Raw genomic sequence first — 53,295 nt, 5'->3', positions numbered from 1 at the left:
TCGATCAGATCTCCGATGGCATCCGGCACAAGTCTTCGTGGAAGGTCGTCAACGCGACCCTCGGCGAGGCGGTCGAGCGTCCCGCCGGTGATCCCGAGCTTCCGTACGAGGGCGACGACGACTCGGCCGACGGCAGCTCGTACGGCGACTACACCGGCGGCGAGGTGGCCGAGGCCGACGCCGATGCCGATGCCGATGCCGATGCCGGATCGAACGTGGTCACCGCGCATTTCTCCGACAACAGCTGACCGATGAATCATGGAAACGGTCGCACAGTGACGGGCGATTCGGTGGACGGCGCGGCGCACTCCGATCAGGGGTGCGCCGCGCCGCCGCTGGCGCTGGCCGCCCAGGCAACCGCCATGTTCGTGCAAGCGGTCACCCGGTACTACGCCGACATCGGCCGCCCGCTGCCGGACCTCAGCCCATCGGGCCCGGCGCGGTGACCGATGCCGATCCGCCCGGAGAACCGACACCGCTACCCGCCGAACTGGCGGCAGATCTCCGACTGGGTGCGCTTCACCCGCGCCGCAGGCCGCTGCGAGTGCCGAGGCGAATGCGGCCGACCACGCGTGCATCTCGCCGCCGACGGCCGCTGCCCGCACGAACACGGGCAGCGCGCCCACGACACCGGTTCGCCGGTCGTGCTCACCACGGCGCACCTGGACCACGTCCCGGAGCACTGCGATCCGGAGAACTTGCGCGGCATGTGCCAGGGCTGCCACCTGCACTACGGCCGCCAGCACCACGCCGAGACCCGCGCGGCCACGCGGCGCGCCGAGCTGGAGGCGCAGATGGATCCGCTGTTCGACGTCGGTGGTGGCCGGTGATGGGGATGGGTGTGTGGGGTGCTGTGAAAGGTGGTGGCGATGGAGTTGGAGCCGGTCGGCCGGTTCGAGTGGGAGCGGTGGATCCGGCGTCTGATCCTGCCGCCCGGCGTGAAGTACACGGCGCTGATGGCGATCACGTACGGCGATCTCGACGGCTCGCGGGTGTTCCCGGGCGTAGAGAAGTTGGCGCTCGTGATGAACGTGGGCACCGCGTCGGTGAAGCGGCACATGAAGGTGCTGCGCGAGACCGGGCTGATCGAACGCGTGAAGCAGGGCAATCGGCACGAGGGGGATGCGGACGAGTACCGGATCACTCTGCCGTCGAATTTGCTCGATCTGCCGATGCTCACGCCAGACGAGCAGCCCGAGTCTACGGATCACCCGTGATCCCTGGAGTTATCCACAGGCCCGATGTCTGGGGATCACGGATGATCCCCAGAGTTGTTCGGTCTGTGCATGTCTGGGGATCACCTGTGATCCGTAGACATCTGAAACGCCGACATGTCTGGGGATCATTTCGGCAATGTCTAGGGATCATTTCGGCAATGTCTGGGGATCACCGTGATCCCCCACCAGTACCAAGACCAGACCACTAACCGGGACCAGATAAGTGGCTGGCTTTCGAACGCAACTCACCACGCGCCCGCGCAGGCCTGTGGATAACTGACCAATCTTCTCCGACGAAAGGAAAACCGATCGATGACCGAACCGACCAACCTTCAACGCCGCCTCGCCGAAGTGATCGGCGAGAACGCCACCAGCTCACGCGTTGGTGGCCCCATCGGCAACCCGACCAACGTCGCGGGCCACATCCTGGCGGACGCTGCACTGTGTGCCGCCATCGGCGACTACGCCGCCGCGAACGATCCGAACGACGCCACCCGCCAACTCGAAGCCATCGACCTCGTCCTCGCCCACCTCGACGAGTACCGCGCCGACGGCAGCGTTGCCGGATGGAGCCGACTGCGCGACGACCTCGACCGGCTCCGCCGCCGCGTCGATGACCGACTCAGCGAGGACATCGACCTCGGCAACGCCTTCCTCAACTACACCGCGCAGTTCGCGGACTGCCACACCCCGGCCGGTGTCGGCGGCCTGATCCGCGCCGCCATCGCCAAGACCGGCGCCACCATCACCCCCGGCCCCCAGACCACCGCCAAGGAGCCGAGCGATGCGTGAGCCCCGGCAATTCCGTGCACGCCCACAACCCTTCGCCGCCATGCAGTTCGACGGCAGCAACGCCGCGGCCATCGCCGACTGGGCCCGCGCCACCACCACCGCCCGCATCCGGTTCTGGCCTGTCGGCCCCGGCCTCTGGATCGACACCCCCGCCGGAGTCGCTACCGCCCGTGTCGGCGACTGGATCATCTGCGAACACGGCCACCTCCGGCCCGTCCCCGCTGAACTGTTCGCCACCACCTACGAACTCGTCGAGGAGACTGACCGTGCCTGACCAGACCACCCGCCTCACCGACGAACGCCTGCGCCAGCTCCGCGACAACGAGAACATATGCACCAACGCGGGCGAACGCTCGATGGCCGCCGAGCTGCTCGAGCTGCGCGCGCTGCTCGCTCTTGCCCGCCTCACCGACGACACTCTCACCAGCATCCACCGCGGACTCGTCGACCACGCCCGATCGCACATGCACGTCGACAACTGGCTGTCCGGCTACAGCGAAGGCATCGAACACGCCCTCGACACCGTCCGCCTGCGCGCACGCGCAGCCGCCCCCGGCCCGGAGCTCTCGCCCGCCCTCACCGAGCCGCCCACGGCGCAGCCAGCACCGCGCAACACTGGAAACAGTTGGACCGTCACGACCGGTTCGCCGTTCGTTCCGCCGATGCCTCCGGCGCAGGCGCGCCGCCAGCTGCTCAGCCCGTTCGACTACCCGGCCGGCCTCACCGACGATGACGCTCGCCGCGCTGGCGAAATCGTGGCGGGCTACCTCGATGACGTGCTCGACCGCGTCGACCTCGCCCGCGCCGACGACCTGGACATGGGCGACGAAGGCGAACGCGCGGTGCTGCGCACCCTCGGTGTGGTCGCGGTCGAGGCCGCCCTCTGCCTCGGATGGCGTCCGCCGTCCGGCGCAACCGGCGAGCCCGCCGTCAACGAGGTCGAAGCCATCGCCGTCGCATGGATGCGGTACCAGGGTTACACCGAACAGCAGATCGAGACCGCCGCAAACCACAACTGCGCCGACACCTGCGAGCGTGCAGGCGACGCATGGGACTGCACCGACGAACACGGCGAATCCCGCCACCCCATCGCCGACGAACTTGCCGCCGCCTCCGCAATGGCGAACGTCGCGCTCAAAGCGCTCGCCGAGCACCGGCCGCCGATAGGCCACATCGTCGGCTACCGCGAACCCCACGGCGAATGGTGGATCAGCTACGACGGCAGACCATTCACCCACGAAGCCGCCACCGACGACCTTCACGAAGCCGTCACCGAAGTGCCCGGCGTCGACTGGCGCGTGCTCACTGTCTACGACGAGACCGGCGAGCCCTACCGAGCAGCAGACCCGGCCGTCGTTGACGTCCACCTGCCCGGCGACCAGCCCATCGCCCACACCGCCGCATACGTCCGCCACGCCCGCGCCATCGGCGACGCCTTGATCGCGTTCTGCGCCGACCGCGGCTACCCCGCACCGCGGTTCACCGACCGCTATTTCTTCTCGAAACGCGTGTGGCGGATCACCAATGCCGACAACGCATTCGACGCGGAGGTGGTCACCGAATGAGCCGCGGCCAGCTCGCCCGCACCCCGGACAACTTCCCCCGCATGAAACACCGCGCCGCCAAACGCCGCGCCCGCAATCACCCACTCGTACGCCTCGCCCGAGCGTTCGACGAATTCGGGCGCGCATTCCGCCGAGCATTCGAGTCCATCGACTGGGACGGCCTGGCCCACACGCTCGAAACCTGGCGCGCCATCGCCGCGAATCTCTCCCTCTGTGATGTCTGCCAAGGCACCGGCGACAGCAACGGCGCCGACTGGTGCGAGGAATGCCAGGGCACTGGCCGCATCCTGCCCCCCGAACCAGACCCCGACGACTTCGACGACACTGACGTGCTGGAAGACCGCGCGGAGCGCGGACGATGACGCCTGAACTCACCGCCACCGAACGCGCCCTACTGCGCCGCATCCCCCAGTACATCGGGCAGTGCATCTCCAGCCCAGAGCACGGCATAGCCTCCCTGCGCGACGGCCACATGGGCGGTGGTGGCGGCGAATTCACCGCCGCTGGCGCTGTGCTGCTGCACTACCAGTGCACCCGCACCGCTATAGAAGGCCAATGGCACGACTGGATCCCGATCGCCTGGGCCGGACCGGACGATATCCGACCGACCGGCACGCCGATCATGTTCCGCGAAGGCGCACTCCTGCGTGAGGCGCGCCTCAGCTACACGCGGCTGCACCGCTGGTGCGAATCGCTGCCCGCCGACGTGCGAGCACAGGCAACAACCTGGTGGCGCACCTACCCGGAGAACACGCGCAACCTCGGCGCCCTGGTCCAGCTCACGTTGCAGCAGTTGGCCGACCCCGTCGACGAGCTCGCCCTCTTCGACCTCCGGCAGCGCGCCCATGCCTGAACAGCCGGAAGACCCACCGCAGCGCCCGCACAGGCCCGGCCTGCTCGGCCTGACCCGCGACGCCATCACCGCACTCACCCAACTCGCACGGAGGAACCTCATGGCCGACGACTGGAACCTCAAGTGCCGCACCTGCGACACCGTCCACCTACTCGACTGGCGCAACGGCGGCGACGAGATCCAACAACTGATCCCGCACCTGCGCGCCCTCGCCAACGCGGTGCACGCCATCAACATCATCGAAGGCCAGCACTACGGCATGGACTTCCCGACCGACCTCGTCCGATTCGCCGTCCAGCACCACGCCCACGACCTCATCGCGGTCGACGAGTACGGCACCGAGTACGGCTACTGCGGATATCAGTACGACTGCTCGTGCTGCGGCCAGCGCCCGAAGTGCCGCAAGCCGCGCCACCACGACGGCGACTGCGGCCCGGCCGACCCGGAGTAGCGGCCGTGCCCAAACCCCGCCCGCCCGGCGTCCGCGGAATGGACTGGCTCATACAACGCGACCACGCCGAAACCGTCACCTGCCCCGACTGCGGCGAACCCGCCGGCGCCACCTGCACCCGACCCGAACCCCACACCGGCCGCCGCCTCCCTCTCGAAAACCTCCCCGCCCACACCGGCCGCATCCGCGCCGCGGGCCCCATCCCCGACCACACACAGGAGAGCCACCGTTGACCACTGTCGTCGGTCTCGATCCCAGCCTCACCGGCACCGGCCTCGCCATCATCACCGATACCCCGCCCGGCCGGACCCTCGGCTATGGGGAGATCGACCCGCCCCGCCTGTACACCATCGCCTCGACCGGCAAGAAGGGCGCGACCTGGAGGCAGCGTCACGACCGCCTCGTCAAACTCCGCAACGACACGATGCGCCTCGTACCCCGAGACACCCGCCTCGCCGTCATGGAAGGTCCCTCGTTCGCCTCGACCGGCGCAGGCCAGCACGACCGGTCCTGGTACTGGGGCAAGCTGTACGACGCGCTGACCTCCCTCGGCATCCCCGTCGCGGTGTGCCCGCCCAAGACCCGCGCGAAATGGGTATGCGACAACGGCAACGGGGGCAAGGCCGACGTCGCTATGGGCATCGCCCGCATGTGGCCCGGCGTCGAGATCCGCGGCGACGACCAGGCCGACGGGCTGTGCTTCGCCTCCATCGGCGCCCAGCACCTCGGCCTGCCGCTGCCGTACCTCGTGCTCGAACGGCACAAGCTCGCCCTGTCGAAAATTGAGTGGCCGTAGCTCGCTGAGATACTGGAGACAGATGCACTGTCACTACAGATAGAGTCGAGAGAGGCGAGAGCGATGGTCCAGGCAGGAGAGCAAAGCCCCCGGCGTCTCGCCGAGGCCGCTGCCCGCCGGGAACAGGCCCTCGCCCTCTGGCTCGACAAACGCACGTTCCAGCAGATCGCGGACGAACTCGGCTACGCCGACCGCAGCAACGCCCGCAAGGCCATCATGACCGCGCTCGAGGAAACCGCGGCCCGCACGATCGGTCTCGCCGAGCAGGCCCGCCCGATCATCGCGGCCCGCCTGGAGCGGCTCTATGAGAAGTGGGCCGACCGCGCCGACGACGACCCGAAGGCCGCCGCGCTCGTCCTCCAGATGTTCGACCGGTTCTGTCGGATCTACGGCCTCGACCGCATCCAGGTCGACCACACCGTCACCACCCGCACCCAGCTCGACGCCGAAATCGAGGAGCTGGTGCACAAGCTCAGCGCCGCCGCACCGGCCGACCCCGCCCCCACGAAGGAGAGTTGAATGCCCGGTCTCTACCGCACTCAGGACTTCGAGAGCTTCGCCCTCGTCGTCGAACTGCCCGAAGCTGCCGAGCTCGACATCGAGACCCGCGTCACCGGCAGCCGCGAATACCTCGCCGGGCAGGCCACCGTCGACGGCGACACGATCACCACGTACCTCGCCGACATGGTCGCCGCCGACCGGTTCCTGCTCACCGACGACGGCACCTACATCCGGGTCACCGGCGCCGCGATCGACGGCGACGACGGCGGTGTGGTCTACCTCGACCAGTCCCGCGAAACCCCCGCCATACCACCCGGAGGCGGTGACCCGGTCATGGTGCGCGTCGTCGAGCCATCGCCCCCGACCACGCCGCTGGACTGGTTCTTCGACGAACTCGACCGAGCGCTGGCCGACCTCTGAGTTTTTCGTGGTGCGTCAACCCGGGCCAGCAGTCCCGGCAAGCAGCCCAACGGGCATCCGCCCCGCAACCCCGCACCGCATGTCGGGGGGTCACGCTGCGCACCACGAAACGGCCGGGCGGGCAACGCAAGGCACACCCGCCCGGCCACCCAGACCACCCCTCCCTCGTGGCACGTCAACCCGGGAATCCAGGTGCACCGGAAAAGCACCCCAACGAGCCAGCATCGGGACGTCGCCTGGCTCCGCAATCCCGCCCCAGTTCTGGCGGGAGGGCACGCTGCGCGCCACGACCAGGCCGGGCGGAGAACGCGCACACTCCGCCCGGCCTGCGCCAAACACCAACCACCACACCGGAGACACCGATGGTCGACCTCTACAGGGCAGCCCCCGCGTCGGGTGAAATCCACTACGTCACCACCCTCGACGACGCGACACCCCACCTCGAAACCCGCTACGCAGGCACCCGCCCCTACCTAGCTGGCGAGATCCGCACCACGGCCGCAGAAGTCCACCGGCTGGCGGAAACCATCGAACACGGCGACCACTGGGTGACCGTCGAGGGCACCTATATCCGCGTGCACAAGCTCGCCATCGACATGTCCTGGGTCGGCTTCGGCTGGATCGGCGTCGACCAATCCACATTCGCCAAGAAGTTGACGCCCATCGGGATCGCCATCACCGACCTGCGTGTGGTCGAGCCCTCGCCGCCGCGCCCCACCGAGGAATGGATGCCCGCTGAGATCGCCCGCGCCATCCGCGACCGCCAGGCCGAAAAGGATCTCGCCGTCGCCGTCAATGCCGTGTTCGCTCAGCCGACAGGGGAGCAGTAGTGCGGGAACTGACCGCGGCCGACTACGAGCGGATCCGCGCGCAACTCGACGCGCTCCAACGCGTCTACATGTGGGGCCCGGCGAAGCTCGCGTACGTTGCAGTCCTGCTCACCCAGATTGCGCGGACCGAACCACTCTGGCCGATACCCGAAGAACCAGTCTGGCCGATACCCGACCCGCCCCCGACGTGCGCGCCGCTCGTCCGCTCCGCTGTCCTGCCCGCCCTCACCCCAGACCAGACATGGTTACTCGCCCGCGCCGCGACCGCAGCTGTCCACGGCCGTGTCCGCCTGTGGGACGCCGAGTTCGGCGAGATCGCCGAACTGCACCCAGCGCGCCCGCCCGCCGCAGGATGGACGCCCTGCCGCGGGGAAGGCTGCCAGTGGTGTGCGTGGGCCGTCGACCCGACACCGGAGAAGCTGCCCGCATTCGCCATGCCGCCGAACCCGTACCTGCCACACGAGCACGCCGAGTGGGTGACCGCCGAGATCGACGGGTTCCGGGTATCTGGACCGGCCAATCAGCAGGGCGTCAGGCTGTTCGAGGGAGAGGCCTTATGGTGACCGAACGCCGGTTCACGATCGACGACGGCGCCCCCTACTTCGTGGCCGGTCCCGTCCACCTCGGCAGATTCACTATGCGCGCCGGTGATCTCGTTGTCTCGGCCGACGACTTCCGCGGCGCGGAGCTCCGCCCCGGCGACGCCATCACGGTCGAAATGACCGGCGGTAAGGCGCGCATCGTTCGGACCCGGTTGCGGCCGTGGTGGCGGCGCTGGCCGTGGGCACGTACCGAGCGCACCGTGCTCCGCGAATTCCACTGGCCGACATGCAAAGGAGAGACGGACTGATGAGATTGCGCTGCCTGTTCGGCCGCCACCGCTGGCACCTGACCACCTACACCCACAAACCCTGCCGGTACAACGATCAGGAGTTCGGACGCCGGTGGGCACAATGCACCGACTGTCCGAAGACCCGCGGCAACCTTCCAATTCGCTGGTGCTTGTGCGAGGACTTCCGGCTGCGGACCGGCCTGGTCGATGCCGCCGCGTTCCTGCGGGCACGCCAGTTCGCGCCGCCAACCGCAGGAGGAGACTCGACACCGTGAGCGAACCGACGATCGGCCAACGCCTCGACACCGCCCTCGACAACCTCAAGCTGACCACGTCAGCACAGGGCGCGATCGGGTGGCTGGTACACGGCCAAGCCGAAAAGGCGCATCACGCCCTCGCCCGCCTCGACGTCGAGCAGCTGCGCGCGGTATCCGCCGCCGGGCTCGGGCTGGCCGCGATGGCCGACCATCTTGCCAACCAGATCGAGGGGAATCCGACCAATGGCTGAGCCGATCGTCTGGATCGTCGAGCGCCCGATCGACGACGAGGCACCCATCCAGATCGCGTGGTGCACAACCGACCAGGCCGCCCGCGAAGCCGCCGCCGAGTACTGGCGTTTCGTCGATTGGGAAGACGGGATACCGCTCCAGATCTTCCCGCGCGCCATGAACACCACGTGGGGAATCGGCGGCCTCCCACAGCCGGACGAGTTCGCATTCGACGGCACCGAAGACGACGCCCGCGCCGCCGGATGGCTGGACGCTGACGGCAACGTGGTCAAAGCACGGCCATGACCAGCGCGCTCGACGGGGACGGCTGGCGCGACCTCCCCACCCGCGACAAAGAACACCTGCGCGACCGGCTCCGCGAAGCGTGCGCCCGCGCCGGCATCCCGCTCGCGAAATTCAGCAGCCCCGGCGACCTCGCCGAAAAGCATGAGCCGCACCTCACCGTGCGGCGCGACTACCTCGACGCGATGGACGACGAGCTGGTCCGCCTGCGCGACAACCCCACTGGGAAACTGATCATCACGACGCCCTCACAGGTCGGCAAGTCGACGAAGGTCAGCCGATGGTTTCCCTTCTGGTGGTTGAGCCAGCGGCCCCGGGATCGAATCATTCTGGCCTCGTATGCGTCCCGGCTCGCCGCGGGCCATGCAGCCGCCTGCCGGGACCTGATCTATGCCTATGGCCGCTACTACGGGCTGCGGCTGCGCGACGACGAAGCCACCCGTTCCGACATGAGCCTCACCACCGGCGGCAGCCTCCGTGCTCGCGGCGTCCGCTCCGGCCTGGTCGGCAACCCGATGGACTGCGGAGTGATCGACGACCCATTCCGTGACCGAGCCCAAGCCGACAGCCCCGTCATCCGAGATGGCGTGTGGGACTGGTATTCGTCGGCATGGGTGTCGCGGCGTGCGCCGGAGTGCCGCGAGGTGGTGTGTATGCACCGCTGGCACCCGGACGACCTTGTCGGCCGCCTGCTCAAACGTGAGGGCCGAGTCGAGGAGGGCGGCGAATGGCGGGTGCTGCACCTGCCCGCGATCGCTCTGGCGCGAGACCCCGAACGTGGCATCTACCCCGACCCCCTCGGCCGCGAGCCGGGGCAGCCGCTCCAGCATCCCCGCATCCCCATCGACGATGTCGCCGCCCAGCTCGCGCACTGGGATCGCGTACGCGCTGGCATGACCGCGCGCGACTGGGCATCCCTCGGTCTGGGCGTGCCGATCTCCGCGGAGGGCGCACTGCTCGACGAGGCCGCGATCGAACGCCGCACCGGCACGCCGGGTGCGCCGGTCCGCGTGGGCGTAGGCGTCGACCCATCCGGCGGCGGCCGGGACACTGCGGGCATCGTCGCCGGTCTGGTCGACACGACCGGCCGGTTCTGGTGGACGCGGTCGCGTACCGGCCGCATGTCGTCGGCGAAGTGGCCGCGCGAGGCGTGTCTGCTCGCTCACGAGGTGGGCGCGGACCGGATCGTGTTCGAAGCGAATTACGGCGGCGACATGGCCGAGCAGCTGATCCGGCAGGCGTGGGCCGCGTTGCAGGCCGAAGGCAAGATCCCCGCGACCGCGTTGTGCCCGTACATCAAGAGCGTGCACTCGCGGCGCTCGAAATTCCTGCGGGCCGAGCCGATCGCGCAAGCCATCCTGACCGACCGGGCATGGTTCGCCGACCACCCGTCGTTACGGGATATGCGTGCGGAGTGGACGCAGTGGGAGCCGGGGTCGACATGGTCGCCCGGCGCGCTGGACGCCGGGGTGCATCTGGCGTGGGAGCTGATCCCGCCGATCCCGTCCGGGCAGGCGAGCACGAGCGTGGCGAAGCGTCGGCGTGATCAGGTGGTAGGGAGTGGCGGCGTCGCCGGTCGGCGGCGCTGAACCGACAGAGGGAGGATGGAAGGTATGGCCGAGCGTGTGAAGGTGCGGTGCGTGTTGGTGTTCGGCAGTGGCCCGGATGCGCGGGCGGAGTTCGAAACACCGTGGCACTCGCCGCGTGAGCCGATGATGCTGCGGGCGGGAGACGTGGCGGAGCAGACGTGTTTGCCGGTGGGGGAGTTGCCTGGTCGGTGGTTTTGGGCCGAGGGCGACGCGCAGGGGTTGAGTGGTTTCGAGTTGGTCGACGACCCGCGACGCTGAATGTTGCAATTCATGAGTTCAGTGGTGTAATGTATGAGTCGTCGGGAGGGGGTCGGACCCCAACCGGCAGCAGTTTGACAACACCACAACGAAAGGACGCTCAGCATGGGCGACAAGTTCGAGACGCTTCGCGTCGCGACGATCCACACCCTGGCGGGAATCGCCAAAGTCCTTGGGATGCTTCCCATCCCGATCGAGATCAGCGCCGATCCCAACGATGAATCCCAGATCGAGGACGTGCTCCGGGCGCGGAGGCTGATCCGGGAGGTCCCGATGGGCGAGGTGCTGAGGGCGGCGGTCAACACCGCCATCATCGACTGGATGTCCGGCCTCACGCTCGGGATGCTCGCCGACCAGGGCGACGACGAGGACAAAGAATGGCTGCTCACCGCCGCACTCGTCGCGATGACGCGGTGTGAACACGAGATCGAATTCGCCCTCGATCTCATCAGCGGCAGGATCAGCGAGGAATAGCAGAAACACCGAAGGCCCGGCGAACCTCGCCGGGCCTTCGGCCTATCCGGTGGGCACAAGGCCCCAATACGAAGTCTGGGCCGGACGGGGCGGGCAGAGCCCTAAGTCGGAACCCCGACCGGCAGCAGTTCGACCACACGAAAGGAGGTCGCCGCCATGGTAGCGCGATCGACAGAAACAACACCAGACCGCACCGCGGCCGGAATCATCGCACCCGAGATCGCCGCACGCTACGGCCGCGAGCTCTCGACCATTCAGAGGCAATGGATGGTCCGGCCAGAGTGGCCGGCCCCGGTCGGCAAGCGTGGCCGCTGGAACGAGTACGACGCCGCCGAGGTCGACAAGGTGGTGCGCGCGCACTTCGTTCGCGTCGCGACGCCCACGAGTGAGGGCCGCCCGGACGACCTGCTCACCGTGGCCCAGATCGCCGAGTACACCGGATTGGCCGAGGCCACCGTGCGGGCGGACATCTCGCGCGGTCGCATCAACCGCCAGGCCGACGACGACAGCGAGGGTGTGAAGCGGTGGCGGCGCTCGACGATCGATGCGGCGATGCGCGGGCGGCGGCGGTACGCGCGGCGTTGATCGACCGGCGGGGTGGGTGGACCCGGCGCGTCATGTTGTAAAACATGATTCGAGTGTTGTAATGTATGAGTTGTCGATAGGGCGTCGGAACCCGATCGGCAGCAGTTCACACCAACACTCGAAAGGACGCCCATGGGTCTCTCCCTGGTAATTCAGCCCGACGGCGAGGTCTACCGCATCAACCTCAACCCCGGCCGCTCGCATCTGACCCAGATGTACGAGCACCTGGATTGCAGCCTGGTCGACGTCGTCCGCCTGGATGACGGCCTCGATATGTGGCTCGACGACGAGGGCATGTACAACCACGAGATCAACCCGCTCGCCACGCTCATCGCCCATCTGTACGGACATGTTCACCAGCCCTACTGGGGGCCGGTGCTGATCTGCTCGGTCGACAGCGAAGGCGAGAGCGTCGATATGGATGACGCGACGGCGGCGGCGCTGCTGGAGCGCGTGGAGTCGGTATTCCGCTAGGCGGGCCGGGCCCCGGAGGTGCGGACCTCCGGGGCCCTTTCGGTTGTGGGGAACACGCCGACTCGAAGTGTTGCAATTCATGAGAGAAGTGTTGTAAATTATGAGGTGTCGGAAGGGGGTCGGACCCCGACCGGCGCAGCAGTTCACCAACACACGAAAGGACTCCCATGATCGACACCTTCGACCGCGACGACCGCAATGGCGTGTTCATCGTCCAGGCCATCCGCGCCCACGCCAAGATCTCGAAGATGCTGGCGTGCCTGCCCATTCCGATCGCGTTCCAGCACGCCGACGTCAGGAATGTCACGGCGGCCGTCGCCGCCGTCGAGCGAGCGTACGTGCTCATCCCGGATATCCCGATGGACGCGGGCCTTCGTGCCGAGGCGGTCTCCGTCCTGGTCGACTGGCTCACCGCCGTTACCCTCGCCCTCGCCGCGTTTGATGAAGACGACGACACCGGGGCCGACTGGATGTTCCGCTCGGCGAAGATGAACGTCATGCGCGCCGACGTCGCCGCCGCCGAGGTTCGTCAGAAGTTGATGCAGTAGCTCGACCGGCCCGCCCGGCGGACCACCTCCGCCGGGCGGCCAATCCCAGATCCAGCAAACCGGACCGGATAGTATTCGAAACTGTGTTCGAGTACTGGGCTGACGAGCTCTCGGCTCCGCTGCGGCGGGTCGTGGACCCGCCCGCGCCCGTACTCGTCGACCTCGGCACCGCGATCCCCACCGACGGCCCATTTCGCCGGGACACGCTCTCACTGCGCATCAAGGCCGGTGGCCTGAACGTCGCTGCCACCGTCCCCGGCCTGCTCTACGCCTGGGCCCGCGCGAACGACGGCACCTGGCTCGGCCTCGTCGCCTTCACCATCCACACCGGCAACGAGCACGGCCGCGTGGAAGCACGGCAATGGTGCCCGGGGCGCGCCATCACGCCACAACGATCACCCCGCCGATAATCGACCGGTGGCCGACGAACACCTGATGACCGCCGAGCAACAGGCACTCGTGCGCGCCGTCGTGGTCGCCATCAACCGGCCCGAACGCCCCATCACCGCCGTCGACATTCACCGGATCCTGTCCGCCGAAATGACTCCGTCGCCCGAGCTCGACGACGTCGAGGCGGTCGTGCGGATTCTCCAGTTGCCGCACGTGCGAGCACGACGCGGCGAGTCATCCACGGTGGTGCTCGGCCGGATCCTCGACGTGCTCGAGGCGGCCGCGATGGGAGAGGAGTACCAGCCGCCGCAGGACGATATCGACGACCGGTACTGACCTACGCCTTCGGGTGGTAGCGCAGTACCGCGATGTCGCCGAGCTGCGTGACGTCGACCAGCCGCATCCTCCGCGTCGAACCCCCTGGGAACTGTGCGGGATTCACGAACCGCGGCGCCGCGCTGTCGCCGACCAGAGTGGGGCCGATCGCGAGGTGGAGCTCGTCGGCGAGCCCGGCCGACAGGAACGCCGTGTGCATGTGGGAGCCGCCTTCGACCATCAACTGGCCGACGCCCCGCGCGCCGAGATCGTCGAGCAGCGCACCGAAGTCGACGGTCTCGCCGAGCGCGACGACGTCGGCCAGTTCGCCGAGCTGTTCGCGTGCCTTCGCCGCGCCGGCGTCGGTCGTGTAGACGACGGGCCGGTGTTCGTCGGTGCCGTGGTGCCAGAACTTCGCCTCGGGGTCGAGGTTGCCGCTGTCGGTGACGGTCACCTTCAACGGTTGCCGGGCCCTGCCTGCCGCGGCGCGCTCGGCCTGGCGGTCCTCGCTCTTCACGATGAGCCGGGGATTGTCGGCGCGGATCGTGCCCGCCCCGATCAAGATTGCGTCGCACTCGGCGCGGACCTGGTCGACGCGGTCGAAATCTTCGGCGTTGGACAGCATTAGCCGTTCGGCGGTCGTGTCGTCGATGTAGCCGTCGATGCTGGTTGCGACCGACAGCAGCACGTACGGCCGCGTCACGAGACGACCGCCCAGCGCTCGGCCGCCTCACGGAACTCGGCGACCTCGGGCAGATGCCGCGCCGACAGCAGCTCGTCGACGGCGCGCACGTTCTGCAGGACGCGTTCGGATCCGGTGCTGACGCCGACTTGCATCGCGGCCAGCCCGAGCGTGGCGGCGGGCTCGGCCTCACCCGCGCGGGCGTAGGCAAGGGCCTGCCGCGAGGTATAGACGGCCTGGTCGCGGGTGAACCCGGACTGCATTCCGCTGATCGCCCGACCGAATTGGTCGATGGCGGCGCGGTAGTCGCCGAGCGCTGCGCGCCCGTGCGCCTGGTGAGCGTCGATGTATGGGCTGTCGAGGAACCCACCCCACACCGGATCCGCGTCGACGTCGGCCGCCAGCGCGCGTGCACGGTCGAACGCGCGTGCGCTCGCCGACCGGTCACCGGCCAGCGCGGCACCGTACCCGGCGAACGTCGCTGCCACCGCAGCGAAACGAGTGCCCGACGGCGCGGCGCGTTCGGCGGCCTCGGCCAGCTCCATTGCCTCGACGCCGTCTTCCATGTCGTTCGCGATCTGTGCCTTACGGATCAGGGTGGCCGCGATGCAGTAGTCGTCGCCGAGCTGGTGCGACCACGTCAGCGCGCGGTCGGTCCAATGCTGGGCCCGGGGCCAGTTACAGGCGTCCTGGTACAGCCACGCCGCGAATTCGGCGTAGAAGATCCGCATTCTTTGCATCTCGGCGGCGTCGCCGATCCCTGCGCGGCGCAGCTGGTTCATGATCTCGAGGTTCTGCTCGACGAGCGGGATCACCGACTGTCCGCCGTAGAGGTTGTCGCTCTCGATCAGCGACATTCGCAGTGTGCGGAAGTGGGCGGGGTGGTCGATGTGGCTGTGGGCCAGGGCCGCCGCGGGCTTGGCGCCCACGGCGGCGGCTAGGGCTCCGGCTCCGAATCCTGCGACTACGGTGCGACGTGGGAGTGACACGAGGACGACCTCTCCGGCGGCGGTCCGGGCGCGCACCCAGACCTGATCAGCATCACCAGCACCCGACGCGATCGGCACCAGCCGAGCGGGGGTGTCATTCGCCAGCGTAACCGTTACCGGGAGTCCGGCATCGGGTTCGTCTCGCTGCGATCCGATCTCGGCGAGGGCCCGCTCGAACCGGGCGCTCACCTCCGGCGACGCCTCCGCGAGCGCCTTGTCGAGCAGTTCCCGGCTGCTCGGACGCATGTGCGCAGAGACGCCCTGAAGCTCCCAGTTCGTCACCGACCTCGCCGAGATTCCCGTTCTGGCCGCGAACTTTTCGACGCTGAGCAGCATCGCCTCGCGCAGCGCTCTCGATTCCACTCCGGTCCAGCGATAGATGATCATCGGCTCGCTCCAGCCCCTGCTCGTGCCGCCGTGGTGAATTCGAAAACTACACCGGTTCAACCGCATCCGCGCTCGAAACGCTCAGGGGAGACGTTGCGAAGTTGCGGTGCAACTGCATCGCCGCTGCCTAGTTGCTTCCGCCCGCCCCGGCGACGCTGAGACAGCACACCGGTATCGGACCGCAGGCGATTCCTCATCACGTCTCGGATACGTACCCGGCCGCGCGCGAGGTCATCTTCGGTTCGGACCGCGCGGCCGTCCCGGTACCGGTGTGCCCGAACCGCCTGCCACGGAGGCCGCCATGCGTATCACGCAAGACACCCGGGACCTGTGGGCCGCGCATTACCGCGACTGCGGAACCGAACCCACAGACCTCGACCTGGACCGCGCCCGGTTCGTCCTCGCCACCCATTCCGGCCACGGCGGCAGCTGCCTGCCCTACTTGGCCGCGATGGCGTACTCGCTCGGATCGAAGGGATAGCCCGGCATGGACGCGGGCAACAGATCCCAGTGTGGGTTGCCGGACTGGCACGAACTCAGCTCGGCGATCCGCTACGTCGCGGGCGACCGGCCGGGGGATCACCTCGTCACCCGGTGGGCGCGCGCGCTCGCGCACCTGCACCGCACCCGCCGCATCGAACCCGGCCGCGCCAGCGATATCGACCAGCGCCGCGCCGAGGTGGTCACGCTGATCAACCAGTGGGTGAGTACCCACCTTGCGCCGGCCACCCGCGCCGCCGATGTCGGGCCCGCCGCTGACGCGCTCGCCGCCGCCTACATCGACGCCGAGGTGCTGCTGCTGGCGCAGAACGAAACTCCCGAGGAGACGCTGCACGCGGCGTGGTCTCACGTGGGTTACCTCGCTACGCAGTGGGCCGACCTGGTGACCGCGGTCGTGGATGGACAGCCATGCCCGCCGGGCCGGTGCTGATCCTTGCCGCGATGACCGCAGCGGTCATCGCCTGCGTGTTCGCCGCCGCCTGGGCGCTCGCCGCGCAACCAGCGGCCGGGCCCCGGTTCCGCGAGATCGACGAACGCCTCTGCCACGAACCACCGCCCCTGCCGCTGACGGTCGAGCAGGCCCGCCAGCAGTGGGGCAGGCATCTCGGCTGCCGCCTCACCCACTGCGCCCGCAAACGGGAGATCCAGCGGGTACTGCGCGCGGCCGGAGTCGCCCCACCGCTCGACCTCACATCAACAGCACCGACCCGGCGAGGCGGTCGGCACGCCCACACAAGGAGGAAACCATGAAGACCATCCGCGCCCTGCTCGCTGGCTGCGCGCTCACCGCATCGCTCGCGGTCGGCACACTCGCGCCGACCGCGCTCCCCGCCGCGCAGGCCGGGCCCTGCCTGTTCGGACACGTCGACCCCAAGAACGACAACAGCGCGTGCCGCGGGTCGGACTCGGCGAACTGGCCCGAATCAGAGCAGACGCCAGAAGGCACGCCAGCACTGTCGTGCAGCAGACTCAACGAGGGCGCGCGCGTGCGCACCCATGACGGTATGGGGTGGCGGTTCTGGCTGTGCCAGAAGTACAAGGACTCGTGGGGGCACACTTACTACGATTGGACCGAAGTCCTCGGCATGTGATGGGAAGGTAGAGCGATGGCGAAACCGATCACCCGGACACCCATGTTCGAGCAGCTGCTCGCCGACGCGGAAAAGGTCGCCCGCGACCGCGGCGACGGATGGATGGGCGTCGAGCACGTCTTGATCGCCGCGTTCTCCGACCCCGACGCCATCTCGACAGTGGAGTTACGCGAACGGATGGGTGTCGACACCGCCGAACTCATCCGCCGACTCGGGCAGATCATCGATGCCCCGATACCCGGCCCCGGCGAATACCGGGTGCGCAGCCTCGACGGCACCACGGAAATCCGCAAACTCGACCGCTCAGCCTGAACGCAACGCGCCCCGCCCCGAACTGCTGGGGCGGGGCGCTCGCATGTTCACGGCGTCGCGATTCGCGGGTCGCCGTCCAGCGGTGCCACGACCGAATCGAGCGGCGGCATCTGCGACCCGCACCCGCAGGTGTCGACGAGCACCGTCACGGTCATCGTGCCGCCGTGGATGGCGCCCTGCGGACCGCGCGGCATCCACGCCCCGAGTACCACCTGTTCCAGGCCAGCACACAGCGCAGCGCGGCGCATCGCCGCCGCATCGTCGAGCGCGTCCCGCGCCATCGAATCCAGGATCGCGGGCGGGTCCGGCATCGAGTTGTCCTCGGTCTGCCAGTAGCAGCGATCCACTCCGAGTTCGATCACCGCGGCCAGCTGCACCACCTGACCGGGCGTCGGCGGCCCGGCGAGCAGCTGCGGGAACTTCGTCGTGCCGCCGACCGACACCACCCGCGCCCACGCGATCCCTTCCGAGTCATCGCATCCGCACCCGTAGGCGGGGACCATGTTCCCCGGGTGCACCGTCGCGATACACGGTGCACCGGCCCGGGTCGCTGCGAGCTCGACGGCCAGGCGCTCGATCAACGTGTGCGCTGCGGCGTAGACACCGGTGTCGACCATCAGCGGATCCTCGCCACGCGCGGCGCGTCCGGGCTATACACCCGCGACGGCGCCCGCCGCTGTGCAGGATTCACTGTCGCCAGCCAGCGGTCCACCGATTCGACACCGGTCAGGCCGTTCTCGAACAGCGCGGCCGGATCGATCAGCGTGATGTCGACACCCTGGCGTGAAATCTGCTGCGCGCGAGCGGGGATCGCGCACTTGCCCGATCCGGTGCGTGCCTTCAGGAACTCCACCGCCAGGTCGACGAGCACGGCCAGCGCCGATGACGGGATCGGGATGCCGCGCCCGTAGGTGACGGTGAACGCGCCCTCGGCGTGATCCGCCGCGGTGAGATCCTGCACGGCAGGCCACGCCTGCCCGTCGACCCGCAGCAGCCATCGCCGATCCTGCACCCGGTAGGCGGTGGGCGGCAGCTGCGCGCCGTCGACCCACACCTCCATCACCTCATGCACCGGGCCCGGTAACGCGACCCGCGTGCGGCTGGCGGTGCAGTCGCACGCACCGGTGCAGCCGCAGCCACCGGCGGGCCAGGCCGCAACCGCATGATGCGGCCACCACCCGGCATGGCCCGACGGTCCGGCGTAGCTGGACGGCCGCCCGGCCGGGGTCGGGTCCGGCCGCACTGTCTCCGGGCAGACGCCGAACACGCGCCCGGACAGCGCCCACAACACCGCCGACGCCCACGCTTCGGCTGCGGCCTTATCGGCCGAACTGGCCGAGGCATACGCACTCGGCCAGTCCGAAACCACCCATCCGCAGGACGCCATTACGACAGCACCAGCGCGGACGCCGCGCACGCCGGCGTCGGCGGCGCCACGTAGGTCAGGTGCATGTCGAGATGCTGATCGGCCAGGATCGGCGTGAGCAGCTTGCCCGCGACGGGCGGATCTTCCGGGTCGGCTCCCGGGTTGAGATCCACGTTGTACGGGCCCTTGCCCCACTGGCTCCCGGCCTGTGTGCGCGCGTTCTCGATTTTGAACTCGGCCGCCCCGTTCTGGATGGAGAACGACGCGAGACGGCCGCCGTGCAGCCACGGCGCGAGGAAGTAGCCGTAGGGTTTGGCGCTGGTGCAGGCGACCCCCGGGATGTCGGTCCAGGTCTCCAGGGCCCAATCGGTGCTGATGACCTGACCGACGCGGATACCGACCGCGTTGCCCGCGTGATCCATCACGATCGGCTGGCTGAGCACCATGCCGAGCAAGTCGGGGTTCACGCCGGTGAAAGTCGCATTGACGCCGATCCACTTGAGCTGGTCGTCGTCCTTGAACAGGTAGGCGAAGCGGCCGTCGGCCTTCTTCTGCGACATCTCTTCGCCGTCCTCGTATTCGGGCGCGAATTCGATGGTGGTGAACCCGTCGGTCGTGAGGGTGTTCTTCGCGCCCGCGGACGGGGCGCCGCAGTTGGTGACAGCGGTGAATCGGGCGACCTTGCCGCGAACGGACGGCCAGCACGTGGTTGCCATTATTGACCTCCAGCCGGGGATTTCGCCCGGCCCGAGGCCAGCAGCACGCTTAGAAGCAGGATAGTCGCCCGCACCCCGCCGACACCGGAACGACCGATCAGGCGACGTCGTAGTACAGGTACGTGTTCGTCGAACCGGCCGCGATCGTGGCGCTCGCCCCGAACGGCGAGGTGTACTGCAACGAGATCGTGTCGTTCAGCGCCAACGTCGTCGACACCGGCGAGAACGTGATCGAGGCCGTATTGAATGCGATGCTCGCCGTAGCGATCTGGACGCCGTTCTTCAGGATTCGCAGCGTCAGCGCGGTACCCGAGAACCAGTTCGCCGACAGCGTCACCTTGCACTGGATGACGACGCTCCCTGCGCCGTCGCTCTTCAGCGCATCGCTGACGATGCTGGTGGCCGGGTAGCCGGAGCGCGCCGCCCACCCGGCGACGAGAGCAGTCTGATCCGAGCCGATGGACTGGGTACCGGACTTGTCCATGCCCATCGCCGATATCCCCGACGACGAACCGACTGCGGGCTCTGGTGCCACTGCCGATACAGCGGCAGCGGGAGCCATCACCATCAGCGTTGGGGCTGGAACCGGCGCGACCGCGGACGCGACCGCGGACGGTGGGGTCGCTGCCCACCGGGCCACCGGTGTCGGTGCCACGGCCGACGCTGAGGGCGCGGAGAGGGGGACAAGCATCGACACGACTTGGCTCGGCATCGCCGACGATGCGACTGCCGCAGGCGGCGAGGCGATCTCGCGTACCACTGGAGCCACCGACGAGGCAATAGCCACGGCCGTGGGCGGCTCGGCCCGCATCGACAGGCTCGACGGCACGACGGCCGCCGTGGATGCCGCAGCGGCAGGCACCGGCAACGCAGCGAGCACAGTCGGTGTCGGCATCACCGCGGACACCGCCGCAGCAGGCGGTGACGCTGTGCGCGCGAACCCGGGCGCGGGCGCGACCGCCGACACCGCGCCAGCCGTGGACAGCAGCGTCATCGACACCAGCGGCGTCGGTCCCACCGCGGCGCTGGCAGCCGCGGGTGGCGCGGCGGTGACCAGCAGGCTCGGGCTCGGCGCCGCCGCCGACGCCGCCGCAGAGGGCGCGACGAGGACCAATACCGCCGCCGGTGTCGGCATCACTGCCGACGCTTCGGCGGCCGGGACCGTGATGATCCGGTCGTTGGTCAGGGACGGACCGGCCGCGGCAGCAATCAGGCCCGCGGCCGGTGCGGAGACGAGCATCGTGATCGTCGGTGCGGCAGCGTCGGCGATTGATTCGGCGGCCGAGGTGAGCACGACACCGTGGGTGAGCTGGATCGTCGGTGCTGCGGCATCTGCGGTCGCTGCGCCAGCGGTGACGTCGATCGCCGCCGTGATCTGCGGTCCCGGCATCACCGCCGAGCTTGCTGCGGCGGTGATGCCGGGGCCGACCAGCAGCGACGGCCCGGCAGCGTCGGCGAGTACGGCTCCCGCCGAGACGGGCACAGCCGCGAGGATCACCGGTGCGGGTGCGTCTGCGACGACGACTGCGGGAGGGGGTGAGATGGCCGCCCCGAATCCCGGCACCGGCATCATCGCGACTGTTCCGCCCGCGGTGACTGGCAGCGCGGCAAGGATCACCGGTGCCGACGCATCGGCGAAAGCGGCAGCGGCGGCGGCGAGGATCATGCCCTCGAGGTCCACCCACACCAGCCGGTCACCGAGGTAGACGCGACGAATCCGCCGCTCACCTACGTAGATGCGGCTGATTGTCCTGCCGCGCAGGTGGATCGCCACCGCTGCCGCCGATCAGGCCGCAGCCAGATACAGCACACCATCGGTTGTGTCCCAGGTGATCTGGAAGTTGATTGCCGACGGACTCTGGTTGCCGCCGAAATCGACGTACCCGATCAGCGGCCTGGTGGCGTTCGTTGATGGGGTGCTGTTGTAGATGATGCCGTAGCGCCCGTTGGAGAACGTGACGTCGTTCCACACCGCGTTGGCGGCCGTCAGGCGGCATCGGTTGGTGGTGCTGTCGTAGGTGGCCGCGCACGAGGTGAGCAGCAGACCGCCCGCGGTGTAGTTCGTGCCGCTGATCTCGTTGGCGACGACGTCATCGAGATAGTCGTGAGCGTCCTGATCGGGCGTGTACGAGCTCGATGCGATCATGACTTTGATCGCATCCGCCGTCCAGCTGATCTCCTTGCGCACGAAAGCGAGCTGGCCGCGCCCATACCACTTGGCTGTAGCTGCCATGACAATCTCCTAATCAGGAATGAGATAGACGGTTTCGGGGTCGATGGCGCTCAGCGCGGCGAAGTCCTCGGGCTCCATGAGCAGGGCCACGGCGACGCCGCCGCCGTTGCGGACGGCCTTCGCTTTCTCGTCCGCAGGGACCTCTTCGGAGGCGGTGAGCAGCGGGCCGAGCCGGATCGGGGTCGGCCAGTCCGGGACCGTGATGTCATAGGCGACACCGTTGATCCGCACCCGCACCAGGCCAGCCAGCAGATCCGGCGTGGTGAACGAGCCATCCGGCGCGACCGCGACGTGCACGTACTGCGGGGTCACGATGAATTCGCCCGTCGCGTTGTCCCGCATGGCGGGAGCCCAGAACGAGATCGCGCGCACGTCTCCGTGCCCGGCGATATCGGCGAAGGTGTCCGAGATGACCGTCACCACAGGCTCACTTCGTGGTGCGCGAGCTGGCGCGCTTGGCCGGGGCCTTCTTCGGTTGCGGCGCGGGCTTGGCCGGATTCGAGTCAGGGTTTTCGGGGGCCTCGGCACTTACTACGGCAGTAGAACCGTCCGCGCCCTCGGCGTCGGCCTGGTCCTCGTCGCGGATGTATCCGGCGGCGCGCGCCAGCTCGTCATCCACCGACACCCCGGGGTACTTGCCGCCGGTGACGATCTGCACCCGATCGGGTGCGTCACCGGCGGCGGCCAGGAGCCGCGAGGCGATCTCGGCCAGATTGCCGTTGACGGCGAGAATCGTGGGCATGACGGGTGACTCCTAGGTGAGCGTGACCGGCACGGCCGCGCGCACGCAGTCGTCCCAGCCCACGGCGTACGTGCGATCGGCGACCGCGTAGAGCACGTTGTTCGCGCGGTCGAATGACTGCTCCCGGGTGCGGCGGTGATTGACGCCGGTGCGCCGGTAGACCACCGCGCCGGTGACGACCAGCCATGTGGTGCCGGTGTCGGCGGGCCCACCGTCCGGGCCGGTGTGCGGGTAGCCCGCACCGAACGCCCATCGGTTGCCGAGCGGTGTGGTGAGACGGCCGGGCTCGGTGGCGAGCAGCTGCGCGGCGGCGGCCTGAGCGGCGACCTCACGCGGGGCATGGATGACACCGATCCCGGCGTAACCCGCCGCGAGGTACGCCTCCAGCAGGCCGACACCACGCGTGATCGACACCGGATCGGCGGCGAGCACCGCGGTCTCGTGGCCGGTGGTGTCGTCCATCAGGCGCAGGCTGGCGGTGCCCCACACGGCGGCCTCGACAGCGGTCCAGTCCCCAGCGAGCGCGGCAGCCGCGCGGGCGTCCATCTTCGGTTTGTCGAGATCGACCGGGGAGCAGGTGAATCCGGCGTAGACCGTGATCGGGGGCGCGACCGGGTAGGCGCCGATGCCCTCGGTGAGATCGAGTTCGGTCGGGTCGTCACCACATTCGGCCGGGTCAAGATGTGCGAGGGCGCACGGGTTCGGCTCCCACGCGATCCCGGCGAGCCGCATACGCGGGTCGGCGACGGCGGCCTGGTCGGCAGCGGACTGCAACCCATATCGGGCGGGGGTGAACGCGGGGGCGGGGACGAGCAGCGGCGGGGGAGCGACCACCGGGAGACCTCCTGATCAGGGGGACAACCACAGATCCCCCGGCCGCACGAATGCGGCCGGGGGAGCGGTGATTACGGGGTTTCCGGCGGGACGATCTGCCCGTTGGAATCGAGGATCTGACCGGCCGCGGTGCTGCCGTTCGCCGACAGCGCGATCCGCAGCAGGCGCGGCTTGTACCGGCGCTTGATCACCAGCAGCTTTTCCTCCACGAACAGGTGCAAGACCTCGTTGTTGCGGAGGTTGGTGGTGTCGTAGACGGCCTGCATCGTGATGATGTCGCCGCGGCTGCGCAGGTACGTGGTCGGCAGGTGCACCAGCACGTCGACCGAGGTGGGCCACGCGGTGACGGGAGTCGTGCCGCCGAAACCGTCGCTGACGCCGGTGAACGCGTCCTGCCAGTCGTAGACGAACGACGGGATCGCGTTGCGCTGCTTGAACCAGGCGAGGATCTTCGCGTCCTCGACCATGTACGACTCGGTCGCGGAGCCGTTGGTGCGGATCGACTGGTCCGCGCGCAGCAGCGGTCGCACCCAGCGCGGGATCTCAACCTTGAGGGTGACGTTGTCGCCGATGCGGTTCGCGTAGCGGATGTCCTCGATCTGGATGTCGATCGAGTTGAGCAGCTGCGGCGTCGCGGACGGGCCGAGCGACAGCGAGATCGCCGCACCCGCGTCGGCCACCATCCGGTTGATGGTGCGCGCGTTGACGCGGTGCGCGTGCGCGACCAACGCGTGAGCGATGATGTCCTCGGTGATCTCCGGGTAGGCGTCGTGCTGCAAGATGCCGCCGTTGATGCCGAACCCGATGGCCTCGGCTCGCTTCTCGCTCCAGTTGCTCGGGCACGGGATCGAGAACACCGGCTTGGATGTGCCGGACACGGTGCCGCCGGTCGCGGTGGTGAACCCGGTACCCGCGATGTTCTGGGCCTCGGTCTGGATGAAGCCCATACCGGCGCCGGTGTAGATCGCGGTGTAGTCCGGGCCCTCGGTCCACATCAGACCGCCGCGCGGGGACTGCACCTCGGCGACATCGACCATGCCCGCGGTGCCGTCCGCGAGGATCGGAGACATTTCGTACAGTCGCTCGGACGGCGAGCACCAACCGTTGCCCGCGGCGGCTGTGAGCGGCTGCGGGAGACGCGACTGATCCAGCGCGTGATCCATGACGCGCTGCGCGTCGTTCTCGTCCTGCACGACCAGGTCGTCCGGGAACGGAACGCGGAACTGCGCGAAGTTCGCCACGACCCGCGTGTTCGGGACGATGTGATCGGGGAACGCCTGCACCTTCGCGGTCGCGGCCCTCGCCACCGCCTCGAGATTTTCCATCCGCGCACCGGCGGAATACCCGTCGACGTCCGCTGCGGCGGTGATCACGACGCCGGCCGGGCCCGGGTCGGGGCGGCGGACCTCACGCGGGGGCAGGTCCGACAGTCGCGGCACTCGGCGGCGCGGCGCTGCGGCTACGAGCGCGGGTTCCGCGGCGGGCGCCGGTGCCGGGTCGGCGGCCACCGCCGCGGGCGCGGCATCGGTTGCGGGTGGGGCCGGATCACCGGCGGGTTCGGTGGGGGCGTCGGTGGTGTCGCCGCCGTCCTCACCGCCGTCACCGCCCTTGTCCCCGCCTTCGGTGTCACCCCCGCCTTCGCCGCCGTCGTCCTTGTCGGTGGTCTTCGCCGTGGGATTGACCCGCTCGGCCAGCTTGGACATGCGCTCGGCCTGCTCGCCTGCGATCTTGTCGCGGCGGCCGACCTCGACGCGCACACCGTCAGCGACGTCGGCGAGCGCTTCCATCACGGCGGCTTCGTCGTCGCTGAACTTCGCTGTGCCGTCGCCGTAGAGCTCGTTGAACTTGGCGGTCGCCGCGTCCAGCAGCGCGGCCACATCGGTATCGGTGGGAGCTTCGGCGAGAAGCGTTGCGACCGCATCGGCCGCGGACTGACCTTCGGCCGCGCCGGTGGCGGCGTCGATAAGGGACTGAAGCGTGATCTTCACCGCAAGCCTCCGTGCTCGGGCAATGAATGCCCGGCCCGAGGCCAGCGGCTTAACTGCGTCTACTGTATCCGCTCACAGCTGTTGAGCTTGGTACGTGCCGCCCACCTGAGCTGCAACGGCCCGCGCCTCGTCTTCGGATTTGTAGGTGACCGTCGCCCCGGACGGGTGCACCACCTGATGCAGGGTCTTCTTCGGACCGCAATTGCAGTTGCCCATCAGCGGACTCCTCTCGTTGCTGCCGCCATGCGAGCGGCCACGTTGCGGATTCGCCCCGCGCGAATCCGTCCTGCCGCGTGCGCGATTCGCCGCGTACGCAACACGTCATCGAGGTCGAGCACCCGCGGCCCGCGGGCGCCGCGACGCAGCATCCCGGCCGCGACCAGCGACCGCACACCGGCCGCCGCCAGCGCGCGCGTGCGCGCGACGATCGGGAACCCGGGGGAGTTGACGGCCAGGACCGCGATCAGCTCCAGCGCATCGCTGTTGCGGCGGACACCGCGCCAGTCACCGGAGATCCCTGATCGGCGCAGTTCCTCGATGCGGTCCTCGTCGACTCCGGGCAGGATGCGCCCGGACAGCCATGGGCCGACCGCTCCGTCCCGGCAGCGCACGACCGCGACTGCCGTGCAGGTGTTGTCGTAGTGCTCGGCCGCCGCACGCAATCCCAGGTGCAGCCCGGCGTGCCCGCCGCGGTCGCGGTCGCGGCTGATGGTGATCTTCCCGACCGCCATCGGACCGTCGTCGGTGCGGATCGTGCCCTGGTGGAAAAACGCATAGTCGAATGCGCTTGTGGGAGGCGTGACACAGATGTCGGCGAATCCCACATGGCAGCTACCCCATTCGGCGAGGTGCCCGAACACGCGCCCGTCATCGGTGATCGTCAGCCGCGTCGGCTCGTCCGGTTCCGGCAGCTCGAAATCACGGTGGTCGTAGACCACGGCCGCCGCCGTCAGCGCGGTGGTCACCGGCTCCAACGGGATGTCCTCGTACTTCCCGGCGAACGCGACGCGGATGCGGTCGAATCGGATCGGGCCGGTCTCCGACAGGTCCGCGACCGGCAGCCCGTAGCCAGCGGTCACGTGCGGCACGAACGTGTCGTGCTGCTCAGGCACGGGCCCGCCGCTGTCGAGCGCCGCACCGAGTACTGCCTGCCGGAAGTCCGCCAGGCCGTCGGCGCCGACGAGGTACACCGCGCACGGGTCCTTGTCCGGCGAGTTCGGGTTGAACGCCGCATGCCCCCAGACCTCGCCTAGCATCGGCCCGGACGGCGCGAGCTCAGCGACCGCCGTATGCACGTCGTCGATCTGCTCCGGGGTCCACTCCACGGCCTCACCGAGATAGGCAAGGGTGACGTGCAACTCGTCGACGTCCTCGCCGCCCTCGACCGCAAGCCGCGCCGCATCCTCGGCGGCCGGGACGAGCGCGATCATGGCGCCGGTGTGCTCGGTTTCGGCGTCGTCAGATTCGTCGTCCTCGGTCGCGGGTCCGGCGGCAGCGGTGAGCGCTTGGATGTCGTAGGCGGGCATGACCCGCGCCTGCTCGAAGGCTGGGGACGACAGCATCGTGACGCCAGCGACCTTCCATCGGTCGACACGCCACAGCCATTCAGCGACCGGGTCAGCAGACCAGTCGGGTTCACCAGGCACGCTCGCGCCCTGCTGCCAAGCGGCGATGCGTTCGGGCGGTACCTCATTGCCCTCGGCATCGAGCGGCACCTGTGTCACCGCGATGTCGGAGAAGTCGACCGACACCCAGCCCGCCGCGCCGCGCCCCAGCTTCGCGGCCCAGTCGTACGCCTTGGGATCCGCGAGGTCGAACGGACCCTCGCCCCAAACCATGCCGTCTTGCACCCATAGCCGAGTAATCAGACCGACGACGATCGACCCGCCGTGCCTGTCCGCCGACTGTTCCTGAACGGACAGTGGCTGCGGCAATGGGCGATGCGGTACCTCGTCGCCGACGAGCACGTACTCACGCACGTAGTCCTGGGCATCACCAGAGCGGGTGTTGACCGGCAGGATCGGACCACGCCAACCGGCCGGTGCACCACCCTCAGCAGCGATAACGTCGGCGGCGAGCGTAGGCGCACTCATGACAGCCTCCAATCATTAGGGACAGTTCGACTGTATCCATGTATCTGCCGCGATATCGCACGAGAGCCATCTCATCGTGTCGGAGGAGGCTGGGCTACTTGGGTTAGAGTTCAGGGGTGCGTCTCGACGACGACCCACCATGGTCGAAGAAGCAGCTCAGGCGTTTGGGTGAGGCGATCCGTGAGCGTAGAGAGCAAGAGATGGTCGCGCCTTCGTATGACGACGTGGTCTTGTGGTACGACGATCTGCAAGCCACCATTCAGGAGTGCATCGGCAAAATTGATTTCTCACCGATTCTTGGTGACGAATGGAAACCGCTGATATCGGGGCGTCCTAAAACTATTGATACACTCAGGGAAAAGCTTGTCGCGAATCCGAATTGGCCGCTCTCAAATATAATTGATGTGGCTGGCGTGCGAGTTGAGGGAAGTATGACTCTCAGCGAGCAGGATGCAGTAGCACGACTAATCGCTGATTCCCTGGGATTGAATCTCGAAGACGTCGCGAGTGACACGCGGCAAGCGCCGCATTCGGGCTATCGCGCTTTGCATTTGCGAGCGAATTTCCCGGCAGGCAAAGCTGAGATCCAGATCAGGACTTCAGTGCAGAGCGCTTGGGCGAACATGTACGAGGACCTTGCCGATCTGATCGGCAGGGGGATTCGATATGGAGAAGTTCCCGACCATCCCGTGGGGCGGGCGGTGATCGAATTGTTTCATCTATTTTCCGTTGGGTTCGCGGTGGCTGAATACAACTGGGACATGGCGGAAACCGGTTCTAGTCCCTACAAAATTGAAGCCGTTATTCCCGAAGAGTTTAAAGATCGCTTACTTAATGTCATCGATCAGACCGCAGGATGGTTCAACCAGGTGAACGATCCCCGGGCAGATGAAGTAGCGGAAGAGTGGAAGGAAGCGAGAGCAAGCCTCCAAGAGTTGCCGCGCATCCGCATGCTAGATCGCATGGACCGCCTCAAAGTGGAAGCTTCGATGTCGGAGCTTATGCTATCGGTGCGGCAGATGGTCCGGGACGATGTGCAACGCCGAGCGAACGGAGGTGAGGCCGATGTCAGGGTACCTGGTGATCTATCAACGCCACTCGAGTAAGCGGCAAGTCATTGAATTCAGCGGAAGCGGGGGTCACCGGCGAGCGCTTGAAGAGCGGCTACGTCTTGAGAAGGAGAAACGGTTTCAAGGGCAGGATATTGAGATCGCAACCCTATCAAGCGATTCGATAGAGACGCTCAAGGTAACGCATTCTAGATACTTCCACGGCGCCGAGTTCGATTTTCTCGGCTCCGAAATCGAACGTGATTAGTTGTCGCAGGAGCTCACCCCGCTGCCCCATTGGGAAGCGTCGGGATCTGCGGATACTCCGGGACCTGCCCGGCCGTGCTCGCGGCCGGGATCACGTACAGCGCGGCGGCCAGCAGCTCGGACTCGCCCGGCCCGTACCCGACCTGTGTAGGGCCGGTCGGGGTCAGCGGGAACGCGAACCCCGGCTCGGACAGGACCGCGGTGGTCTCACGGTCGGCGCGCCAATCCCGGCCGTTCCAGTTGAGCCACCGGCCGGCCTCCGTGCGGCTGTAGACGGTCCAGCTCATAAGAGCAGCATCGACGCGAGGATGAACCAGGTCAACTCGCTGCTGTCGTCGAACTTGAAGCGGCTGCGTCCGAAGACGTCTTGCAATCCGACTTGGAACACCTCATGCGCCACCTGCGCCGGGTTCCGACTGTCGTGGGCGTATGTCTTGCCTGCATACGGGTCTTTCCACTTGTCGGCCAACGCGAATTCGCCACTGCCCCGGTAGATCTCGGTGCGTTCCTCCAGACGCCCGCTCACCATCGCGCGGCGCCGCACGAACGCATATTCCAGATGCGTGAGTCCTGGTATGGCCTGCTCCATGCGGTGGCCGAGCTCGTGCATCATCACCTCTCGCTCGTAGGAGTTGAACGCACCGTCGTACTGCGGCAGGACTGGATTGTTCGCGGCGAGCAGGTCGCGGCCGTCACCACCTCCCTTCGCAGAGAAGTACGCGCGATCTACTCGGCCGAGCACCAGTTCACCGCGTGCGTCAGCGGCCTCGAGCCATTCGCGGGGAAAGATTCGCTCGGCGTCGCGCAGGTCATCGAGGACCGCAGCGTTGCCGGATCTGATGGGATTGTTCCCGCGACGGCGGTGAGAATCGCTCGGCACGGCCGTTGTGACGCGCTGCTCATGCCCGCTGAACTCGCGTACTTCCGCCAATGCGGCCCGTATGACTGCGGCCTCGGCGCGTGCGACCTCGCGGCGAGCATCGCGGCGGCCGTTGTAGATGGACGGGTCGAGGTCGGCGAGATCCCGTCGTGCTCGCTGCACTCCCTCGTCGAGTTCCAACGCACGCGCGATGTCCTCCCACAATGCAGCTCCGGCGCCAAGCACCGAATCGAGATGCGCTTCAAGCTCCGGTGGTGGGAGCAGGTTGCCGCGGTCGTCGGTGGCATACGCAGATTCCCACCGGGCGACCATCATCTGGTTCCAGATGTCCGGGTCGGGTGGGTTGTCGCGCCAGTCCTGAAGCAGTGTCTCATTGTTGGCTATCTGAATCGGCAGCCTCATGTATTCGTCGAGGGCTTCGCGGTCGGCGCGTGCTGCCTCCAGTTGCCTGGTCAAACGCTCGATGCTGCGTTCGGAGCGTGCACGCGACAGCTTGCCCTCGAGCTCTTCCGCCTGTCGGCGGCGGCGCTGGCCCTCGATCCACAGATCGTCTTCATCGCTGTCGCGGAACGCGGCGAACCGGCGGTCAGCGCGCAACTGTTCGAGCCGCGCGCGCAGCTGCGCAGTCTCCTGCTCTACCTGCCAGATCCGCCGCTCACCGTAGGTTTCTTCCGGCCGGATGAGTTCCGCTTGGGTCAGGGCATTCCAGCCGTCGCGGTCATCGGGCAGGGACTCGCGCACGCGGTCCAACAAGTCCCGGGTGCTGGCGCTGATGACCGGCTCGGCCTCGGCCTCGGGCTCGTCGTCGAGGTCGTCCTCGTCGTCGGCGGCGTCGGGGTCTTCGTCGGTGGCGGAATCGTCCTCGTCGACAAGGTCTTCGTCGTCGTCCTGGTCCTCGCCGTCGATTCCGTCCTCGTCGTCATCGGGTTCATCGTCGTCGGGTTCGTCCTCGTCGTCGAGTTCGTCGTCAGTGTTCTCGTCCTCGGTCGGCTCCTCATCGGGTTCTGGTTCCGGTTCCGGATCGTCGTCTGTTTCCGGATCACTGTCCGGAAGTGGGTCGGGTGGTTCTGGTGGGGTTTCGTCTTCGAGGACTTCGCCGCGCTGCTCGGCCTCCCACCGCGCCAGCGCCGCAGCAGCGTCGTCGGGATCATCGGGGCCCATCCGGGCCGCGCCGGGCGCGACACCGCGGCCACCCCACATGCCCTGCAACGCGTCCTGCACCTCGGTCTCGGTGAGGATGAGCATGGTGCAGCGGCAGTTGATGACCTCGTGCGCGGGCCCGCCGGCCTCGCCCGGGTGCTGGAGTTCGGCCAGGCCGACCCGGAACGGTTCGGCGAGCTTGACCATCTGGCCGTCGGCGACGACGTGTGTGCCGCGCGTGCGTTCATCGGTGGTCGCCAGCCAGCGTTTGAACCGGGCCTGTCCGCCCGCCTGCTCGACCGCCTGCGCCGCGGCCAGCGTGCCGCCCTCGATGGCGCCGTGGATCTCGGTCCGCGCGATCCGCCGCGCGAGCCACTGCCACTGGCCTAGCGATGCGTCGTGCTGCTCCCACAGGGCGCGGCGGCGGGCGCGCAGTGCACGCCTGTCCGACGGCGTGGTGGTGGGGTCGTCGATCTGTCGGTCGACTGCGGAGATCTCCGCGCGCAGCCGCCGCGACGGTGCGTCGATGTCGAGGATGCGGCCGATGCGTTCCTCGATCTGCTCGTAATCCATGCCCTCGGACAGCATTTCCAGCAGCTCGGGCCGCAACTCTTCGAATGCGCCTTCCGGCCAGATCCGCAGCCGGTCGTGCACCTGCTCGAGATAGGCGAGCTGGAACGGCAACGGGGAGATGTCCGCGCGGCGCTCGGCGTCGAGGAACGCCTCGCCGAACGCTTCCGAGAGGGCGGGGTCGACGTGTCGGGCGACGGCTCGCGCCCATACCTCGGTTGCCGCTTGAGCGGCTTCGATGTCGGGCGGCGAGTTACCGGCTGCCGCTGTCACCGAGGGCGGGGCGAGCAGGTCGACGGCTGCTGCGGGCAGAGGCTTGTGCAGGACCAGGGCGCGGGCGGTGTCGAGCCAGATAGTCATCGCCGCGACCACGCCTCGGAATGCGGCGGCTTCGCCGCGGCGCAGCCGGTTCTCGGCGTGGAGCCGGTGCGCGAGCAGCGGATCAGTCCGGCTCACAGGCCACCGCCAGCACGCGCCGCAGATCCTCGCTGGTGTGCGCGCGGCGGGTCACGATCAGTTGCCGCACATACCAGTCGACCGCGGTGATGATCCGATCGCGGCCGGGCAGCACGATCCGCAGGTGATCCCACGCTCCGGGCAGCAGGCGGTCACAATCCTCGGGCCGCCGCGCGAGGCACATGGCGGTGTGCTGTTCGTGCGGCGGCATCGAGAGCAGTTCGCGGTTTTGCCGACTGGAGTTGCGGCCACGCTTGCCCGCGACCTCCAGTGCGCGCAGTACCGCCATTTCGCACACCGAGGTCAGGCAGTCCAGATCAGCGGGCGCGGTCACTGTGCGGGCTCCTGCTCGGGCTGCTCGGCCGGGTCCGGCTGCTCGGGCAGGTCCCGCGATCCGCCGCTGTCGTCGGGCGCGGGCGGCGCGCTGGTGGGGGCTTTGCCGTCGGTGGTGGCGTCGGTGATGGTGGCGGTCTGCCGCAGCACCGAGGCGTCGACCTCTATACCGAGCAGCGGCAGCAACAGCGGCGCCAGCGACGGCGCACCGATCAGCAGCTTCGTCAGCAGGATCTCTTTCTTCTGATCTGCTGTCGGCAGGTCCGCTTTGCCGAATCCGTTCTCGCGCAGCATCGCGGCCCCGGCGAGCTCGCCGCGGTCGTAGAGTTCCCGCGAGTCAGCCGAGCGGTCCGGGCGCAGCCGCAGCGCGGACGCGTCGAACCACACGAGGTACCGCTGCCAGTCCGGGACACCGGCCGCCTTCAACAGCCGGTGCAGCCATCCCGTGGTGAGCGCGTGCATGATCACCACCGCGACCGGCGCGACGGCCAGCTTGACGTCTTCCTCGCTGATCGCCCACGCGCTCCAGTGGTTCGATCCCGAGCCGAGGCCGAGCAGCACCTCCGGCGGGGAATCCATCCCGAGCGCGATCCGCCGGATCGCCTCCGACCGGAGTTCCTGCGCCTTCGGGTCCAGCGGCTCGGCGAACTTGATGTGCTTGATCTTGTCGACCAGATCGCCCGGCACCTTGGACACCAGCGGCACCAGCGCCGCGGCCGACGCCCGGTCCTTGATCGGGGTGAGCATCATCTCCATGAGATCGGCCACGAACGGATCGAGATCGTCCTCGTCGTCACCGTTGGCGCGGTCGGGGGAGCCTTGCCCGCGGAGGGTCTCGATCTCCTGCGGGACGAGCAGGATGCCCGCGCCGGCCAAACGGGAATCGATCTGCGCGCTCACGTGCTCGGTGAGGCCGCGCAGCTCGCGGGCGACGGGCAGGATCGCGCGCGCCCCGCAGTCGGCCCATGCACGTTGCCGCGGGTGCGGAATCCACGCGCGCACAACATGTTCGGTCGGGTCGAGGCGGCGAGTGTCCAGGCCGTCGTTGTACTGCCAGCTCTTGCCCGCCGGGGTGAGTTCCTGCACCGAGCACGGCTCCCACGAGTACAGGTCGTTGTCGCTGTCGGCGATGATCGGCAGGGTTTCGCCGTTGAAGCTGATGTGCTGCGCCGCGCGGAACAGCCTTTGCGCCGTGGCGGACGGGTCGGAGAACATGCGTTCGCCGAGCTCGCCGGGAAGGCCTTCGGTCACCTCGGTCGGTTCGTCACCGAGGGATTCGACCTTCGCGATCATCGGCCGCATCAGGCTCACGCTGCGCGCGATGCGGTCACCTGAGAATCGGACCTCGCCGATTTGGTCGCGCAGGTCCCAGATCTCGTCTTGCCATTTCTGTTTCGTGGGCTTGGCGGCGGTGCGCGCAACCGAGGGACCGGCCACCACTTGCGCTGCCGCTGTGACCACGCGCGGTGGTCGAAGCGGGTCCTTGCGGGTGGCCTGGTCGATCGCGTACTGGCCGAACACCGCACCCGGCGGAATGCTGATATGCCGCCCGTCGGTGTTGTCCGTGATCCCCAGCTGTGCGGCGATGAGCGCGGCCGTCGACTCCGGCCGCCGCGATCGCCTCACTGCTTGGCCTCGATCGGGTCGGGCTGCTGCTGCACCGGTCCGCCGAGCCATTCGGCCGCAGTCCCCACCAGCCACGATATCGACAGCACCCACGCGGGCAGTAGGAACCATTTGTCCCAGCCGTGATAGTGCGCGACCTCCGACAGCGTGACCACGATGGCGCCGAGCCACATGCTCAGGCACCACGGGCAGCCCATCAGATAGCCGAGGTCGCTGTCGTGGCCTGTTCGTTTGATCACGAACACGCGCAGATGGCGCGCAATGTAGTCATCAGTGATCAGCCGCGTGAGGCGAGCGGTCGCGCCGAGCGCGAGCAGAAACACCGGGAACGTCACGACTCGCACCCTTCTGAGCAGGTAAGCATGGATACAGTCTGACTGTATCCTCTGGTTCATGGAGTACGTGACAGCGCGAGCGACGCAAACCTTCGGTGATTGGAAGGCTGGCGAAGTGCGCACAATCGATCGCACGCCGTTCGTTGACGCGCTGATCCGCGACGAACGCCTGATCGTCGTCGAGACCGAGCCCGACGCCGTCGACGCCGCCAAGGCCGCCGTCGAGCAGGCCGAGGACAACCTCGCGAAGGCCCGCGCCGACACTCGCGCCGCCGAAGAAGAGATGCGCGCCCCACTGCCCGGCGGACGTCGCCGCCCGCCGGGCGGGAACGGTTAGACGCGATGGCGAGTGCGGGCGAGATCCATCACGAGCGCATCGCCGCGGCGATGGCGACTGCCGCCGGGCAGTGGGCCGATCGGATCGGCCGCCAGATCGTCAACCGCGCTAAGGAACAGTGCCCGGTCGACGAGGGCCGGTTGCGCAGCAGCATCACCCACTTGGTCACGGTGAATCCCGGCGGCGGCGTGACTGTGCGCGTCGGATCACCGCTGGTATACGCCCGCTACCGGCACGAGGGCACCGGTCTCTACGGCCCGCACCACGCTCGGATCGTGCCGACCACGAAGCAGGCGCTCAAGTTCCGTGCGCCGCGGATCGTCGGCCCGTTCCTGCCGGGGGCCCGCCAGCTGCCGAGGAACCGACGGCAGTTCGTGTTCGCCAGAAGCGTGCGCGGCAGCGTCGGCTACCCGTTCCTCACTCTGGCGCTCGAAGAAGTGTTCGGCGCCAACAACATCACCCGCAACCCCACCACCAGTTAGGAACCCGTATGCCGCCGCGTGCACGCCGTACGTCAGCCGCCAAGAAGACGACCGCCCCGCTGCCCACCGAGGGCGTCGAGGAAGCATTGACCGTCCTCGAGACGCCCGAGCAGGTGATCCCGCCGGTCATCGAAGACGGTGGTGCACCAATCCCGGCGGATCTGCAATTCACCACCGACGCCAGCGATGACGACGCACCTTCAGAGATCGCGGACGAGGACATGCTCGAGTTCTCCGTCGACGGTCACCTCCTCATCGCGATCAAGCCGACGCCGGAGCAGTGGGGCGTCATGATGGCGCTCATCGCCAGCAGTTCGACCATGGCCGAACGCTGGCAGGCGATGCAGACCTTCGCATCCCACGTGCTCGACGAGCCGTCGTACACCTACGTGCAAGGCCGCCTGCTCGACCGCAACGACAAGTTCGGTTACACGACCTACGACAAGGTGCTGCGTCATCATCGACAAGTTCTCACCCGACATGAACCGCGCGGAACGGCGCGCGCAGGCCCGCGTCCTGCACCGCTAAGTGTCCGCGGCGTGGAAGGGTGCGGCCGGGGCGTGGAAGCTCGACGAGCGGATCGTGCACCTGGCCGACCCACTGCCATCCACCCGGAACCTCGTCGTCATGGTGGTGTCGGAGTATGCGTTTCGGCTCGTGGTCGGCACCTGCCGCGACCGCGCCGACATCGGGTGGCTGATCACCGAGACCGTCAAGGGCGAGATCATCACCGCGCGGGTGCTCGACGAGATCGCCGACGCGTTGGCCGTACAGATCTTCGGGCAACCGCGGTGGGTGGTGCAACGGCTGTGGCGCGAGGCGATGAGCATGTGGCGGGAAGTCGATGCGGAGCTCGGCGTCCGTGGTGTCGACGTGCTCGCCTTGCCGCCGGACCGTGCGACCAACACCGTCTATGGGGTACTGCACCGGCGCCGCTCGCACGACGAGCGGCGGCTGACCGAGTGGCTGCGTGAGCTGGAAGCCGAGCCGATGCGGGTGCGGGGCACCGCCAGCGGTGACGCGGCTGCGGCTGCGGACTTCATGGCGCTGATGGGCATGGTCGGCGCTGGGCGGCCGACGCCGGCGGTGTCAGGTGTCGACTCCGAACTCACGATCACCTAGACCGATACGCTTACCGATGTAGTGCTGCTGGCCTCGGGCCGGGCAATTGGATTGCCCGAGCCGGAGGCGCAGCGTGACCGAGCCATTCGCGACCGCGCACGTTGCTGCCGAGCTCGACTGGAACAACCTCGACGAGGATCTGAAGCTCAGGGTCACCGCCGCGGCGGAAGAGGCCCGCAAGACTCTTCAGGAAAAGCTCGACAAATGGTCGCTCAACGCGACGGTCAAGCTCAAGCCCTCGATCGGCGACTTCCGCAAGCAGGCCCGCGAGAAGCTGGCTGGCGTCACGCTCGTCAAGGATGTCGAGCTCCGCACTACTGCAACCGAGCTCAACCGGTGGACGAATGATCTCCGCGAGCGGCTGAAGAAAAAGCAGTTCGGGGTCAACGTCACGCCCCGGCTGGACATGACCGAGCTGAATGCCCGGCTCGCGAATCTGCCCGAGGCCACGGCCCGAGTCAATCTGACGGTCACGGCGGCCGAGCGCAACCGGTTCACGCGGTGGCTGCGCGAGTGGCTGGCGTCCGCTGATTTCCAGGCGCCGATCCACGCAGACCTCCGGAATGCGGCGCAGTTCCGGGCACTGCTGGAACAGCTCACCCATGACCGCACTGTCGATGTCCACGTACGGCAGCGCGGCGGACTGAACATCGGCAGTGGCGCGGGGCGTGGCGGAATCGGCGCGCTGAATCTCGGCAGCCTTTCCAGGGGCACGCTGATCGCGTCCGGTGTGGCGGCGGCGATCGCGGGAATCGGTGGCGCGGCCGGTGCCGCGCTCGGCGCGGTCGGCGCGCTCGGCGTCGGCCTGACGTCGCTGGGCCCCGCTGCGCTGGCCGGTGCCGCGACCGCCGCGGTGAGCCTGCACGGCATCAAGGACGCGTTCAAAGCGCTCGAGGACGTCGACGACTCGTCGAAGAAGGACGCGAAGGAAAAGGCGAAGGCGATCTCGGACGCCACCGACAAGGTGGCCGCCTCCGAGAAAGCTGTCCGCGACGCAAAGAAGGACAGCAAGCAGGCCGAGCAGGACCTCACCAATGCCCGCAAGGACGCCCAGAAAGCGGCGCGAGATCTCAATCTCGAAGTGCGGGGCGGCGTCCTGTCGGAGAAGGAAGCGCAGCTCGACCTCGCCGACGCCCGCAAGGAACTCGCCAACCTCAAGCCCGGCGACAGCCACGAACGCGCCGTGCTGCGCGTGGCGCAGGCCGAGCAGCGGCTACTCGAAACCCGCTACCGCAACAGCGATCTCGCGGAGAAGAAGGCGGAGTCGGATGCCAAGGGCATCGAGGGCTCGGACCTGGTCACTGCCGCGCAGGACCGCCTCACCAAGGCGAACGAGCGGGTCGAGGAGGCGGAGAAGAAGCACACGGAGGCGGTCAAGGAACTCGGCGACGCGCAATCGACGCTGTCGGAGTCCCAGGAGAAGGCGGCGCGCGCGCTCGAGAAGCTGAGCCCGAACGCCCGCGCCTTCGTCCTGGCGATGCGCGACCTCAAGCCGATGACCAAGGACCTGCGCGAGTCCGTGCAGGACGCGGCATTCGCCGACCTCGACAAGCGGTTCACCGCGCTCGCCCGCGCGACCATGCCCGCGGTCAAGGACGGCATGACCGAAGTCGCGACAAGCATGAACGGCGCGGCCAAGCAGTTCGCCGCGTTCTGGTCCTCGGCGGGCGCGCAGCAAGGCATACGAGATGCATTCTCCGGCACGGCATCTCTGATCACAGCGATGCAGCCCGGCCTCGCTGCGGCGAGCCAAGGATTCATCAGCTTCGCTGGCGCGGCCAAGCCCGCGATGGACAGCATCGGAGCCTCGATCGGCGGGCTGGTCGGAAGCATCGGCAACGCCTTCACCCAAGTCGCGAACTCCGGCGCGCTGACGCAGCTGTTCGAGACGTTCTCGAAGATCATCGACGGACTCGGCGCCGGTCTCGGTGACATCGTCGTCGGGCTTGTCGATTTCGGTAACCAGGTGGGCCCCACGCTGGGCCCGCTGTTCGCAGCACTCGGTCAGTCCCTCGCTGAACTCGCGCCGTCGATGGGCGCGCTCGGCGCCGAGTTCGTCCGGGTGATTACCGATCTGCTGCCGATCCTGACCCCGTTCATCGCGACGCTCGCCGACGGGCTGCGCCCGCTGCTGCCCGTGCTCGGCGAGCTGTTCGGGTCGCTGCTTCAGGCGGTGCAACCGCTGATCGGGCCGCTCTCGCGGATCGCCCAAACCGTCGGAAACGCGCTGGTAGAAGCGATTCAAGCCCTCGCTCCAAGCCTCGGCCCGATCGGTGAAGCCTTCGCCTCTCTGGTCAGCGCGGTCGCGCCGATCCTGCCCGTGCTCGCCGAGGTCGCCTCCGGCATCCTTCAGGCCCTCGCCCCGGCCCTGACCACGATCTTCAACGCGCTCGGCCCCGTGATCCAGCAATGGGCCGACCTGATGATCCCCGTCTTCCGGCAGCTACAGCCGATCCTCGCCGACGTCGCGCAGCAGATCGGCACCGCCATCGCGGACGCGCTGAACCAGATCGCCCCGTACCTGCCGGACATCGCGCGCAGCTTCACCGGCCTGGTGATGGCGCTACTGCCGCTGCTGCCGCAACTGGTGCAGCTCGGCGTCGATCTGCTGCCGCCGCTGATCCGGCTGTTCATCGCGATCCTGCCGCAGGTCCTGAAGCTCATCGATGCCTTCACGTGGCTCGCGAACAACGTGCTGGTCCCGATCCTGATCCCCGCGATCAAGGGACTCGCGCAGTACCTCGGCGACCAGCTCGACGCCGCGGCCAAGGCCGTCACGACGGCCCGCGACTTCATTGGTGGCGCGCTCAGTCGGATGGGTGATTTCTTCCGCGATCTCGGCACGACGGTCGATACCGTCTGGTCCGGGATCGTCAGGGGCATCGCCATCGGGGTCAAGTCCATCGGCCAGATCCTGCAGAAGGTTTCGATCCCGGACTGGGTTCCCGGCATCGGCGGCAAGAGTGCCAAGGGCCTCGGCGACAGCCTCATCGACTGGGCCAAGGCGCATGGCGCCGCGACCGGTGGTCGCGCTATCGGCCGGGCGATCGCCCGTTACGGCGGGGGCGGGCGGCTGATCTCCGGGCCGGGGACCGGCACGAGCGATTCCATTCCGGCGCTGCTGGACGGGATGATGCCGCTGCGGGTCGCCAATGGCGAATTCATCTCCACCGCAGACGCATACAAGCGCGGCGCGCCGCTGTTGTGGGCGCTGAACCGCGGGTGGACACCGTCGCCGGAGTTCCTGCGGATGATGACCGGCCCGGGGTTCGCCGAGGGCGGTCTCGTCTCCGCGAAGGAACTGGTCAACTTCGCGCGCGGTGTCGAGGGTGCCGACTACGACTGGGGCGGCGTGCACTGGGGCGACTGCTCCGGCGCGGTGAGTGCGCTGGCGAACAAGGCCACCGGCCGCCCCCCGTTCGGCAGCAGGTTCGCGACCGGGAACATGGGCGCCGCGCTCGATGCGATGGGTGCGCTGCCCGGCCTCGGCCCGGCGGGCTCCCTGAATTTCGGGTGGTTTGTCGGTGGCCCGTACGGCGGGCACACCGCGGCGACGTTGCCGGATGGCACCAAGTTCGAGATGGGTGGCAAGCGGGGCAACGGCCAGTTCGGCGGGCAGGCCGCGGGCGCCGATGACCCGTCGTTCGACAAGCACCGCCACTTCCCGCCGGAGTTCTTCCTCGGCGGCGACCCGGGCACGACCGGCGGTGTGTCCGGCGGCCGGTCAGCGAAGCTCGGCGGCCCCCGTGTCAGCTCGAGCAGCGGCACCTCCGGCGGGCGGTCCAGCAAGCTCGGCGGCAGCAGCAGCGGGACGAGCAGCAGCTCCAGCAGCGCGGGCACCAACGGCGACAGCGGCACGAGCAGCGACGGTGTAACCGATGTGCGGGTGACGAACTGGCCGTCGGACTTCGGTGCGGCGACCACCGCGGCGGCGCAGAACGCGGTCAACCAGTCGCCGACTCTGTCGGGCACCCCGACGCCGGCGCCGCTGGGTATCGACCCGCTCACCGGCGCGCCCGCGCCAACCGGCATCGACGCCGCGAACCAGTGGGCCGCGCAGCAGGACTTCGCTGGTCAGTTCCAGGCGTGGGGGATCAGCGCTCTCAAGTCGATCATCGGCGAAGCCGCGGACCCGTTCGGGCTGAAGTCCTTGACGGACATGGGGATTGATCGGGCGGTCACCGCTGTGCAGGCGCAGACGGTGAAGGTCGCCGACACGATGAACTTCTTCGGCTATGACGCGTCGAAGATCGCCGACGAGACCGGCCGGATGCTGCGGGATCGCATGACCCCGGTCGCCGAAACCTACAGGGGCGGGTGATCTTTCGTGCCTATCTGTCTGACGAATCCAGCCCGGATCATGCAACTGATTCTGCGTGACATGGTGCCGGGATCGCCGACCTTCGGCCAAGACCTGATCGTGCTGGACCTGCTCGGCCCGCACGGTGGGGAGCAGGGAATCCACCTGCTCGAGGGCAGCTGGGATGACCTGTGGCACGCGCCGATCACCCAGGTCCGCGAGGCGTGGGCCTACCAGGAAGGCAGCACGCTCGACGACGTCCCGCGCGTCGACGAACGGATCTGCAAGATCCGGCTCGGCACCGTCGGGCGCACGACGCAGCTGTGGGAACAGATCGACGATCTGCTGTGGCGGGTGCTGGGCCCGCGCTGGGACTGCTACCTGCGCGCCTACTCCACCATCAGCGAACCGCGGGAACTGCGGATGCGGTGGGAGCGGGCACCGCGCCCGCTCACCACCCGCGACCCAGGCACCACGAAGGCGCTGGCCTGGGAGGTCTCGACGCTGTCCACCGACCCGTATTGGTACGCGCAGGAGATCGCGTACTCGATCAAACGGTCGGACATGGTCGAGATCAACCCGACCACCGGCGAACCGGAAGCGGACACCGGCGTGTGGGAGGGCACGATCCCGATGCTCAACCCGGCCGACGTCGAGTGCTGGCCGCAGTACTCCAGCTCGCAGCTGGAGGCCGACACCGTGGTGTGGCTGCCGGACGGGCTGTCCGGCCGCACGGTGAAGGTGCCGCAGGTCGGCGTGCTCGAACCCGGGCAGGAATTCCTCGTACGCACCTACCCCCTCGACGAGACGCTGCTCGTGCGCGACGACACCCAGAAGTGGGCCGACATGAACGGCGTCGCATTCGAGTCCGCCATACCAGCAGGCACCGGCTCGCCGGTCCAAGTGCCGATCCGAATCCAGGGCGGCACGCCCGGCACCGAGATAAAGGCGTTCTATCCGCAGCGGTTCACGCGGTTCATGGGTGGGGAGGCGGTGTAACCGATGCCGCCATTGATGAGCGCCGACGAGGTACGCAGCGAGCTACTGCAATCCTCGATCCAACGCGTCTCCGAAATGCGACGCCCGCCGAGGATCACGCTGTGGGATAAGAACTGGCAGAACCCCGTACCGCTATTCGGTGTCGTCGCCGCGAGTTTCGAGGAACGTCTCAACGAGACCGGCGAAGGGCAGCTCACCCTCCAGGCCACCAACAAACTCTACAAGCTGCTCATCGAAGACCTGGAGCTTTATGAAGACCTGCACATTACCGCCGACATGTCCGGTAAGCGCTGGTCAGGGAAATGCGCTGGCATCACCGAGAGCGAGAAAGTCGGGCAGGTCGGGCGTATCGAACTCAAGTTCTTGCACGAGTTCGAGCACGTCAAAAAGATAGTTTGCTTTGCAAATCCTCTGCTCCCGGCCGAACTTCAGACGCCGAAGCTGTACGCATTCGCGGGGCCAAGCGTTTTCGGTGCGAAGACCCTGCTGTTCCTGAATTTACTTCGCCGCTTCGCGCCGTTGTGGGCGCTGCCCGAGGATTTGTTCAACCCCGAAAACTGGGCGGCGAATCTGAATCCGGCGAACTGGCCGATCGTCATCATGCCGGGCAACTTCTTGTCCGACACGTCGATGTGGTCAGTAATCGCCACGCGGTTCGGCAACGCGCACGACGTGCTCGCGCCCACGCTGGCCGATGCCGGCCTGCAACTGGTGGTGCGCCGCTGGCTGCCCGGCGACGCACAGCCCGCGCCGGATCACTTCATCCTCACCGAGCCGACACTCGTGCTGGACGTGGTCGACAAATCCGGGTACCGGGGGCTGACCGGCACCGCGGTCGATGGCCTGGTGCATTACATCACCGCGGTCGCCGACGACCTGATCAATGAGATCGCCACCGTGGCCGGTGTTCCGGACGCGCCCGAGTACGCGGTGTCCGGGTGGATGGGTACCGCGCCGCAGCGGCCGTGGGTGGCGTGGCGAAATGCGCGCCGCACCGGCGTCAGTGGAATTGGAGAATGGCAGGCCACTGTTCATAAGGCGCTCGCCGCGGCGATCGTGACCGGTGGGCACTCGCCCGACTGGGTGAACACCGGGCTCAAGCTATTGGCGAACGCGATTCTCGGCTATATCGGCGCGATCTTCGGCAACCCTGGATTGACCCTAGGGATTTTCGATAGCCAGCTCGAAGACGTCGTGCTCGCCTTCCATCGCGTCGGTAATCCGATCCGGTTCGCGCAGATGGGCATTCGCGGCCCGGCGTATGGCGAGTACTGGGAATCGACCGGCGGCACCGGCGCGAGTCTCAGTGCATTGCAGGCGATCCGGACCGGATTCGACCGGACGAAGGCGTACCGGTCCTACAAGGTTTCGGTCGTCAACGGGTCGCCGTACTGGGTCGGCAGGCACTTCGATGTGGGCGACCGCGTCGCCGCCGAAGTCGGCCGCAACGGACGCTGGTATGTCGACCACGTGTACGCGCTGAAGTACGTAATCGGCCGCGACACCCCCGCGCACTGGGAGATCTCGATCGGTGACGATCGTGCCGAGGATCAGCCCGGCGCGATGCTGGCCCGCCAGGTCGCACAGGTCAAAAGCATCGTGCAAGCCATCGGCGTTTCGAGCTGACTACTGCTGCTTCTGCTTTCCCGAGTAGTGTCAGCTCGTTTTGTGCCGCTCGGGTCAGGTGATCGCGGGCGTACTGGATACGAAGAAATCCGGTTGCAAAGTCTTCGCGCGCTCTTTCCCATTCCTCAGCAGCCGGTGCCGGGGCTCGGGAACCATGACGACCTATGGTCAGCGTCGCCAACTTCCCAGCTGCCCGGACGAACTCAACATTGTTGATGGACTCTAGGAGATCGACGGAAGCCACGCCGACCGCGGTTGCACCGAGCATGTGGAGCGCGGCGGCATTGGCACCAATCTTGCGCGTGTAGCCCGCGATGGTCGTTCTGGCATCCATGACTTGTTCTTCGGTCCACGGGTCCACGGCGTGTACGAGTTTGGAGTAGTCGCCTTCGGCGTGGAGTGCACTCTCGACAACCTCGGAGGACAGCCTCAACAGCATCTCCCGCCTCCACTTCAAGTGCTCGCGCTCGTCTGAAGCGGAAATGGCGGCCCGGTTCGTGTGGTTGTTTGTGCGGATGCCATGCAGCGTTACCAGGGCGATGAGGCATGCGCTGATCAAAGGAAGCCACGATGTCACTCTGACAGCATCGCACTCTGTGAGATACGAGCAATTGCTATACATGGAGATAGAAGCTCTGTTTCCGGTGTAAGGAGGCGTGATGGGAAGGTCTCAGCGGCGGTCGCGGCGGTCCTGGTCCGAGCGGGCCGACGCACTCGACGGCATCCGCCGCGACAAGGCGACCGGGATCGTGCTCGCGCGCGAGCACCGGCACCCGCTCGCGGACTGGTTCCGGTCCGTGCCGATGGGCACCGGCCTGCCCGGGATGCAGATGCCGCCCGAGGCCGAGCACCTGCTCGCAATCCACACATTCGACAACCTCCAGCTGCCCGCGCCGAAGCATCCGCTCTACAAACCGCGCATCGACAAGGAGGCGCGCCGCGACGCAGGGATCGAGGCCGTGATCTGGGTACCGGCCGGGGCGCCGGAGGACGACACGACCGAAGCCCTCGCCGAACCGGCCGAGGTCGACGACATCTCCCATTACAACCCCGCGCAGCTGGCGGCGATGAAGGCGCAGATCCGTCAGATCGAGATCACAAGGAAGCTGGCCGAGCAGTCCGACACCGGTGGCACGACGACGTGACGTCGCCCGACTTTCCCGGCAAGCCGATACCGCCGAAGACGTGGACACCGTCGACCGTTTTCAATCTGCAGAACGTCGACCCCGAACAGTGGGCGATCGACGACAACGCCGAGACCTACGACATGGCGGAGGCCGCGCGGCAGGCGTTCTTCACCGTGATCTATTCGGCGGTCGAGCAGATCCCGATCATCGGCGGACTGATCGGCGACGTCATCGAGATCATCACCGGTGTCGAAGATGGCGACCTCGACGACCTCGGCACGTGGGTGTCGAACCTCGGGAACTTCGTCGACAGCTTCATCGCCGCGGCGCTGCACGCCCTCGCGGAACTGCTCGACATGGTGCCGCTGGTCGGCGACACCCTCGCCGAGATCATCGAGGGGATCGCGGACGGGATCAACGGCACCAACGAGACCGCGACAACAGCGCAGGAACAGGCCGCCGCCGCCGCGAGCAAGGTCAATTTCACCGAGATCTACAACTTCGAGACCGAGGCGATCCGGGCCAAGTACCCGGCGACCGCTGGATTCTCGTATGTGAACGACTCGACCATCGCGGCGTCGGGGAGTTGGGTGCTGCGGCTGGACCCCGACGCAGGCTATGCGGCGTACGCGAATCAGCCGCTGAGCCAGAAGGTGGACGTCGCGGCCGGTGAGGCGCTGTACATCGAGTGGAAGCAGCGACGGTTCGGCAGCCCGAATTTCCGGGCCGCGGTGTTCATGTACTTCTACAACGCGGCCGACGCGTTCCTGACCTACGCGAACACGTCGGCCGTTCCAGCGCTGGATGTGCCCGTGAACGAGTGGGTGACCTACGCCGCGCAGATCACCCCGCCGACCGGCGCGGTGAAGGCAGAGGTGCGGGCCATCCTCTACGAGGGCGCGGGGCTGACTCCGGCTGCGGGCGGCTGGTACTTCGACGACGTCGTGGCTGGCCGGATGATCGCGCAATCCGGTGTGAAGGGCCTTGAGCAGGACCTCGCGACAACGCGTGGTATCGCGCAGGCCGCCGACGCCGCGGTAGCCGGGCAAGAGGCCGTGGTCAGCAACCACGAGAACCGGATCACCTATCTCGAATCCGGCAATCAGATCGCCGAATTCGCCGTCAACGGGACGTGGACCAAACCGGCGGGCATGTCCTACCACAAGCCGATCCTCATTGGCGGCGCTGGCGGCGGCTGCGGCGGTTGCACGGCCGCCGCCGCACCGCGCGGGTACGGCGGCGGCCCGGGGGGATGGGCCGAGCAGGTATTCACGAACGCATCGCTCCCGGCGAGCGTGCCGGTCACGGTCGGCGTGGGCGGCGCAGGCGGCGACCGGCGCTCGGGCAACACGCCGGACTACGGCGACCCCGGCACGGCCACCACGTTCGGGTCGTTCCTGACCGCAGGCGGTGGCGGTGGCGGCAGCAACAACGCGCCTTCGACCGCCGGAACCGGAACCCGCACCGACTTCCAGCCCTTCGGCGGGCGCGGCGCTGGTACGTCCGGCAGCGGCGATGCAGGCGCGAACGGATATCTGTCCGAGGGCGGTGCGGGCGGAACCGGCAACGGTGGCCGCGGTGGGAACGGGGTGTCGCCCCCGCCCGGACAGCGCGGCATCGGATCGGGCGGCGGCGGTGGCGCCGCCAACAGCGGCGCGGGTGGAGACTGCCGCGGTGGGGATGGCGGATATCCCGGCGGCGGCGCTGGCGCTGGCGGCGGCGCGTTCCCGTGGTTCGGCACCGAGCAGGGCGGCCAGGGCGGCAGCGGCGGCAACGGCAAGGCATGGGTGGTTTCCTCGCCCGGCTTCCTCTCATAACAAGGAGTGAAATGGCTACGGCTGTCATGGTTTTGGACAAGGTCCCCGGTTATCCGGGTCTGGCTCGGGTTTATCAGCTGGATCCGCCGCTGGTCTACGACGGCCGGGAGCGGGAGTACGCGCTCGTGTGGGTGCCGCAACCGGCCCCGCATATGGATGTGACGGTGAGCGTGATCATGTCGTCGCGAACCGGTGTGCCGATCGAAGGCAGTATGCGAGCGCGCCCCGGGACGTTCGTGGCGCACGGTAACCCGCACGCCGACCCCGCGCACGTCGAAGGCTGCTTCGCGTGGGCGCTCGCGGGAGCCGGTCAAGCGGTGGCGCTGGGGGCGGGCTCGGGTGAGGGATACGTGATCGTGCAACGCGCGGCATGACCCCGACGTAACCCCGGGGGGATATCCTCGCGGTAGTGCTGCTGGCCTCGGGCCGGGCGAATCCCCCGCCGTCAGGAGCACCGTATGCCGACCCGGTATCTGCCGCTGGCCGTCGGCACCTACAAGATTTCCTCGCCGTACGGGCCCCGCGACAACGGCTTCCACTACGGCATCGACTTCGCCGCCAAGCTGGGCACCCCCTTCTACGCGCCGCTCGACGGCGTCGTGGTCGAGGGCGCCGAGCGCACCGGCGTGCAAGGGTTCGGCCGCTGGGTGTGGTTGGACTGCCAGCGCGCGGCCGGCGTCGACATCATCATCGGCCACGGCGACCCCGCGGTGCGCGGCGGCGACCAGGTCCGCGCCGGGCAGCTCATCGGCTACGTCAACACGCACGGTCAGAGCAGCGGCCCGCACGCCCATGTCGAGCTATGGACACCGCCCGGCCGGATCGGCGGGCGCGCAGTCGACCCGGGCCCGTGGTTCGCCGACGCCCTCGACCCCGGCACTCAGACCGGAAGGACCCGCATAGACAGCCCTGTCACCCGCACCGATCTGTCGCCGAACTGCCACAGCGGCGGACGCAACGTCTCCTGGATCGCGATCCACACACAGGAAGGTCGCGGCGACATCGTCTCGTATCTGAAGGACCCCGCACCCGGCGGCAACCCCGATGCGGCCGTGTCCTACAACGCGGTCGTCGACGACCACGAGACCGTCCTCGTGGTGCCGTGGGACATGAATCCGTGGAGCGCGACCAACGCCAATTCGCGCGCCGATCACATCCTCATGGCCGGGACCTTCGCCGGATGGTCGCGCGGCAAATGGCTGGAGACCGACACCGCCGACGGGATCGACGAGAACTTGATGCTCACCCGCACGGCGGCACTCGTGGCCTGGCGGTGTCAGGAGCGCGGCATCCCGATCGAGTACGTCGGCGGCACCGGCAGCAGCGCCCCGCCGCAGCGGCCCGGCGTGTGCGGGCACGTCGACTTTGGGCAGTGGGGCGGCGGACACACCGACCCCGGCCGAGGGTTCCCGTGGGACGAGTTAATCAGGCGCGCACGCGCTTTCGCGGAAGGAGACGAGATGTCCGCAATCCATTTCACCAACTTCGAGGGCAAGGACGTCGACGCAGCGACCGCGCTGAAGTGGATCGACCAACGCTGCTGGCAGAACGAGCGCATGTTGATGGCGGTGCTCGACCAGCTGCTCGGCAAGGGCGCGGGGCAGAAGATCCGCGACCAGGCGGGAACCGAGTTCGAGGCGTGGCCGCAGAACGGCGGCCGATCGTTCAACGACCTCGCCGCGGCCATCGCCGCCGCGGTCGGTGTCTCCGGCACACGAGACACCCAAGCGGACAGGAGCAAGTCATGAGCATCACGAAAGCCCCCGAGCCAGCACTCATCCGATCGGCGGGGATGGTGATCACCGCGATCGTGGCGTACGTCCTGGGCAGGGATGTTTCGACCCAATGGGTCGAGATGGCAACGACCGTCTACGCGCTCATCGTCGCGCCGATGGTCGCCGCCTACCTGACCCGCCGCGTGGTGTCCCCGACACCGGAGTACATCGGCAAGCACCGACCGGAGGCGATCGAGTGATGGCCGCTATTACGCGAGTGCAGCGCCCGGACATGAATCCGAATGTCGCGCTCACCTTCACCCGCTTCGTCGCGATCGTTCTGCTGCTGTTCGCCGCGGTCTACGGCGTGATCACGATCGTCGGCGGCGCGGGCCGCTGGTCCTCACCGGCCTACGAGGTGGCGTTGCAGGTGCCGGGAGCACCGGAGTCGTGGGGTGCGGCGTTGCTCGGTTGCTCGGTGATGGGGCTGCTCGGATTCGCGACGCGCATCCTGCCGGTCGTCGCGGTCGGATTCGGCGGATGTGCGGCCTGGTCCACTGCGTTCGCCTTCAGCATCGGTGTGGTCGCGGCCCGCAACGACGGTGTGGGCTGGGGCGGTGTGGCGACGTGGGGATCCATCGCGTTGCTGTACGGCGCGTGCACCGCGGCAGGGGCGGGCCGTTTTCATGCCCCTGCGTGAGGCGGCACGGCTCGTCGACGAGGACAGCATCCGCACATATCAGGTAACGATGTACGCGTTCATCCTGATCGCGGGTGTGTGGGCGTTGTGCGCCGGCGAGATCCCGAACGCGGTCTCCCAGATCCTCGGGCGGCCTGCACACGTCGGCTGGGTGGGATTGCTGATCGCGGCCCCACTGGCGACGTTCGCGGGGATCGCGATCGAGCGCCGCAAGGTGCTTGGCCTGTGGCTACAACTGGCCGGAAACGGTGGGATAGCGTTCGCGCTGGCAACGTACGTGCTGGCGTTGGGCAGAACGGTGTACGCGGGCCGTGCGTCGTTCGCGGTGTGGGTGGTGACGGGGCTGGTGGCGTGCGCGTGCCGCCTCATCTGGCGTGATTGGCGCCGGATCAGGCTGGTCGCGAGGGCGGTGAGGAGCATGGACAGATGACGGATCTACCCGCCATCGGCAACCTTCTGGTCGGAGGTGGGGTCTCGACTGTCCTGGTGGCTTTGATCATGGGGTTGTTCGCGCGGTCGACGCGCCGCGGTGACTATGCGCACCGAATCATCGAGGCGTCCGGCAACTTCACCGACCGCGCCGATAGACGCAACGCCACGCTGGAGGCGCGGCTCGCCGAGCATGAGACCGCGATGGACCGGCTTAAAGAACGGCTGTGGAAGTTCGCGGATCTGATGCGGATGGCGATCCCGGTGCTGGAAGCCGCTGGGCATCACGCGCTTGCGCGGCGGATGCAGGCGGCGATCGATTCAGGGATGCCGCCACCGGATGACCCGTCGGCGGTCTGAGCCAGGCGCACCGACGGGTGGTTACAAGGTTCGGTGCCCGGCTAGCTGAACTCGGGCATCAGCTGCAAGACAGCCTGCGCAAGTTCATGCCCGGCCGCGCCGCCTGCGGCTGTGGTCAATGTTCCGATCAGCGACAGCAAGCCTGTTCTGATTCGTGTCTGGTTGTTCTCCGGGTCGCTGGCTGCGTCGTTGAGATCGTCGGCCTGCCGACGTATCTCGTCGGCGTTGTCTCCGCCGTCGTCGGCGTAGGCGTACAAGGACTGGATCAGCGACTTCAATTCGTCGACCGGCGTGCCGACTGTGTTCGACTGGCTGAAATCGCGGCTGTTGACCGCCACGGGACCATGACCGTGGTGGGTAATGATGGTTTTGTAGACGTTCGTCACGCCGGTGGTGTTCGCTTCCCGTGCTGGGCCAGGCCGCACGGATCTGCCTGACGCCGCCATTTCCTCGCCCTTGGGTGTGATGCTAGGTCGGGCAACGCCGGACCCGTATCCCACGGTGCCAGTGATGTACCCCGTAGATTCCAGATATCGGGTGGCTTGATCCCAGTCATCGGCTGTAATCGGATCGCTCGCCCAGTCGACAGCCTCACCGACTCGGGCCAAGTCATAGCGCGGCATACGGTTACCGGCGATCGTCTCTCGATACAGCCAAAGCAAGATCGCATCTCTGACGTTCCATGCCCGATCTTCAGCAGTGGTCATTCACATCTCCGGTTGTAGTGGGTTGTTAGCACCCCGACCGGACCAACGTAGTGACGTCGACCGACACCGCAAAGCCGCGCGCTACAGTCACACGTAGGTGACAGTCGACGGAGATGTGGGGTAACAGTGTCGCGTGCGTATGGGTGGCAATCCAACGGCAAGACCATCGAACCGGCCGAGGCCGAAGAGATCCGCCGGTGGGCCACTTACCTACTCGCCGACACCGATCCTCGCCCGTCACGCCGCGGGCTGGCCGCTGATCTGAAAGCCCGTGGAATCGTCACCGTGTCCGGGGCTGAGTGGCATCCAACCGTCATCCGCCGGGCCCTCGTCGCGCCGCGCATGGTCGGGTGCCGCTTCGACGAGAACGGCGCCCTCGTCGCCACAGACGTCGAACCGATCCTCGACAAGGACACATGGACCGCCCTGCGTGACCGGCTGCTCGACCCCGACCTGCAAAAGTTCGCGCCCACCCGCACCAACGTCTATCTCCTGTCCGAAGGGCTCGCGCGCTGCGACCTGTGCACCCACCACCTGACCTACAACACCGCAGGCGGCCGGACCCCGTACTACGGATGCAGCCTGGCCGGTGGCGGCTGCGGCAAGGTCACGATCAGCGCGCCGCTGCTGGAAGCCGACATCACCGAGCGCGTGCTCGCGCGGCTCACCGATCCGAAGTATCGGCGCAAGCTCGGCAAGGCGATGGCCGCGACCGGCACCGTCGCCGACGCCGAGGCGGTGCTCGCCGACCTGCGCGAGCGCTACGCCGTGCTCGGCCGCGACTACGCCGATCGGCTCATCGAACGGGACACCATGCTCGCCGGGACCGAGCGGGTCCGCGCGAACATCGCCAAGGCGGAGCGGCTGATCCTCCAGTTGCAGGCGCTCGACGACATGCCGGGCCCGTCGGTGGACGAGATCCTGGCGTGGTGGGAAGCGGCCCCGGCCGACCGGCAGCATCGCATCGTGGCCGCGCTGCTCGATCACGTCGTGGTCCGCTCCAGCGAAGGCCGCAGCGTTATCGGCGCCGACCGGCTCGATCTGCACTGGCACGAGTTCAAGTAGTCACCGCGGCGCGAGTGCCCCGCCGGGCAGGCACTCCGGGGCGTACCCCTTCGATCCGTCCTCGTAGATGCCGGTGCCCGGCTGGTAGTTCTCGTCGGCGCACGCGACGACCCGGCCGCCAGTTCCGTTCGGCCTGCCTTGCGAGTCGCGGCCGGTCGGCGGCGCGGCCGGTGTCGGCCGGGCCGCGCTCATCGAGGCCGGCGCCGCGGTGGTCGACGGTGGTGGGGCGGCGGCGAGTTGGTCGGGCAGGTCGATGGTCACCGTTGCCGGGCTGACCTTCAAGAACTTGATGTCGGTGGGGCTCGACGACTGGTCCGACACGATCGGCGAATACACAAGCGCCGCGGGCGGGCTGGCGACGTCGAACGCTATCCAGCCCGTCACCTTGCCGCCGACCGGCGCGGTCACCGCTTCGGGGTAGTCGGCGTCGCACCCGTAGATCGAGGCAGGCTTCACCTCGTGCGTCACGCCCTCGGCATCGTTGTACGTCACCGCGTATACGTCGGGCACAGGCAGCTTCTCGCCGGGCGCATTTTCGATCTCGATACGGATGGCCAGGGTGTAGTCGGTGCCTGGATCCACGAGGCAGGTGGCCGGTAGTTCGCGGGCGTCGGTGAACCGGATGCGGCCGACGCGCGTGCCGCTGTCGGTGCGGGTGATCTCTATGGCCTGGCCTAGCTGGCGCGCCGACGGCTGGGCCGCGGTGGCGGGAGTCGGCACCGTCGCCGGTGTGCTGCTGGTGTCGATGGTCGAGCACGCGGACAGCGCCGCGACGGAGGCGGCGAGCAGAGCAGTGAGGGCACGCCTGGTCATGAGTCCCCCTGACTGGTCACGGACTAGGGCGCCGCCACGCTAACACCGCGTGGCGACGCCCCGGGGCGGATCAGTGGAGAGCTACGCGGCGACGGCCAGCGGCGGCGGTGTCTTCGTCCTCGACTTCGGCAGGCGCGCGCCGATCGCTGCGGCGGCGCGCTTCCCGGCGTCGCGGCTCACATGCCCGTATCGATCCTTGGTGGTCTGGATGGATTCGTGCCCAAGGTGCTCTTGGACGTCGCCGATCGGAATGCCGGCGTCGAGCATCCAGCTCGCGCAGGTGTGCCGCAGGTCGTGAATGCGTGGCGTCTTGCCGTTCAGCGGATTGCCGTCCTCGGCCGCCAGCGCGGCGAGCGTCGGCCGCCACACCTGCTTGTAGAAAGTCGTGACGTGGATCGGTCCGCCGTGGCCGTTGACGAACAGCCAGTCCTCACGGTCGCGTCCCGCGAGCGGCAGTTCGGCGACGAGGTCGGGATCGAGGTCGATGGTGCGGACCGACTTCTTGGTCTTCGGCTTGCCGAGTTCGCGCTCGCCGCCGGTGTACTTCCACGCCCGCACGATCCGCACGGTGCACTTGCGGCGGTCGACGTCCCGCACCTTCAGCGCGGTCACCTCGCCCCAGCGCGCGCCGGTCGCGACGAGGAACTTGACGAGCAGCTGCCAGCGCTTCGGCAGCGCCTCGTACAGTGCCTCGAATTCGTCGATCTCGAGGAACGTCATCTCGGCGCGGTCGACGCGCGGCAGCTGCGTATCGGCGCACGGGTTCGTCGGGATCGTGCCCGCTTTCCGCAGGGCCTCCATCAGCGCGTAGAGAAAGCCGTGCTTGTTCGCGATTGTCTTCGCGCTGTTCGGTTTCCGCTTTTTGGAGGGATCGCCCTTTTCGAGCCAGTTGACCCACTGGCGGATCCGCTTGTCGGGGATCATGTCGACCGCTGTGCCCGCGCCGAAGAACGGTTCGATGTCGTTGCGCATGTAGGCGCGGTACCGCTTGCGGGTGCCGAGTGAGACGCCCGACAAATTGTCGATGTGGTCGGCCCCGGCCTGCTTGATGGTGACGATAGGGGTGGCCTCGACCTGCTCGGCGATCTTGAGTAATTCGAGGGCGCGCTCGGCGCCGAGCTCGTCGAGGGACTTGCGCCAGCGCAGGGCGGCGGCGTGGTCGTCGAAGCTCATCGACTGTTGCTTGCCTGCGTGGCGAAACATGACCTGTGTGTAGTCGGTGCCGTCGCGGCGGGTGCGGACTCGAATGCTGGACATGCGGGGGATTCCTTCGGGTGTCGGGACAGTGCCGTGCCGACTTCCTGGACTGACATCCCCTCAGATGTCTTCATGTTGACCGCTGGTGTTGACCGGGACTGGTCAGGGACGGTTGAAACCGTCCCTGACCAGGTGTTTCCCTGGCGGAGGATAGGGGATTTGAACCCC

71 protein-coding genes (1 of these 71 only partly in view) are annotated in these 53,295 nt (G+C 67.9%); 48 read left to right on the top strand and 23 right to left on the bottom strand.

The annotated features are described in order from the left end of the window. The 27 genes from ACWEO7_RS25580 to ACWEO7_RS25450 all read left to right on the top strand — a co-directional run. Positions 1-248 carry the 3' portion of a DUF7171 family protein gene (locus ACWEO7_RS25580; protein ID WP_452426766.1) on the top strand. The gene continues 157 nt to the left of window position 1, outside the view, so the window shows 248 of its 405 coding nt (coding positions 158-405); the start codon falls outside the window, past its left edge; the stop codon is at positions 246-248. Positions 249-275: 27 nt separating this feature from the next. Next, positions 276-446 carry a hypothetical protein gene (locus ACWEO7_RS25575; protein WP_452426764.1) on the top strand — a complete coding sequence of 57 codons (171 nt, stop codon included), beginning with the start codon at positions 276-278 and terminating at the stop codon, positions 444-446. 3 nt (positions 447-449) lie between these two features. Further along, entirely contained in the window at positions 450-830 is a 381-nt protein-coding gene (locus ACWEO7_RS25570; RefSeq protein ID WP_452426762.1) for a hypothetical protein, read from the top strand. A 39-nt stretch (positions 831-869) separates the two neighbouring features. After that, a complete protein-coding gene (locus tag ACWEO7_RS25565) occupies positions 870-1,217 on the top strand; it encodes a hypothetical protein (RefSeq protein ID WP_452426760.1) in 348 nt (115 codons plus the stop codon). Positions 1,218-1,529: 312 nt separating this feature from the next. Further along, complete coding sequence (locus tag ACWEO7_RS25560; protein ID WP_452426758.1) at positions 1,530-2,009, top strand: hypothetical protein; 480 nt, start codon at positions 1,530-1,532, stop codon at positions 2,007-2,009. Continuing rightward, positions 2,002-2,283 (top strand): hypothetical protein, encoded by a 282-nt coding sequence (locus ACWEO7_RS25555; RefSeq protein ID WP_452426756.1) that lies wholly within the window; start codon positions 2,002-2,004, stop codon positions 2,281-2,283. Before ACWEO7_RS25560 ends, ACWEO7_RS25555 begins: the two co-directional genes overlap by 8 nt. Further along, positions 2,276-3,574 carry a hypothetical protein gene (locus tag ACWEO7_RS25550; protein WP_452426754.1) on the top strand — a complete coding sequence of 433 codons (1,299 nt, stop codon included), beginning with the start codon at positions 2,276-2,278 and terminating at the stop codon, positions 3,572-3,574. Before ACWEO7_RS25555 ends, ACWEO7_RS25550 begins: the two co-directional genes overlap by 8 nt. Then, complete coding sequence (locus tag ACWEO7_RS25545) at positions 3,571-3,936, top strand: hypothetical protein (RefSeq protein ID WP_452426752.1); 366 nt, start codon at positions 3,571-3,573, stop codon at positions 3,934-3,936. Before ACWEO7_RS25550 ends, ACWEO7_RS25545 begins: the two co-directional genes overlap by 4 nt. Next, a complete protein-coding gene (locus ACWEO7_RS25540) occupies positions 3,933-4,427 on the top strand; it encodes a hypothetical protein (protein ID WP_452426750.1) in 495 nt (164 codons plus the stop codon). The genes ACWEO7_RS25545 and ACWEO7_RS25540 overlap by 4 nt, the downstream gene beginning before the upstream one ends. Beyond that, on the top strand, positions 4,420-4,878 hold the full coding sequence (locus ACWEO7_RS25535) for a hypothetical protein (RefSeq protein WP_452426748.1): 459 nt from the start codon (positions 4,420-4,422) through the stop codon (positions 4,876-4,878). Before ACWEO7_RS25540 ends, ACWEO7_RS25535 begins: the two co-directional genes overlap by 8 nt. A gap of 229 nt (positions 4,879-5,107) precedes the next feature. After that, positions 5,108-5,674, top strand: a complete 567-nt coding sequence (locus ACWEO7_RS25530; RefSeq protein WP_452426747.1) for a hypothetical protein — start codon at positions 5,108-5,110, stop codon at positions 5,672-5,674. A 63-nt stretch (positions 5,675-5,737) separates the two neighbouring features. Beyond that, on the top strand, positions 5,738-6,193 hold the full coding sequence (locus ACWEO7_RS25525) for a hypothetical protein (RefSeq protein WP_452426745.1): 456 nt from the start codon (positions 5,738-5,740) through the stop codon (positions 6,191-6,193). Beyond that, complete coding sequence (locus ACWEO7_RS25520; protein WP_452426743.1) at positions 6,194-6,595, top strand: hypothetical protein; 402 nt, start codon at positions 6,194-6,196, stop codon at positions 6,593-6,595. A 362-nt stretch (positions 6,596-6,957) separates the two neighbouring features. After that, the gene (locus ACWEO7_RS25515; protein WP_452426741.1) at positions 6,958-7,425 is read left to right on the top strand and encodes a hypothetical protein; all 468 of its coding nucleotides are present in this window, start codon (positions 6,958-6,960) and stop codon (positions 7,423-7,425) included. Then, entirely contained in the window at positions 7,425-7,988 is a 564-nt protein-coding gene (locus tag ACWEO7_RS25510) for a hypothetical protein (protein ID WP_452426739.1), read from the top strand. Before ACWEO7_RS25515 ends, ACWEO7_RS25510 begins: the two co-directional genes overlap by 1 nt. Continuing rightward, entirely contained in the window at positions 7,982-8,275 is a 294-nt protein-coding gene (locus ACWEO7_RS25505; RefSeq protein ID WP_452426737.1) for a hypothetical protein, read from the top strand. The genes ACWEO7_RS25510 and ACWEO7_RS25505 overlap by 7 nt, the downstream gene beginning before the upstream one ends. Next, entirely contained in the window at positions 8,275-8,532 is a 258-nt protein-coding gene (locus ACWEO7_RS25500; RefSeq protein WP_452426735.1) for a hypothetical protein, read from the top strand. The genes ACWEO7_RS25505 and ACWEO7_RS25500 overlap by 1 nt, the downstream gene beginning before the upstream one ends. After that, the gene (locus ACWEO7_RS25495; protein ID WP_452426733.1) at positions 8,529-8,765 is read left to right on the top strand and encodes a hypothetical protein; all 237 of its coding nucleotides are present in this window, start codon (positions 8,529-8,531) and stop codon (positions 8,763-8,765) included. Before ACWEO7_RS25500 ends, ACWEO7_RS25495 begins: the two co-directional genes overlap by 4 nt. Beyond that, a complete protein-coding gene (locus ACWEO7_RS25490) occupies positions 8,758-9,051 on the top strand; it encodes a hypothetical protein (RefSeq protein WP_452426731.1) in 294 nt (97 codons plus the stop codon). The genes ACWEO7_RS25495 and ACWEO7_RS25490 overlap by 8 nt, the downstream gene beginning before the upstream one ends. Then, the gene (locus ACWEO7_RS25485) at positions 9,048-10,637 is read left to right on the top strand and encodes a hypothetical protein (RefSeq protein ID WP_452426728.1); all 1,590 of its coding nucleotides are present in this window, start codon (positions 9,048-9,050) and stop codon (positions 10,635-10,637) included. Before ACWEO7_RS25490 ends, ACWEO7_RS25485 begins: the two co-directional genes overlap by 4 nt. A gap of 24 nt (positions 10,638-10,661) precedes the next feature. Further along, entirely contained in the window at positions 10,662-10,895 is a 234-nt protein-coding gene (locus tag ACWEO7_RS25480; RefSeq protein ID WP_452426726.1) for a hypothetical protein, read from the top strand. A 105-nt stretch (positions 10,896-11,000) separates the two neighbouring features. Then, positions 11,001-11,369, top strand: a complete 369-nt coding sequence (locus ACWEO7_RS25475) for a hypothetical protein (protein ID WP_452426724.1) — start codon at positions 11,001-11,003, stop codon at positions 11,367-11,369. A 156-nt stretch (positions 11,370-11,525) separates the two neighbouring features. After that, entirely contained in the window at positions 11,526-11,954 is a 429-nt protein-coding gene (locus ACWEO7_RS25470) for a hypothetical protein (protein WP_452426722.1), read from the top strand. Between the two features lie 132 nt (positions 11,955-12,086). Then, on the top strand, positions 12,087-12,428 hold the full coding sequence (locus ACWEO7_RS25465) for a DUF3846 domain-containing protein (RefSeq protein WP_452426720.1): 342 nt from the start codon (positions 12,087-12,089) through the stop codon (positions 12,426-12,428). A 167-nt stretch (positions 12,429-12,595) separates the two neighbouring features. Continuing rightward, the gene (locus tag ACWEO7_RS25460; RefSeq protein ID WP_452426718.1) at positions 12,596-12,976 is read left to right on the top strand and encodes a hypothetical protein; all 381 of its coding nucleotides are present in this window, start codon (positions 12,596-12,598) and stop codon (positions 12,974-12,976) included. A gap of 83 nt (positions 12,977-13,059) precedes the next feature. After that, positions 13,060-13,386, top strand: coding sequence for a hypothetical protein (locus tag ACWEO7_RS25455; RefSeq protein ID WP_452426716.1), 327 nt, complete (start codon positions 13,060-13,062; stop codon positions 13,384-13,386). A gap of 7 nt (positions 13,387-13,393) precedes the next feature. Beyond that, complete coding sequence (locus ACWEO7_RS25450) at positions 13,394-13,702, top strand: hypothetical protein (RefSeq protein ID WP_452426714.1); 309 nt, start codon at positions 13,394-13,396, stop codon at positions 13,700-13,702. 1 nt (position 13,703) lies between these two features. Here the strand turns inward: ACWEO7_RS25450 and ACWEO7_RS25445 are convergent, their stop codons facing one another. Beyond that, positions 13,704-14,384 carry a RibD family protein gene (locus ACWEO7_RS25445; protein ID WP_452426712.1) on the bottom strand — a complete coding sequence of 227 codons (681 nt, stop codon included), beginning with the start codon at positions 14,382-14,384 and terminating at the stop codon, positions 13,704-13,706. Then, the gene (locus ACWEO7_RS25440) at positions 14,381-15,739 is read right to left on the bottom strand and encodes a helix-turn-helix domain-containing protein (RefSeq protein ID WP_452426710.1); all 1,359 of its coding nucleotides are present in this window, start codon (positions 15,737-15,739) and stop codon (positions 14,381-14,383) included. The genes ACWEO7_RS25445 and ACWEO7_RS25440 overlap by 4 nt, the downstream gene beginning before the upstream one ends. A 301-nt stretch (positions 15,740-16,040) precedes the next feature. Here ACWEO7_RS25440 and ACWEO7_RS25435 point away from each other — a divergent pair, with 301 nt between their 5' ends. Genes ACWEO7_RS25435 through ACWEO7_RS25415 form a run of 5 tightly spaced genes read left to right on the top strand, consistent with a single transcriptional unit; the run spans position 16,041 to position 17,643 of the window. Next, positions 16,041-16,220 (top strand): hypothetical protein, encoded by a 180-nt coding sequence (locus ACWEO7_RS25435; RefSeq protein WP_452426708.1) that lies wholly within the window; start codon positions 16,041-16,043, stop codon positions 16,218-16,220. A gap of 6 nt (positions 16,221-16,226) precedes the next feature. Continuing rightward, positions 16,227-16,670 carry a hypothetical protein gene (locus tag ACWEO7_RS25430; RefSeq protein ID WP_452426706.1) on the top strand — a complete coding sequence of 148 codons (444 nt, stop codon included), beginning with the start codon at positions 16,227-16,229 and terminating at the stop codon, positions 16,668-16,670. Between the two features lie 11 nt (positions 16,671-16,681). After that, positions 16,682-16,990, top strand: coding sequence for a hypothetical protein (locus ACWEO7_RS25425; protein WP_452426704.1), 309 nt, complete (start codon positions 16,682-16,684; stop codon positions 16,988-16,990). Next, complete coding sequence (locus ACWEO7_RS25420; RefSeq protein ID WP_452426702.1) at positions 16,987-17,331, top strand: hypothetical protein; 345 nt, start codon at positions 16,987-16,989, stop codon at positions 17,329-17,331. Before ACWEO7_RS25425 ends, ACWEO7_RS25420 begins: the two co-directional genes overlap by 4 nt. A gap of 15 nt (positions 17,332-17,346) precedes the next feature. Beyond that, entirely contained in the window at positions 17,347-17,643 is a 297-nt protein-coding gene (locus ACWEO7_RS25415; RefSeq protein ID WP_452426701.1) for a Clp protease N-terminal domain-containing protein, read from the top strand. Between the two features lie 47 nt (positions 17,644-17,690). On the opposite strand, the gene ACWEO7_RS25410 is transcribed toward ACWEO7_RS25415, so the two are convergent. From ACWEO7_RS25410 to ACWEO7_RS25360, 11 genes are all read right to left on the bottom strand, one after another. Then, complete coding sequence (locus ACWEO7_RS25410; protein WP_452426699.1) at positions 17,691-18,260, bottom strand: hypothetical protein; 570 nt, start codon at positions 18,258-18,260, stop codon at positions 17,691-17,693. Then, positions 18,260-19,012 carry a hypothetical protein gene (locus ACWEO7_RS25405; protein WP_452426697.1) on the bottom strand — a complete coding sequence of 251 codons (753 nt, stop codon included), beginning with the start codon at positions 19,010-19,012 and terminating at the stop codon, positions 18,260-18,262. The genes ACWEO7_RS25410 and ACWEO7_RS25405 overlap by 1 nt, the downstream gene beginning before the upstream one ends. Positions 19,013-19,029: 17 nt before the next feature. Then, positions 19,030-19,725 (bottom strand): hypothetical protein, encoded by a 696-nt coding sequence (locus tag ACWEO7_RS25400; protein WP_452426695.1) that lies wholly within the window; start codon positions 19,723-19,725, stop codon positions 19,030-19,032. 97 nt (positions 19,726-19,822) lie between these two features. Beyond that, positions 19,823-21,499 (bottom strand): hypothetical protein, encoded by a 1,677-nt coding sequence (locus ACWEO7_RS25395; protein WP_452426693.1) that lies wholly within the window; start codon positions 21,497-21,499, stop codon positions 19,823-19,825. Between the two features lie 12 nt (positions 21,500-21,511). Further along, positions 21,512-21,958, bottom strand: coding sequence for a hypothetical protein (locus ACWEO7_RS25390; RefSeq protein WP_452426691.1), 447 nt, complete (start codon positions 21,956-21,958; stop codon positions 21,512-21,514). A 9-nt stretch (positions 21,959-21,967) separates the two neighbouring features. Further along, positions 21,968-22,378: a hypothetical protein gene (locus ACWEO7_RS25385; protein WP_452426689.1), complete on the bottom strand. Its 411-nt coding sequence runs from the start codon at positions 22,376-22,378 to the stop codon at positions 21,968-21,970. A 7-nt stretch (positions 22,379-22,385) separates the two neighbouring features. Then, the gene (locus ACWEO7_RS25380) at positions 22,386-22,700 is read right to left on the bottom strand and encodes a hypothetical protein (protein ID WP_452426687.1); all 315 of its coding nucleotides are present in this window, start codon (positions 22,698-22,700) and stop codon (positions 22,386-22,388) included. A 12-nt stretch (positions 22,701-22,712) separates the two neighbouring features. Then, positions 22,713-23,534: a hypothetical protein gene (locus ACWEO7_RS25375; RefSeq protein WP_452426685.1), complete on the bottom strand. Its 822-nt coding sequence runs from the start codon at positions 23,532-23,534 to the stop codon at positions 22,713-22,715. A gap of 71 nt (positions 23,535-23,605) precedes the next feature. After that, the gene (locus tag ACWEO7_RS25370; protein ID WP_452426683.1) at positions 23,606-25,522 is read right to left on the bottom strand and encodes a major capsid protein; all 1,917 of its coding nucleotides are present in this window, start codon (positions 25,520-25,522) and stop codon (positions 23,606-23,608) included. Positions 25,523-25,594: 72 nt separating this feature from the next. Beyond that, on the bottom strand, positions 25,595-25,738 hold the full coding sequence (locus ACWEO7_RS25365) for a hypothetical protein (RefSeq protein ID WP_452426681.1): 144 nt from the start codon (positions 25,736-25,738) through the stop codon (positions 25,595-25,597). Beyond that, positions 25,738-27,615: a 2'-5' RNA ligase family protein gene (locus ACWEO7_RS25360; RefSeq protein ID WP_452426679.1), complete on the bottom strand. Its 1,878-nt coding sequence runs from the start codon at positions 27,613-27,615 to the stop codon at positions 25,738-25,740. Before ACWEO7_RS25360 ends, ACWEO7_RS25365 begins: the two co-directional genes overlap by 1 nt. Before the next feature lie 116 nt (positions 27,616-27,731). On the opposite strand from ACWEO7_RS25360, the gene ACWEO7_RS25355 reads away from it, so the two are divergent. Next, a complete protein-coding gene (locus ACWEO7_RS25355; RefSeq protein ID WP_452426677.1) occupies positions 27,732-28,721 on the top strand; it encodes a hypothetical protein in 990 nt (329 codons plus the stop codon). A 224-nt stretch (positions 28,722-28,945) separates the two neighbouring features. On the opposite strand, the gene ACWEO7_RS25350 is transcribed toward ACWEO7_RS25355, so the two are convergent. From ACWEO7_RS25350 to ACWEO7_RS25330, 5 genes are read right to left on the bottom strand one after another with little or no spacing between them, the layout of a single operon-like run. Continuing rightward, complete coding sequence (locus tag ACWEO7_RS25350; RefSeq protein WP_452426675.1) at positions 28,946-29,218, bottom strand: hypothetical protein; 273 nt, start codon at positions 29,216-29,218, stop codon at positions 28,946-28,948. Continuing rightward, a complete protein-coding gene (locus ACWEO7_RS25345) occupies positions 29,215-31,977 on the bottom strand; it encodes a phage minor head protein (RefSeq protein ID WP_452426673.1) in 2,763 nt (920 codons plus the stop codon). The genes ACWEO7_RS25350 and ACWEO7_RS25345 overlap by 4 nt, the downstream gene beginning before the upstream one ends. Continuing rightward, positions 31,964-32,311, bottom strand: a complete 348-nt coding sequence (locus tag ACWEO7_RS25340; RefSeq protein WP_452426672.1) for a hypothetical protein — start codon at positions 32,309-32,311, stop codon at positions 31,964-31,966. Before ACWEO7_RS25340 ends, ACWEO7_RS25345 begins: the two co-directional genes overlap by 14 nt. Beyond that, a complete protein-coding gene (locus ACWEO7_RS25335) occupies positions 32,308-33,936 on the bottom strand; it encodes a hypothetical protein (RefSeq protein WP_452426670.1) in 1,629 nt (542 codons plus the stop codon). The genes ACWEO7_RS25340 and ACWEO7_RS25335 overlap by 4 nt, the downstream gene beginning before the upstream one ends. Further along, positions 33,933-34,271, bottom strand: a complete 339-nt coding sequence (locus ACWEO7_RS25330) for a DUF1360 domain-containing protein (protein ID WP_452426668.1) — start codon at positions 34,269-34,271, stop codon at positions 33,933-33,935. Before ACWEO7_RS25330 ends, ACWEO7_RS25335 begins: the two co-directional genes overlap by 4 nt. Positions 34,272-34,329: 58 nt before the next feature. Between ACWEO7_RS25330 and ACWEO7_RS25325 the strand changes: the two genes are divergently transcribed. Together ACWEO7_RS25325 and ACWEO7_RS25320 are read left to right on the top strand one after the other, a co-directional pair. Then, positions 34,330-34,608, top strand: a complete 279-nt coding sequence (locus tag ACWEO7_RS25325) for a hypothetical protein (RefSeq protein ID WP_452426666.1) — start codon at positions 34,330-34,332, stop codon at positions 34,606-34,608. A 5-nt stretch (positions 34,609-34,613) separates the two neighbouring features. Then, positions 34,614-35,090, top strand: coding sequence for an HK97 gp10 family phage protein (locus ACWEO7_RS25320; RefSeq protein WP_452426664.1), 477 nt, complete (start codon positions 34,614-34,616; stop codon positions 35,088-35,090). A 200-nt stretch (positions 35,091-35,290) separates the two neighbouring features. Here the strand turns inward: ACWEO7_RS25320 and ACWEO7_RS25315 are convergent, their stop codons facing one another. Continuing rightward, positions 35,291-35,551 (bottom strand): hypothetical protein, encoded by a 261-nt coding sequence (locus tag ACWEO7_RS25315; RefSeq protein ID WP_452426662.1) that lies wholly within the window; start codon positions 35,549-35,551, stop codon positions 35,291-35,293. Positions 35,552-35,618: 67 nt separating this feature from the next. Between ACWEO7_RS25315 and ACWEO7_RS25310 the strand changes: the two genes are divergently transcribed. The 4 genes from ACWEO7_RS25310 (at position 35,619) to ACWEO7_RS25295 (ending at position 43,137) form a co-directional block, all read left to right on the top strand. Then, positions 35,619-36,212, top strand: a complete 594-nt coding sequence (locus ACWEO7_RS25310) for a hypothetical protein (protein WP_452426660.1) — start codon at positions 35,619-35,621, stop codon at positions 36,210-36,212. Between the two features lie 73 nt (positions 36,213-36,285). After that, on the top strand, positions 36,286-40,533 hold the full coding sequence (locus ACWEO7_RS25305) for a phage tail protein (RefSeq protein ID WP_452426658.1): 4,248 nt from the start codon (positions 36,286-36,288) through the stop codon (positions 40,531-40,533). Positions 40,534-40,572: 39 nt separating this feature from the next. Beyond that, on the top strand, positions 40,573-41,511 hold the full coding sequence (locus ACWEO7_RS25300) for a hypothetical protein (protein ID WP_452426657.1): 939 nt from the start codon (positions 40,573-40,575) through the stop codon (positions 41,509-41,511). A gap of 3 nt (positions 41,512-41,514) precedes the next feature. Next, positions 41,515-43,137 (top strand): Gp37-like protein, encoded by a 1,623-nt coding sequence (locus tag ACWEO7_RS25295; protein WP_452426655.1) that lies wholly within the window; start codon positions 41,515-41,517, stop codon positions 43,135-43,137. On the opposite strand, the gene ACWEO7_RS25290 is transcribed toward ACWEO7_RS25295, so the two are convergent. Continuing rightward, positions 43,100-43,714 carry a hypothetical protein gene (locus tag ACWEO7_RS25290; RefSeq protein WP_452426653.1) on the bottom strand — a complete coding sequence of 205 codons (615 nt, stop codon included), beginning with the start codon at positions 43,712-43,714 and terminating at the stop codon, positions 43,100-43,102. The two genes, ACWEO7_RS25295 and ACWEO7_RS25290, sit on opposite strands and share 38 nt — an antisense overlap. 82 nt (positions 43,715-43,796) lie before the next feature. Here ACWEO7_RS25290 and ACWEO7_RS25285 point away from each other — a divergent pair, with 82 nt between their 5' ends. From ACWEO7_RS25285 to ACWEO7_RS25250, 8 genes are all read left to right on the top strand, one after another. Continuing rightward, the gene (locus ACWEO7_RS25285) at positions 43,797-44,282 is read left to right on the top strand and encodes a hypothetical protein (protein ID WP_452426651.1); all 486 of its coding nucleotides are present in this window, start codon (positions 43,797-43,799) and stop codon (positions 44,280-44,282) included. Next, complete coding sequence (locus tag ACWEO7_RS25280) at positions 44,279-46,081, top strand: glycine-rich domain-containing protein (protein ID WP_452426649.1); 1,803 nt, start codon at positions 44,279-44,281, stop codon at positions 46,079-46,081. The genes ACWEO7_RS25285 and ACWEO7_RS25280 overlap by 4 nt, the downstream gene beginning before the upstream one ends. Positions 46,082-46,092: 11 nt before the next feature. After that, positions 46,093-46,455 (top strand): hypothetical protein, encoded by a 363-nt coding sequence (locus ACWEO7_RS25275; RefSeq protein WP_452426647.1) that lies wholly within the window; start codon positions 46,093-46,095, stop codon positions 46,453-46,455. Positions 46,456-46,539: 84 nt separating this feature from the next. Next, a complete protein-coding gene (locus tag ACWEO7_RS25270) occupies positions 46,540-47,829 on the top strand; it encodes a peptidoglycan DD-metalloendopeptidase family protein (RefSeq protein ID WP_452426645.1) in 1,290 nt (429 codons plus the stop codon). Next, positions 47,826-48,056 carry a hypothetical protein gene (locus ACWEO7_RS25265; RefSeq protein WP_452426643.1) on the top strand — a complete coding sequence of 77 codons (231 nt, stop codon included), beginning with the start codon at positions 47,826-47,828 and terminating at the stop codon, positions 48,054-48,056. The genes ACWEO7_RS25270 and ACWEO7_RS25265 overlap by 4 nt, the downstream gene beginning before the upstream one ends. After that, positions 48,056-48,496, top strand: a complete 441-nt coding sequence (locus tag ACWEO7_RS25260) for a hypothetical protein (RefSeq protein WP_452426641.1) — start codon at positions 48,056-48,058, stop codon at positions 48,494-48,496. Before ACWEO7_RS25265 ends, ACWEO7_RS25260 begins: the two co-directional genes overlap by 1 nt. Beyond that, complete coding sequence (locus tag ACWEO7_RS25255; RefSeq protein ID WP_452426639.1) at positions 48,483-48,926, top strand: hypothetical protein; 444 nt, start codon at positions 48,483-48,485, stop codon at positions 48,924-48,926. Before ACWEO7_RS25260 ends, ACWEO7_RS25255 begins: the two co-directional genes overlap by 14 nt. Beyond that, positions 48,923-49,285: a hypothetical protein gene (locus tag ACWEO7_RS25250; protein WP_452426637.1), complete on the top strand. Its 363-nt coding sequence runs from the start codon at positions 48,923-48,925 to the stop codon at positions 49,283-49,285. Before ACWEO7_RS25255 ends, ACWEO7_RS25250 begins: the two co-directional genes overlap by 4 nt. Before the next feature lie 41 nt (positions 49,286-49,326). Here ACWEO7_RS25250 and ACWEO7_RS25245 read toward each other — a convergent pair whose 3' ends face one another. After that, positions 49,327-49,992 (bottom strand): hypothetical protein, encoded by a 666-nt coding sequence (locus ACWEO7_RS25245; protein WP_452426635.1) that lies wholly within the window; start codon positions 49,990-49,992, stop codon positions 49,327-49,329. 126 nt (positions 49,993-50,118) lie between these two features. Here ACWEO7_RS25245 and ACWEO7_RS25240 point away from each other — a divergent pair, with 126 nt between their 5' ends. After that, on the top strand, positions 50,119-51,057 hold the full coding sequence (locus ACWEO7_RS25240) for a recombinase zinc beta ribbon domain-containing protein (protein ID WP_452426633.1): 939 nt from the start codon (positions 50,119-50,121) through the stop codon (positions 51,055-51,057). Here ACWEO7_RS25240 and ACWEO7_RS25235 read toward each other — a convergent pair whose 3' ends face one another. Together ACWEO7_RS25235 and ACWEO7_RS25230 are read right to left on the bottom strand one after the other, a co-directional pair. Then, positions 51,058-51,870: a hypothetical protein gene (locus ACWEO7_RS25235; protein WP_452426631.1), complete on the bottom strand. Its 813-nt coding sequence runs from the start codon at positions 51,868-51,870 to the stop codon at positions 51,058-51,060. Between the two features lie 81 nt (positions 51,871-51,951). After that, positions 51,952-53,127 (bottom strand): tyrosine-type recombinase/integrase, encoded by a 1,176-nt coding sequence (locus ACWEO7_RS25230; protein WP_452426629.1) that lies wholly within the window; start codon positions 53,125-53,127, stop codon positions 51,952-51,954. Positions 53,128-53,295: the final 168 nt, after the last annotated feature.

This window comes from Nocardia sp. NPDC004260, assembly GCF_053603155.1.
This window is presented reverse-complemented; position numbering and strand designations above follow the sequence as displayed.

Excerpts from the sequence above, each read along its gene's own strand:
- ACWEO7_RS25460 (WP_452426718.1), top strand. The coding sequence starts at position 12,596 with ATGATCGACACCTTCGACCGCGACGACCGCAATGGCGTGTTCATCGTC.
- ACWEO7_RS25300 (WP_452426657.1), top strand. The coding sequence starts at position 40,573 with ATGCAACTGATTCTGCGTGACATGGTGCCGGGATCGCCGACCTTCGGC.
- ACWEO7_RS25515 (WP_452426741.1), top strand. The coding sequence starts at position 6,958 with ATGGTCGACCTCTACAGGGCAGCCCCCGCGTCGGGTGAAATCCACTAC.
- ACWEO7_RS25535 (WP_452426748.1), top strand. The coding sequence starts at position 4,420 with ATGCCTGAACAGCCGGAAGACCCACCGCAGCGCCCGCACAGGCCCGGC.
- ACWEO7_RS25365 (WP_452426681.1), bottom strand. The coding sequence starts at position 25,738 with ATGGGCAACTGCAATTGCGGTCCGAAGAAGACCCTGCATCAGGTGGTG.
- ACWEO7_RS25245 (WP_452426635.1), bottom strand. The coding sequence starts at position 49,992 with ATGACCACTGCTGAAGATCGGGCATGGAACGTCAGAGATGCGATCTTG.
- ACWEO7_RS25525 (WP_452426745.1), top strand. The coding sequence starts at position 5,738 with ATGGTCCAGGCAGGAGAGCAAAGCCCCCGGCGTCTCGCCGAGGCCGCT.
- ACWEO7_RS25260 (WP_452426641.1), top strand. The coding sequence starts at position 48,056 with ATGGCCGCTATTACGCGAGTGCAGCGCCCGGACATGAATCCGAATGTC.
- ACWEO7_RS25320 (WP_452426664.1), top strand. The coding sequence starts at position 34,614 with ATGGCGAGTGCGGGCGAGATCCATCACGAGCGCATCGCCGCGGCGATG.
- ACWEO7_RS25410 (WP_452426699.1), bottom strand. The coding sequence starts at position 18,260 with ATGGTCGACACCGGTGTCTACGCCGCAGCGCACACGTTGATCGAGCGC.
- ACWEO7_RS25275 (WP_452426647.1), top strand. The coding sequence starts at position 46,093 with ATGGCTACGGCTGTCATGGTTTTGGACAAGGTCCCCGGTTATCCGGGT.
- ACWEO7_RS25350 (WP_452426675.1), bottom strand. The coding sequence starts at position 29,218 with ATGAGCTGGACCGTCTACAGCCGCACGGAGGCCGGCCGGTGGCTCAAC.
- ACWEO7_RS25425 (WP_452426704.1), top strand. The coding sequence starts at position 16,682 with ATGACCGCAGCGGTCATCGCCTGCGTGTTCGCCGCCGCCTGGGCGCTC.
- ACWEO7_RS25235 (WP_452426631.1), bottom strand. The coding sequence starts at position 51,870 with ATGACCAGGCGTGCCCTCACTGCTCTGCTCGCCGCCTCCGTCGCGGCG.
- ACWEO7_RS25485 (WP_452426728.1), top strand. The coding sequence starts at position 9,048 with ATGACCAGCGCGCTCGACGGGGACGGCTGGCGCGACCTCCCCACCCGC.
- ACWEO7_RS25285 (WP_452426651.1), top strand. The coding sequence starts at position 43,797 with ATGGGAAGGTCTCAGCGGCGGTCGCGGCGGTCCTGGTCCGAGCGGGCC.
- ACWEO7_RS25325 (WP_452426666.1), top strand. The coding sequence starts at position 34,330 with ATGGAGTACGTGACAGCGCGAGCGACGCAAACCTTCGGTGATTGGAAG.
- ACWEO7_RS25560 (WP_452426758.1), top strand. The coding sequence starts at position 1,530 with ATGACCGAACCGACCAACCTTCAACGCCGCCTCGCCGAAGTGATCGGC.
- ACWEO7_RS25430 (WP_452426706.1), top strand. The coding sequence starts at position 16,227 with ATGGACGCGGGCAACAGATCCCAGTGTGGGTTGCCGGACTGGCACGAA.
- ACWEO7_RS25295 (WP_452426655.1), top strand. The coding sequence starts at position 41,515 with ATGCCGCCATTGATGAGCGCCGACGAGGTACGCAGCGAGCTACTGCAA.
- ACWEO7_RS25380 (WP_452426687.1), bottom strand. The coding sequence starts at position 22,700 with ATGCCCACGATTCTCGCCGTCAACGGCAATCTGGCCGAGATCGCCTCG.
- ACWEO7_RS25265 (WP_452426643.1), top strand. The coding sequence starts at position 47,826 with ATGAGCATCACGAAAGCCCCCGAGCCAGCACTCATCCGATCGGCGGGG.
- ACWEO7_RS25500 (WP_452426735.1), top strand. The coding sequence starts at position 8,275 with ATGAGATTGCGCTGCCTGTTCGGCCGCCACCGCTGGCACCTGACCACC.
- ACWEO7_RS25390 (WP_452426691.1), bottom strand. The coding sequence starts at position 21,958 with ATGGCAGCTACAGCCAAGTGGTATGGGCGCGGCCAGCTCGCTTTCGTG.
- ACWEO7_RS25270 (WP_452426645.1), top strand. The coding sequence starts at position 46,540 with ATGCCGACCCGGTATCTGCCGCTGGCCGTCGGCACCTACAAGATTTCC.
- ACWEO7_RS25250 (WP_452426637.1), top strand. The coding sequence starts at position 48,923 with ATGACGGATCTACCCGCCATCGGCAACCTTCTGGTCGGAGGTGGGGTC.
- ACWEO7_RS25230 (WP_452426629.1), bottom strand. The coding sequence starts at position 53,127 with ATGTCCAGCATTCGAGTCCGCACCCGCCGCGACGGCACCGACTACACA.
- ACWEO7_RS25465 (WP_452426720.1), top strand. The coding sequence starts at position 12,087 with ATGGGTCTCTCCCTGGTAATTCAGCCCGACGGCGAGGTCTACCGCATC.
- ACWEO7_RS25565 (WP_452426760.1), top strand. The coding sequence starts at position 870 with ATGGAGTTGGAGCCGGTCGGCCGGTTCGAGTGGGAGCGGTGGATCCGG.
- ACWEO7_RS25480 (WP_452426726.1), top strand. The coding sequence starts at position 10,662 with ATGGCCGAGCGTGTGAAGGTGCGGTGCGTGTTGGTGTTCGGCAGTGGC.
- ACWEO7_RS25435 (WP_452426708.1), top strand. The coding sequence starts at position 16,041 with ATGCGTATCACGCAAGACACCCGGGACCTGTGGGCCGCGCATTACCGC.
- ACWEO7_RS25540 (WP_452426750.1), top strand. The coding sequence starts at position 3,933 with ATGACGCCTGAACTCACCGCCACCGAACGCGCCCTACTGCGCCGCATC.
- ACWEO7_RS25570 (WP_452426762.1), top strand. The coding sequence starts at position 450 with ATGCCGATCCGCCCGGAGAACCGACACCGCTACCCGCCGAACTGGCGG.
- ACWEO7_RS25360 (WP_452426679.1), bottom strand. The coding sequence starts at position 27,615 with ATGAGTGCGCCTACGCTCGCCGCCGACGTTATCGCTGCTGAGGGTGGT.
- ACWEO7_RS25400 (WP_452426695.1), bottom strand. The coding sequence starts at position 19,725 with ATGGCAACCACGTGCTGGCCGTCCGTTCGCGGCAAGGTCGCCCGATTC.
- ACWEO7_RS25420 (WP_452426702.1), top strand. The coding sequence starts at position 16,987 with ATGAAGACCATCCGCGCCCTGCTCGCTGGCTGCGCGCTCACCGCATCG.
- ACWEO7_RS25505 (WP_452426737.1), top strand. The coding sequence starts at position 7,982 with ATGGTGACCGAACGCCGGTTCACGATCGACGACGGCGCCCCCTACTTC.
- ACWEO7_RS25255 (WP_452426639.1), top strand. The coding sequence starts at position 48,483 with ATGCCCCTGCGTGAGGCGGCACGGCTCGTCGACGAGGACAGCATCCGC.
- ACWEO7_RS25475 (WP_452426724.1), top strand. The coding sequence starts at position 11,001 with ATGGGCGACAAGTTCGAGACGCTTCGCGTCGCGACGATCCACACCCTG.
- ACWEO7_RS25545 (WP_452426752.1), top strand. The coding sequence starts at position 3,571 with ATGAGCCGCGGCCAGCTCGCCCGCACCCCGGACAACTTCCCCCGCATG.
- ACWEO7_RS25520 (WP_452426743.1), top strand. The coding sequence starts at position 6,194 with ATGCCCGGTCTCTACCGCACTCAGGACTTCGAGAGCTTCGCCCTCGTC.
- ACWEO7_RS25470 (WP_452426722.1), top strand. The coding sequence starts at position 11,526 with ATGGTAGCGCGATCGACAGAAACAACACCAGACCGCACCGCGGCCGGA.
- ACWEO7_RS25490 (WP_452426731.1), top strand. The coding sequence starts at position 8,758 with ATGGCTGAGCCGATCGTCTGGATCGTCGAGCGCCCGATCGACGACGAG.
- ACWEO7_RS25555 (WP_452426756.1), top strand. The coding sequence starts at position 2,002 with ATGCGTGAGCCCCGGCAATTCCGTGCACGCCCACAACCCTTCGCCGCC.
- ACWEO7_RS25315 (WP_452426662.1), bottom strand. The coding sequence starts at position 35,551 with ATGATGACGCAGCACCTTGTCGTAGGTCGTGTAACCGAACTTGTCGTT.
- ACWEO7_RS25415 (WP_452426701.1), top strand. The coding sequence starts at position 17,347 with ATGGCGAAACCGATCACCCGGACACCCATGTTCGAGCAGCTGCTCGCC.
- ACWEO7_RS25440 (WP_452426710.1), bottom strand. The coding sequence starts at position 15,739 with ATGATCATCTATCGCTGGACCGGAGTGGAATCGAGAGCGCTGCGCGAG.